The organism is Pseudomonas sp. P4_B4 (genome assembly GCF_056402255.1).
Genome location: NZ_JBFUHS010000029.1, coordinates 1 through 55,652, shown reverse-complemented (window position 1 = coordinate 55,652; position 55,652 = coordinate 1). Strand labels below are relative to the sequence as shown.

Annotated in this window: 52 protein-coding genes and 1 pseudogene (1 of these 53 running past the window's edge); 29 read left to right on the top strand and 24 right to left on the bottom strand. The window is 61.3% G+C overall.

Going from position 1 to position 55,652, the window contains the following annotated elements; genetic code table 11:
- Positions 1-233 carry the 3' portion of a YceK/YidQ family lipoprotein gene (locus AC1DVE_RS24725; protein WP_008022904.1) on the top strand. It extends 52 nt beyond the left edge of the window, so 233 of the gene's 285 nt are visible here — the last part of the coding sequence; the start codon falls outside the window, past its left edge; the stop codon is at positions 231-233.
- A gap of 159 nt (positions 234-392) precedes the next feature.
- Here the strand turns inward: AC1DVE_RS24725 and AC1DVE_RS24720 are convergent, their stop codons facing one another.
- From AC1DVE_RS24720 to AC1DVE_RS24710, 3 genes are all read right to left on the bottom strand, one after another.
- The gene (locus AC1DVE_RS24720) at positions 393-1,034 is read right to left on the bottom strand and encodes an oxidoreductase (RefSeq protein WP_477784273.1); all 642 of its coding nucleotides are present in this window, start codon (positions 1,032-1,034) and stop codon (positions 393-395) included.
- Between the two features lie 27 nt (positions 1,035-1,061).
- Entirely contained in the window at positions 1,062-2,780 is a 1,719-nt protein-coding gene (locus AC1DVE_RS24715) for a C13 family peptidase (protein ID WP_223453606.1), read from the bottom strand.
- Positions 2,781-2,894: 114 nt separating this feature from the next.
- Positions 2,895-3,350 carry a MaoC family dehydratase gene (locus AC1DVE_RS24710; RefSeq protein WP_108216330.1) on the bottom strand — a complete coding sequence of 152 codons (456 nt, stop codon included), beginning with the start codon at positions 3,348-3,350 and terminating at the stop codon, positions 2,895-2,897.
- 193 nt (positions 3,351-3,543) lie between these two features.
- Between AC1DVE_RS24710 and AC1DVE_RS24705 the strand changes: the two genes are divergently transcribed.
- From AC1DVE_RS24705 to AC1DVE_RS24695, 3 genes are read left to right on the top strand one after another with little or no spacing between them, the layout of a single operon-like run.
- Entirely contained in the window at positions 3,544-3,906 is a 363-nt protein-coding gene (locus tag AC1DVE_RS24705; RefSeq protein ID WP_223453604.1) for a CidA/LrgA family protein, read from the top strand.
- A complete protein-coding gene (locus tag AC1DVE_RS24700; RefSeq protein ID WP_223453602.1) occupies positions 3,903-4,619 on the top strand; it encodes an LrgB family protein in 717 nt (238 codons plus the stop codon). The genes AC1DVE_RS24705 and AC1DVE_RS24700 overlap by 4 nt, the downstream gene beginning before the upstream one ends.
- Positions 4,620-4,630: 11 nt before the next feature.
- Positions 4,631-5,221, top strand: coding sequence for an LON peptidase substrate-binding domain-containing protein (locus tag AC1DVE_RS24695; protein ID WP_007998442.1), 591 nt, complete (start codon positions 4,631-4,633; stop codon positions 5,219-5,221).
- A gap of 9 nt (positions 5,222-5,230) precedes the next feature.
- Here AC1DVE_RS24695 and AC1DVE_RS24690 read toward each other — a convergent pair whose 3' ends face one another.
- Both AC1DVE_RS24690 and AC1DVE_RS24685 read right to left on the bottom strand, forming a co-directional pair.
- Positions 5,231-6,550: a bifunctional DedA family/phosphatase PAP2 family protein gene (locus AC1DVE_RS24690; protein WP_223453601.1), complete on the bottom strand. Its 1,320-nt coding sequence runs from the start codon at positions 6,548-6,550 to the stop codon at positions 5,231-5,233.
- 158 nt (positions 6,551-6,708) lie between these two features.
- Complete coding sequence (locus tag AC1DVE_RS24685) at positions 6,709-7,407, bottom strand: DNA-3-methyladenine glycosylase (protein ID WP_223453599.1); 699 nt, start codon at positions 7,405-7,407, stop codon at positions 6,709-6,711.
- A gap of 189 nt (positions 7,408-7,596) precedes the next feature.
- Here AC1DVE_RS24685 and AC1DVE_RS24680 point away from each other — a divergent pair, with 189 nt between their 5' ends.
- The 13 genes from AC1DVE_RS24680 (at position 7,597) to AC1DVE_RS24620 (ending at position 20,321) form a co-directional block, all read left to right on the top strand.
- Complete coding sequence (locus tag AC1DVE_RS24680; RefSeq protein ID WP_223532908.1) at positions 7,597-8,868, top strand: glutamate-5-semialdehyde dehydrogenase; 1,272 nt, start codon at positions 7,597-7,599, stop codon at positions 8,866-8,868.
- A 1-nt stretch (position 8,869) separates the two neighbouring features.
- Entirely contained in the window at positions 8,870-9,559 is a 690-nt protein-coding gene (gene nadD, locus AC1DVE_RS24675) for a nicotinate-nucleotide adenylyltransferase (protein ID WP_223453595.1), read from the top strand.
- Positions 9,560-9,632: 73 nt separating this feature from the next.
- The gene (gene rsfS / locus AC1DVE_RS24670) at positions 9,633-10,127 is read left to right on the top strand and encodes a ribosome silencing factor (RefSeq protein ID WP_007975896.1); all 495 of its coding nucleotides are present in this window, start codon (positions 9,633-9,635) and stop codon (positions 10,125-10,127) included.
- A 9-nt stretch (positions 10,128-10,136) separates the two neighbouring features.
- Complete coding sequence (rlmH, locus tag AC1DVE_RS24665; protein WP_008052376.1) at positions 10,137-10,604, top strand: 23S rRNA (pseudouridine(1915)-N(3))-methyltransferase RlmH; 468 nt, start codon at positions 10,137-10,139, stop codon at positions 10,602-10,604.
- 10 nt (positions 10,605-10,614) lie between these two features.
- The gene (mrdA, locus tag AC1DVE_RS24660) at positions 10,615-12,510 is read left to right on the top strand and encodes a penicillin-binding protein 2 (RefSeq protein ID WP_223453593.1); all 1,896 of its coding nucleotides are present in this window, start codon (positions 10,615-10,617) and stop codon (positions 12,508-12,510) included.
- 31 nt (positions 12,511-12,541) lie between these two features.
- Complete coding sequence (gene rodA / locus AC1DVE_RS24655) at positions 12,542-13,645, top strand: rod shape-determining protein RodA (RefSeq protein WP_223453690.1); 1,104 nt, start codon at positions 12,542-12,544, stop codon at positions 13,643-13,645.
- A 17-nt stretch (positions 13,646-13,662) separates the two neighbouring features.
- Positions 13,663-14,673, top strand: a complete 1,011-nt coding sequence (gene mltB, locus AC1DVE_RS24650; RefSeq protein ID WP_223453591.1) for a lytic murein transglycosylase B — start codon at positions 13,663-13,665, stop codon at positions 14,671-14,673.
- On the top strand, positions 14,673-15,680 hold the full coding sequence (locus tag AC1DVE_RS24645; protein WP_223453589.1) for a septal ring lytic transglycosylase RlpA family protein: 1,008 nt from the start codon (positions 14,673-14,675) through the stop codon (positions 15,678-15,680). Before mltB ends, AC1DVE_RS24645 begins: the two co-directional genes overlap by 1 nt.
- Before the next feature lie 324 nt (positions 15,681-16,004).
- Positions 16,005-17,162, top strand: a complete 1,158-nt coding sequence (locus tag AC1DVE_RS24640) for a D-alanyl-D-alanine carboxypeptidase family protein (RefSeq protein ID WP_046041684.1) — start codon at positions 16,005-16,007, stop codon at positions 17,160-17,162.
- A gap of 87 nt (positions 17,163-17,249) precedes the next feature.
- Complete coding sequence (locus tag AC1DVE_RS24635; RefSeq protein ID WP_095941984.1) at positions 17,250-17,525, top strand: DUF493 domain-containing protein; 276 nt, start codon at positions 17,250-17,252, stop codon at positions 17,523-17,525.
- On the top strand, positions 17,525-18,172 hold the full coding sequence (gene lipB, locus AC1DVE_RS24630) for a lipoyl(octanoyl) transferase LipB (protein WP_223449073.1): 648 nt from the start codon (positions 17,525-17,527) through the stop codon (positions 18,170-18,172). Before AC1DVE_RS24635 ends, lipB begins: the two co-directional genes overlap by 1 nt.
- A gap of 25 nt (positions 18,173-18,197) precedes the next feature.
- Positions 18,198-19,196, top strand: coding sequence for a lipoyl synthase (gene lipA / locus AC1DVE_RS24625; RefSeq protein ID WP_223453688.1), 999 nt, complete (start codon positions 18,198-18,200; stop codon positions 19,194-19,196).
- A 174-nt stretch (positions 19,197-19,370) separates the two neighbouring features.
- Positions 19,371-20,321 carry a S66 peptidase family protein gene (locus AC1DVE_RS24620; protein WP_223453588.1) on the top strand — a complete coding sequence of 317 codons (951 nt, stop codon included), beginning with the start codon at positions 19,371-19,373 and terminating at the stop codon, positions 20,319-20,321.
- Between the two features lie 136 nt (positions 20,322-20,457).
- Here AC1DVE_RS24620 and AC1DVE_RS24615 read toward each other — a convergent pair whose 3' ends face one another.
- The 5 genes from AC1DVE_RS24615 to leuS form a co-directional block, all read right to left on the bottom strand.
- Positions 20,458-21,780, bottom strand: coding sequence for a lytic murein transglycosylase (locus tag AC1DVE_RS24615; protein ID WP_477784272.1), 1,323 nt, complete (start codon positions 21,778-21,780; stop codon positions 20,458-20,460).
- A 61-nt stretch (positions 21,781-21,841) separates the two neighbouring features.
- Positions 21,842-22,006, bottom strand: a complete 165-nt coding sequence (arfA, locus tag AC1DVE_RS24610; RefSeq protein WP_007990624.1) for an alternative ribosome rescue factor ArfA — start codon at positions 22,004-22,006, stop codon at positions 21,842-21,844.
- A gap of 210 nt (positions 22,007-22,216) precedes the next feature.
- Entirely contained in the window at positions 22,217-23,254 is a 1,038-nt protein-coding gene (gene holA, locus AC1DVE_RS24605; RefSeq protein ID WP_223453584.1) for a DNA polymerase III subunit delta, read from the bottom strand.
- Positions 23,255-23,293: 39 nt separating this feature from the next.
- Positions 23,294-23,899, bottom strand: a complete 606-nt coding sequence (locus AC1DVE_RS24600) for an LPS-assembly lipoprotein LptE (RefSeq protein WP_223453582.1) — start codon at positions 23,897-23,899, stop codon at positions 23,294-23,296.
- An 87-nt stretch (positions 23,900-23,986) separates the two neighbouring features.
- Positions 23,987-26,593, bottom strand: a complete 2,607-nt coding sequence (leuS, locus tag AC1DVE_RS24595) for a leucine--tRNA ligase (protein WP_223453580.1) — start codon at positions 26,591-26,593, stop codon at positions 23,987-23,989.
- A gap of 281 nt (positions 26,594-26,874) precedes the next feature.
- Between leuS and AC1DVE_RS24590 the strand changes: the two genes are divergently transcribed.
- A complete protein-coding gene (locus AC1DVE_RS24590) occupies positions 26,875-27,195 on the top strand; it encodes a hypothetical protein (RefSeq protein WP_223453579.1) in 321 nt (106 codons plus the stop codon).
- A 104-nt stretch (positions 27,196-27,299) separates the two neighbouring features.
- Positions 27,300-28,061 carry a YdcF family protein gene (locus tag AC1DVE_RS24585; RefSeq protein ID WP_223453577.1) on the top strand — a complete coding sequence of 254 codons (762 nt, stop codon included), beginning with the start codon at positions 27,300-27,302 and terminating at the stop codon, positions 28,059-28,061.
- 48 nt (positions 28,062-28,109) lie between these two features.
- Here the strand turns inward: AC1DVE_RS24585 and lnt are convergent, their stop codons facing one another.
- The 5 genes from lnt to miaB all read right to left on the bottom strand — a co-directional run bounded on the left by lnt (position 28,110) and on the right by miaB (position 33,524).
- Positions 28,110-29,633, bottom strand: a complete 1,524-nt coding sequence (gene lnt / locus AC1DVE_RS24580) for an apolipoprotein N-acyltransferase (RefSeq protein WP_477784271.1) — start codon at positions 29,631-29,633, stop codon at positions 28,110-28,112.
- A gap of 8 nt (positions 29,634-29,641) precedes the next feature.
- Positions 29,642-30,481 carry an HlyC/CorC family transporter gene (locus AC1DVE_RS24575; RefSeq protein ID WP_027924283.1) on the bottom strand — a complete coding sequence of 280 codons (840 nt, stop codon included), beginning with the start codon at positions 30,479-30,481 and terminating at the stop codon, positions 29,642-29,644.
- A 5-nt stretch (positions 30,482-30,486) separates the two neighbouring features.
- Positions 30,487-30,981, bottom strand: a complete 495-nt coding sequence (gene ybeY / locus AC1DVE_RS24570; RefSeq protein WP_223453573.1) for an rRNA maturation RNase YbeY — start codon at positions 30,979-30,981, stop codon at positions 30,487-30,489.
- The gene (locus AC1DVE_RS24565; protein ID WP_008022966.1) at positions 30,974-31,981 is read right to left on the bottom strand and encodes a PhoH family protein; all 1,008 of its coding nucleotides are present in this window, start codon (positions 31,979-31,981) and stop codon (positions 30,974-30,976) included. Before AC1DVE_RS24565 ends, ybeY begins: the two co-directional genes overlap by 8 nt.
- A 214-nt stretch (positions 31,982-32,195) precedes the next feature.
- A complete protein-coding gene (gene miaB / locus AC1DVE_RS24560) occupies positions 32,196-33,524 on the bottom strand; it encodes a tRNA (N6-isopentenyl adenosine(37)-C2)-methylthiotransferase MiaB (protein WP_223453571.1) in 1,329 nt (442 codons plus the stop codon).
- Between the two features lie 133 nt (positions 33,525-33,657).
- Here miaB and AC1DVE_RS24555 point away from each other — a divergent pair, with 133 nt between their 5' ends.
- On the top strand, positions 33,658-33,987 hold the full coding sequence (locus tag AC1DVE_RS24555; protein ID WP_008052403.1) for a DUF1820 family protein: 330 nt from the start codon (positions 33,658-33,660) through the stop codon (positions 33,985-33,987).
- Positions 33,988-34,176: 189 nt separating this feature from the next.
- On the opposite strand, the gene AC1DVE_RS24550 is transcribed toward AC1DVE_RS24555, so the two are convergent.
- The 4 genes from AC1DVE_RS24550 to AC1DVE_RS24535 all read right to left on the bottom strand — a co-directional run bounded on the left by AC1DVE_RS24550 (position 34,177) and on the right by AC1DVE_RS24535 (position 37,720).
- Positions 34,177-34,731 (bottom strand): tetratricopeptide repeat protein, encoded by a 555-nt coding sequence (locus tag AC1DVE_RS24550; RefSeq protein WP_223453569.1) that lies wholly within the window; start codon positions 34,729-34,731, stop codon positions 34,177-34,179.
- A 224-nt stretch (positions 34,732-34,955) separates the two neighbouring features.
- Positions 34,956-36,239: a glutamate-1-semialdehyde 2,1-aminomutase gene (gene hemL, locus AC1DVE_RS24545; protein ID WP_056728829.1), complete on the bottom strand. Its 1,284-nt coding sequence runs from the start codon at positions 36,237-36,239 to the stop codon at positions 34,956-34,958.
- 28 nt (positions 36,240-36,267) lie between these two features.
- On the bottom strand, positions 36,268-36,891 hold the full coding sequence (gene thiE / locus AC1DVE_RS24540; protein WP_223453565.1) for a thiamine phosphate synthase: 624 nt from the start codon (positions 36,889-36,891) through the stop codon (positions 36,268-36,270).
- Positions 36,892-36,922: 31 nt separating this feature from the next.
- Entirely contained in the window at positions 36,923-37,720 is a 798-nt protein-coding gene (locus AC1DVE_RS24535; protein WP_057713171.1) for a hydroxymethylpyrimidine/phosphomethylpyrimidine kinase, read from the bottom strand.
- Positions 37,721-38,130: 410 nt separating this feature from the next.
- Here AC1DVE_RS24535 and AC1DVE_RS24530 point away from each other — a divergent pair, with 410 nt between their 5' ends.
- From AC1DVE_RS24530 to AC1DVE_RS24515, 4 genes are all read left to right on the top strand, one after another.
- Positions 38,131-40,494, top strand: a complete 2,364-nt coding sequence (locus tag AC1DVE_RS24530) for a hybrid sensor histidine kinase/response regulator (protein ID WP_223532904.1) — start codon at positions 38,131-38,133, stop codon at positions 40,492-40,494.
- 95 nt (positions 40,495-40,589) lie between these two features.
- The gene (locus AC1DVE_RS24525; protein ID WP_223532902.1) at positions 40,590-42,239 is read left to right on the top strand and encodes an acyl-CoA dehydrogenase family protein; all 1,650 of its coding nucleotides are present in this window, start codon (positions 40,590-40,592) and stop codon (positions 42,237-42,239) included.
- A 168-nt stretch (positions 42,240-42,407) separates the two neighbouring features.
- Positions 42,408-43,907, top strand: coding sequence for an AMP nucleosidase (gene amn / locus AC1DVE_RS24520; protein WP_223453559.1), 1,500 nt, complete (start codon positions 42,408-42,410; stop codon positions 43,905-43,907).
- 71 nt (positions 43,908-43,978) lie between these two features.
- Positions 43,979-44,614, top strand: coding sequence for a pseudouridine synthase (locus AC1DVE_RS24515; protein WP_223453557.1), 636 nt, complete (start codon positions 43,979-43,981; stop codon positions 44,612-44,614).
- Here the strand turns inward: AC1DVE_RS24515 and AC1DVE_RS24510 are convergent.
- Together AC1DVE_RS24510 and AC1DVE_RS24505 are read right to left on the bottom strand one after the other, a co-directional pair.
- Entirely contained in the window at positions 44,609-44,818 is a 210-nt protein-coding gene (locus AC1DVE_RS24510) for a DUF2788 domain-containing protein (RefSeq protein ID WP_003228500.1), read from the bottom strand. The two genes, AC1DVE_RS24515 and AC1DVE_RS24510, sit on opposite strands and share 6 nt — an antisense overlap.
- A gap of 243 nt (positions 44,819-45,061) precedes the next feature.
- Complete coding sequence (locus tag AC1DVE_RS24505) at positions 45,062-45,541, bottom strand: Lrp/AsnC family transcriptional regulator (protein WP_007937367.1); 480 nt, start codon at positions 45,539-45,541, stop codon at positions 45,062-45,064.
- A gap of 437 nt (positions 45,542-45,978) precedes the next feature.
- On the opposite strand from AC1DVE_RS24505, the gene AC1DVE_RS24500 reads away from it, so the two are divergent.
- Entirely contained in the window at positions 45,979-47,028 is a 1,050-nt protein-coding gene (locus AC1DVE_RS24500) for a DUF6515 family protein (protein ID WP_477784270.1), read from the top strand.
- On the opposite strand, the gene AC1DVE_RS24495 is transcribed toward AC1DVE_RS24500, so the two are convergent.
- Both AC1DVE_RS24495 and AC1DVE_RS24490 read right to left on the bottom strand, forming a co-directional pair.
- Positions 47,022-47,918, bottom strand: coding sequence for a cation diffusion facilitator family transporter (locus tag AC1DVE_RS24495; protein WP_223453553.1), 897 nt, complete (start codon positions 47,916-47,918; stop codon positions 47,022-47,024). The genes AC1DVE_RS24500 and AC1DVE_RS24495 overlap by 7 nt on opposite strands.
- Before the next feature lie 41 nt (positions 47,919-47,959).
- Positions 47,960-48,379: a hypothetical protein gene (locus AC1DVE_RS24490; RefSeq protein ID WP_008022979.1), complete on the bottom strand. Its 420-nt coding sequence runs from the start codon at positions 48,377-48,379 to the stop codon at positions 47,960-47,962.
- A 352-nt stretch (positions 48,380-48,731) separates the two neighbouring features.
- Between AC1DVE_RS24490 and hrpB the strand changes: the two genes are divergently transcribed.
- A complete protein-coding gene (gene hrpB / locus AC1DVE_RS24485; RefSeq protein ID WP_223532900.1) occupies positions 48,732-51,248 on the top strand; it encodes an ATP-dependent helicase HrpB in 2,517 nt (838 codons plus the stop codon).
- Between the two features lie 55 nt (positions 51,249-51,303).
- On the opposite strand, the gene AC1DVE_RS24480 is transcribed toward hrpB, so the two are convergent.
- Positions 51,304-52,224 (bottom strand): LysR family transcriptional regulator, encoded by a 921-nt coding sequence (locus tag AC1DVE_RS24480; protein ID WP_046041711.1) that lies wholly within the window; start codon positions 52,222-52,224, stop codon positions 51,304-51,306.
- Between the two features lie 226 nt (positions 52,225-52,450).
- Between AC1DVE_RS24480 and AC1DVE_RS24475 the strand changes: the two genes are divergently transcribed.
- From AC1DVE_RS24475 to AC1DVE_RS24465, 3 genes and pseudogenes are all read left to right on the top strand, one after another.
- Complete coding sequence (locus tag AC1DVE_RS24475; protein ID WP_477784269.1) at positions 52,451-53,941, top strand: aldehyde dehydrogenase; 1,491 nt, start codon at positions 52,451-52,453, stop codon at positions 53,939-53,941.
- A 21-nt stretch (positions 53,942-53,962) separates the two neighbouring features.
- Positions 53,963-55,333: an aspartate aminotransferase family protein gene (locus AC1DVE_RS24470; RefSeq protein ID WP_223453546.1), complete on the top strand. Its 1,371-nt coding sequence runs from the start codon at positions 53,963-53,965 to the stop codon at positions 55,331-55,333.
- 166 nt (positions 55,334-55,499) lie between these two features.
- Positions 55,500-55,652 (top strand): annotated as a pseudogene (locus tag AC1DVE_RS24465) (IS110 family transposase); the annotation flags it as partial.

Below are 55,652 nucleotides of genomic sequence, written 5' to 3'. Positions count from 1 at the left end.
CGGCGCGCACCCTCGATGCAGCCAAGCCGGGGGCGCCGGTGGTGTACTCGGGAACTCGTCTGGATTTGTACGCGATGAACGGCGGGTGCTGCGCCAAGGACCGTTTCGGAGCCGAAGCACCGAGCTATCCCGGTGTCGACCTGCCGGCCAGTGCGTTGCTCGACACGCTGCTGTTGCCGTTGTCGTTGTTGACGGTGATAGGGGTGAGCTTTCAGGCGACGGGTGGGTTGTAGATATAGCGCTTTTGTGGCGAGGGGGCTTGTCGGAACGCCGCACCACCCCGTTCGGCTGCGCAGCAGTCGTAATCCGGTGCGACTCAGTGTTACTGAACAAACGAAGAGGGCCGCTTCGCGACCCAACGGGGGCAAGCCTCCTCGCCACAGGTCCGTGGATTACTTGCCGAGTTTGCGCAGCTCATCCGACTCGACAACCCTGACCCCGTCCTGCTCTTCCAGCGCCAGACGCCACATCGCGCGAGCCAGTTGGCAGGCCTCGATACCATGGTATTTGCCAGGGATCAGCCGAGACAACGGGCCGGCGACTTTCTCGCCCAGTCGCGGCTCAACGCGATCACCCAGCAACAGCGAAGGCCGGCAAATGGTCAGCTGCGGCCAGTCCTGCGCACGCAATGCGTACTCCATCTCGCCTTTGACCCGGTTGTAAAAAATCGAGGATCTCCTATCGGCTCCCAGAGCACTGATCACGATCAAATGCCGCGCACCCATTTCCCGGGCACGTTTGGCGAATGCCACCACCATGTCCAGGTCCACCGCGCGAAACGCCTGTTCCGAACCGGCCTGCTTGATCGTGGTGCCGAGGCAGCAATAGGCGATATCGACCCGCCCGTTCAGCTGTGGCAGGAACGCCGCCGGGTCGCCGACCGGGTTTTCAAGGTGGGGATGCTTGGCCAAAGGCCGGCGTGACGGCGCCAATACCCGCGAAATCGTTGGCTCGCTAAGCAGGCGATCAAGCAGATGTTCACCGGTCAATCCGGTGGCTCCGGCGAGCAGCACGTGCTGAGGCGTCAAGTACATAGTGTTTCTCCCTTGATACTATTCAGCTTAGTTGCTGTTTGCATCCTTGCTTTCGATGGACGCACTTTGCAGGGCTTTTCGTGCCTGCTGTTTGCGCAGTAGTTGCCAATGCGAGAGGACGGTTTTTGGTGCCCAGATCTGTGGTTCGGACGCTTCGAAACTGTCCGCCAGCTCACGTTCGGCGACAGTGGCCTTGGCCAATTTGAAGGCTTGCTCCAGATCATCGGTCTGGTTCAGGGCCTGGGCGAACAGGGCATCGCCGAAGTAAGTGAAGTTGGCTTCCTCCGAGCAACCGAAGGACACTCGGTCGGCCCGTGAGGCTGTCATGATCAGGGTCCGTTCATCTTTGAGGGCGGGGATGAAACCTCCGGAGTAGCAGGACGAAATCACGATGATCTTGTCGCGATTTTTCAATGGGGCGAGGACCGCAGCCATTTCGTCCGCTGGCAGATCGGCCAGCTCCATGCGCGGCTGGTCCAGCACCAGCTCGTGTTCGCTGGTGCCATGGCTGGTCAGGTAGATGAAAATCAGGTCTTCCGGACCGCTGCGTTCGGCCAGCGTCAGGGCAGCCCGGCGCAGGTTTTCCCGGGTAGCCATAGGGCGGTCGGCGAGGTGGTCACGATGGTTCACCAGGCGGATCTGACCAAAGGTGCCGAACCGGGTGGTGAGCATGTTGGCGACGTAGTCGGATTCGCGCAGAAACACGCTTTGCTTGCCATCACCACCCAGGGTCAACGAATACAGCTCTACCGCCGGGGTCGAGGGTGGAACGTTGGCCAGCGCTGCGTCGAGCAAGCGCCCCTGGGCCAGCAGGCCGAGTTCCAGGGTGTCGGGCAACAATTTGCCCTCGGCGTCGCGCACGCGCTGGCCGTTGATCCAGGTGCCGCTGAGCACGGTGCCATCGGTCAACACCAATGTGCCGCGCCCCTGGTAACTGTCGTTGTCGAACTGGCCGGTGTAAAAGCTGCCGTCGGACAGGTTCAGCCGGCCCTGGCCGGAAAAGCGCCAGTCATTGAACTGGCCGATGTAGTGGCTGCCGTCAGTGCCGATCAACTCGCCCTTGCCGTTCAGCGAGCCTTCCTTGAACTGGCCCAGCCAGACATCGCCGTCGGCGTTTTCGTAGCGGCCCTTGCCGTGCAGTTGATTGTTCTTGAAGCTGCCGACATAGATGTCGCCATCGGCGCTGTTGAAAGTTCCGTTGCCTTCCAGCTGGCCGTCGACGAAGTGCCCGGTGAACTGATTGCCATTGCCATCGCCGCGCTGGCCTTCGCCATTGGGTTTGCCGTGGGCGAACTGGCCCTGATAGGTGCTGCCGTCTTCGAGTTCGAGGCGACCCAGGCCGGCGTATTGATCGGCCTTGAACTCGCCGCGATAGCTCATGCCGTTTTCTTTGAGGGTGCCTTCGCCGTTGCGCCGGCCGGCCTTGAAGCCGCCGCTGTAGCTGCTGGCGTTGGTGGTCAGTGCCCCCTGACCATCGAACAGTCCCTGATTGAACTGCCCGCGATAGACTTCGCCATTGCTGCCATGCCATTCGCCCTGGCCCTGCCACTGGCCCTTGTCGAATTCGCCGGCGTACCAGCTGCCGTTCGGGTAGTCGATACGCCCCTTGCCTTGCAGCAAGCCATTGACCAGGTCACCGCGATAGCGTCCGCCGTCCGGCAGGCGGGCGTCGGGGGGCAAAGGCGATTCGCCATCGCCGCAAGCGGTGAGCATCAGGGTCAAGGCAAGGAGTGCAAGTGGGCGCATAGCGGATTCCGGGCAATTAGGCGAGGGAGTATGCCGCAGCTATGTGTCCATAAATAGGGTGAGGTACCGCGTGAGGGCGCGAAACAGCATGAGCTGCTTCGCATCCGGCAAGGTTTATACGAAACACAGGGACAGGGGTTCGGCGATGTACGCCGGTTTGTCCGAACCTTCGATTTCCAGGGTGGTGGTGGCCTTGAGCAGCCATTGGCCGGGTTTCTTCTCGATGACTTCGGTCAGGTCGACCTTCAGGCGCACTTTCGAATTGACCTTGACCGGCTGGATGAAGCGCACGCTGTCGAGGCCGTAGTTGACCACCATCTTCAAGCCTTCTGGCATGACGAGGATGTCTTCCATCAGTTTCGGGATCAGTGATAACGACAGGAAACCATGAGCGATGGTACTGCCAAAAGGCGTTTGCGCGGCTTTGACCGGGTCGACGTGGATGAACTGAAAATCCCCTGTGGCTTCGGCGAACAGGTTGATGCGCTCCTGGTCGATGGTGAGCCATTCGGAACGTCCAAGTTCCTTGCCGACATAATCTTTGAGCTCTGCAACTGGAACATAGGGCATTGAGACTCTCCTTGGGTTCATCGGTTTTATAGTTTTGGCTTGCGGGGATCTAACCTCCCGGCTTACCACTTTAGATCAACATGACCAAACGCTCCGGTCAACTGACCATGCTTTTGGCGAATGCCGGTCTATAGCACGAGCATGCTTATAATGCCCTGCCAATGCGGGTGACGGATTTTGCGGGAGATCTTTGATGTTGTTACGCGGCCTGACGTGGCTGGTGCTGTTCCAATTGCTCGGCACTGCGATCAATCATTTGTTCTTGCCGGTGCTGCCGGGGCCGATTGTGGGGTTGCTGCTGTTGCTGGTGTACCTCATCTGTCGCGGACAGGTCGGCGAGCCGCTGAACCTGGCGGCCAGCAGCCTGCTGCGCTACCTGCCACTGTTGCTGGTGCCGCCGGCTGTGGGCGTGATGGTCTACGCCGCTGACATCGCGGCGGATTTCTGGGCTATTGTCGGTGCACTGGTGTTGTCGCTGCTGCTTTCCATGGCCTTCGCCGGGGTGCTGATGCAGCGCATGGTCAAGCGTCACGCTCACTCCGAGGACAGCCAATGATCTTCGACTGGCACGGCGCCTGGACGTCGGTAATTCATCATCCCTTGTTTGGTATCGGCATTACGCTTGGCGCCTATCAACTCGTCCTGGCGGCATTCGAGAAAACCCGCTGGATCTTTTTGCAGCCGGTGTTGGTCTCCATGTTGTTGGTTATCGGCGTGCTGGTGGGCTGCGGTCTGACCTATGCCGAGTACCGCAAGAGCACCGAGATTCTCAGCATCCTGCTCGGCCCGGCCACTGTCGCCCTGGCGGTGCCGCTTTATCTCAACCTGCGACGGATTCGGCAGTTGTTCTGGCCGATATTTACTACGCTGGTGATAGGTGGGGTGGTGGCCACGGGGATGGGCGTGTTGCTGGGCTGGTCGTTCGGTGCCGAGCACATGATCCTGATGACCATGGCGCCGAAATCGGTGACCTCGCCGATCGCTATGTTGGTGGCCGAACAGATTGGCGGTGTCGCGGCGTTGGCAGCGGTGTTCGTGTTGATCACCGGTGTGATTGGCGCGATCTTTGGTCCGAGTCTGTTGACCCGGCTGGGCGTCTACAGTCCCGAAGCCCGAGGCATGGCGCTGGGCATGACCGCCCACGCGGTCGGCACGGCGGTGGCGATGCAGGAAAGTGAAGAATGCGGCGCCTTCGCGGCGCTGGCGATGAGTTTGATGGGCGTGGCCACGGCGGTGTTGCTGCCGTTGGCGGTGTCGATGGTGGTGTAAAGGAAATGTCTATGAGTCTGCCGCTTTTCCCTCTGAACACAGTGCTGTTTCCCGGTTGCATCCTCGACTTGCAGATTTTCGAGGCGCGCTATCTGGACATGATCGGCCGCTGCATGAAGCAGGGCGGCGGTTTCGGCGTGGTGTGCATCCTCGATGGCGAAGAAGTCGGGATCGCCCCGGCGGGTTACGCCCTGGTCGGGTGTGAGGCGCTGATCACCGATTTCAAGCAGCAGGACAACGGCTTGCTGGGGATTCGGGTTCAGGGTGGACGGCGTTTCCATGTATTACGAACAGAAGTCCAGCGCGATCAGTTGACCGTCGCCGAGGTCGAGTGGCTGGAAGACGAGCCGGAGCAACCGTTGCAGGACGAGGACGCCGATCTGGTGGCCTTGCTCAAGGCCCTGGCGGAACACCCGATGGTTGAAGCCTTGAACATGGGCACCGAAGCGACCGGCCAGCAGTCGCTGGCCAATCAGTTGGCGTACCTGTTGCCCTTCGCTGAACTGGACAAGATCGACCTGCTGCAACTCGATGATCCGCAGCAACGGCTGGATGCGATTCAGGCATTGCTGGATGAGTTGCAGGGGGAGTTGTTTGCCTGACGAGCGTTTTTACTCATACGCATACCGCAACATCGTATGCGGCAAATGCCGCAAAACGAAGAAGCCGAACAATGCCACCAACGCCGGCAACACCAGCCACCAGACCTTGGGTGGTAAGGCGTTCAGCGGTTCCTTGCGCTGGACCAGCCACAGGCTCGTCGCACAGACGCACGCTGCCAGCATCGCACCGGCCAGTACATCCGTCGGCCAATGCGCGCCGAGGTACACCCGTGACAGCGCAATAGCCATCGCTGGCAGGCTGCCCACTAATAGCCAGGTCAGGCGCATCCGCGGCGGCTGTCCGCGGCCGGCCAGTACGGCGAGGGTCAGGAACAGCGCAAAAGAGCCAGACGCGTGGCCACTGGGCATGCTGTAGCTGGTCAGCGGATCGCTCAGCACTTCGGGGCGCACGCGGGCAAAGAATTGTTTGGTCGCGGTGTTCGCCAGTGCCGTGCAGAGCAGGGTGCTTCCAGCGAAAATCGCCGGGCGCCATTGGCGCATCAGCAACAGCAAACCGGTCAGCAGCGCGCTGAAAAACAGCATGTTGCGGAATTCGCCGATCAACGTGAAGACCACCGCCACCTCATCGAGCATCGGGCTGCGATGCTCCTGCATCAGGGTCATCAGCCCTTGATCGAGGGCGCTCAGGTGCGGATAGCCGATGAACACTCCCGCCAGAATGAGAAAACTCATGCCGGCGATTAACGCTGTAGCCCTGCGATGCTGGCGCAAGCTGCTGGTGGTGCTCAATCCCACCATGACCGCAATGCTGCCGGCAACGATCCCGGCCTGAGTCCAGAAACCTTCGGGTAGTGGCAAGCGAATCGCCGCACCGGTGGCCCAGCCAGGCAACAGATAGGCCACCGACCACCCCGCACCGGCCAGCAAGCTGACGGCGATGAAGCGTGGGAAGGGCATGTCGCACATGCCGGCGACCATGGGCAGCATCGGCCGCAACGGCCCGATAAAACGCCCGACCAGCAGGCTGGCGATGCCATAGCGCTGGAAATAGGTCTCGGCCCCGGCAATCCATTCCGGGTGATGGCGCAAACCGGGCAGGCGCCGGATGTTCTGATGAAAGTGCCGTCCAAGGAAGTACGACACCACGTCACCCAGCACGCCGGCGAGGAAACCCAGCAGCAAGGTTTCACTCAGCGGCAACGCACCGCTGCCGGCCAGCACCGCAACGGTGAACAGTAAAACCGTGCCGGGGACGATCAGCCCGGCAATCGCCAGGCATTCCACAAAGGCCACCAGAAATATTGCCGTCGCCAGCCATTGCGGGTTGACCGTCAACCAACCGGTCACGCTATCGAGCCATTGGCCCATAAAAACCACTCCATCAAATGTTCAATTTTCTACTTGTAGGAGCGAGCCTGCTCGCGATAGCGCACGATGAGTCAAAAGTGATGTTGATTGTGCTGACCTCATCGCGAGCAGGCTCGCTCCTACAGGGGATTCCTTCAGTTTCAAAATCCGGATCAATCTCAGGTCAGCACAAAATAATCGCGACCTTCGACCTGGCCCCGTCTTAGCGGGTTGCGAGTGCAATACGCCGCGTAGGCGCCGTCGACAAAGCGATACATCAAGTGCTCGTCGCGCCCGTGGGGGATGCCCAGGCGCGTGGTCTGGAGGATGTGGGCGGGTGACTGGCCGACGTCCTCCACCAGCAACACCTCGTGATCGAACCGCTTGGCGTCCCAGACCGGCACTTTCAAGCCCAGAGACTTGCACAGCAGCGTCTGTCCGGCGCAGAGCTTTTGCGACGGGCGAGGGTGGCCCTGGGCATCGGGATTGTTCAATAGCATCTGTGCCAGGCTGGCCGGCCCGCTCAATTCATCGACCCATGGGTAGGCGGACTTGATCAGCACGGCGTTACCGGGCCCCTGGGCGCTGAAGTTCAGGGAATCGCCACCCCGGGCGTAATACATATAGATGTGGCCGCCATCCAGAAACAAAGCCTTACGCTTTTCTGTGTAGCCGAGGGAGGCGTGGCTGCCTTTTTCTGCGCAGTAATAGGCTTCGGTTTCGATGATCCGGGCGCTGAGCCACAGGTCGCCAACCCGATGGCGGATGACTTTACCCAGTAGCTCCCGGGCCAGAATTTGCGCGTCACGGTCGAAAAACGCGTCCGGGAGGCCCGTGGGCAGGCTCAAGGCGGACGCTCGAACAGTCAGATTGGACATGATGACCGGCATTTGTCAGGGCTGAATGAGTCGTGATGATAACAATTTGCAGCTTAATCCCGGCTGAACATCGGCAAATTGCCCTCCATTTCGACCATCCGCCCGTCACCGCTGTTAGTCGGTGGGCGCGACAGCTATAATCTGTCGCTTTACTCTTTACCAAGACCTTATCAAAGACCACGCCAGACCATGACTGAGTCCGTTCTTGACTACATGACCCGCCTGGGTCGCGCTGCCCGCGAAGCTTCCCGCGTGATCGGCCGTGCCAGTACCGCGCAGAAAAACCGCGCCCTGCAGGCCGCCGCCAATGCGCTGGACGCTGCCCGCGCCGAGCTGACGGCGGCCAATGAACAGGATTTGGCTGCCGGTCGCGCCAATGGTCTGGAGCCAGCCCTGCTTGAGCGCCTGGCACTGACCCCGGCGCGTATCGACGGCATGATCGTCGGCCTGCGTCAGGTAGCAGCGCTGCCGGACCCGGTTGGCGCGATCCGCGACATGAGCTTCCGCCCGTCCGGTATTCAGGTCGGCAAGATGCGCGTGCCATTGGGCGTGATCGGAATCATCTACGAGTCGCGACCGAACGTGACCATCGATGCCGCGAGCCTGTGCCTGAAGTCCGGTAACGCGACCATCCTGCGTGGCGGTTCCGAGGCGATTCATTCCAATCGCGCCATCGCCGCCTGCATTCAGCGTGGCCTGGCCGAGGCCGATCTGCCGGCCGCGGTGGTGCAAGTGGTCGAAACCACCGATCGCGCAGCCGTCGGCGCGCTGATCACCATGCCCAAGTACGTCGATGTCATCGTGCCGCGCGGTGGCCGAGGCCTGATCGAGCGCGTCAGCCGTGATGCCCGCGTCCCGGTGATCAAGCATCTGGACGGCATCTGCCACGTGTACGTGAGTGAACACGCCGATCTGGCCAAGGCCCAGCGCATTGCGTTCAACGCCAAGACTTATCGCTATGGCATTTGCGGTGCCATGGAAACGCTGCTGGTGGATCAGGCCGTTGCCAAGAATTTCCTGCCGGCGATGGCGGCCCAGTTCCGCGAAAAAGGCGTCGAACTGCGCGGCTGCGAACGCACCCGGGCGATCATCGATGCCGTGCCGGCCACCGAGGAAGACTGGAACACCGAGTACCTGGCGGCGATTCTGTCGATCCGTGTGGTCGACGGACTGGACCAGGCCATCGAGCACATCAATCATTACGGCTCCCATCACACCGATTCGATTGTCAGCGAACACCAGGGCGACACTCGGCGTTTCGTGGCTGAAGTCGACTCCTCGTCGGTGATGATCAATACCCCGACATGCTTCGCCGATGGCTTCGAATACGGATTGGGTGCCGAGATCGGCATTTCTACTGATAAGCTGCACGCCCGCGGCCCGGTGGGCCTCGAAGGACTGACCTGCGAGAAGTACATCGTAGTCGGCGACGGGCAGCTGCGCGGACAGGAGCCGGTCTGACTTGGGCGACTTCGACCTGTCAGCCCCGGTCACCGTCAGCGAGCCAGCCCCTCGCCGCATTGGCGTGCTGGGCGGAACGTTCGACCCGGTGCACATCGGCCATTTGCGCGGTGCGCTGGAAGTCGCCGAAACCCTGGCGCTCGATGAACTGCGCCTGACACCCAGTGCCAGGCCGCCCCATCGGGACAAGCCGCAGGTGTCGGCAAAAGACCGTCTGGCGATGGTCGAGTGCGCGGTGGCCGGTGTGGCACCGTTGGTGGTGGACGCCCGCGAATTGCAGCGGGACAAGCCGTCCTACACCATTGATACCCTGGAACTGATGCGCGCCGAACTGGCCGTATCCGACCAGGTTTTTCTGCTTTTGGGCTGGGACGCTTTTTGCGGCCTGCCCACTTGGCACCGCTGGGAAGAGTTGCTCCAGCATTGCCATATCCTGGTGTTGCAACGCCCGGATGCCGACAGCGAACCGCCGGATGCCTTGCGCAACCTGCTGGCAGCGCGCTCGGTGAGCGACCCGCTGGCCCTCAAAGGGCCGAGCGGACAGATTGCATTCGTCTGGCAGACACCGCTCGCGGTATCCGCCACCCAGATCCGTCAACTGCTGGCCAGCGGTAAGTCGGTACGTTTCCTGGTGCCCGACGCGGTCCTGGCCTACATCGATGCGCACGGACTCTACCGTGCGTCGAACTGAATAGGAGTGCCTCAAGGCACGTGGCAACAACGTGTATTGAAGCGCCCGAACAAACGAGCAAAACGAGTTTTATATGACGAGCAACAACGAAAGCAAAGTAAAACGCAAAGGCACATTCAAGAGCGCCCCGCTGCCGGAAAAGGTCCTCGCCGCCGAGCCGCCTAAAGGCGACGAGCTGGTCAAGATCGCCGTAGCCGCCCTGGAAGACGTCAAGGCCCAGGACGTGCTGGTGATTGATGTTCGCGACAAGCAGAGCATCACTGACTACATGATCATCGCCACCGGTACCTCCAACCGCCAGATCGGCGCGATGCTGGACAAGGTCCGCGAGGCCGTCAAAGCCCTGGGTATCAAACCGCTGGGTGAAGAAGGCAAGGGCGACAGTGACTGGGTGCTGTTGGACATGGACGACGTGATCGTCCACATGATGACCTCCAACGCCCGTCAGTTCTACGACCTGGAGCGCTTGTGGAAAGGTGCCGAGCAGAGCCGTGCGGCCGATGGCAAACACCACAGCCCTGAAGTTGGTCACGAGCACTTCAACAAGCTCAACAAAGACCAGGAATAAGGGACCGCTGTGCGACTGCGACTGATCGCCGTCGGTTCACGCATGCCCAAATGGGTGGAAGAAGGCTGGCATGAATATGCCAAGCGTCTTCCGTCCGAACTGGCGCTGGAACTGGTGGAAATACCGCTCAATACCCGTGGCAAGAACGCCGACGTGGCCCGCTTCATCCGCCAGGAAGGCGAAGCCATGCTGGCCAAGGTCGGGCCGAACGAGCGGATTGTCACTCTCGAAGTCCATGGCAAGCCCTGGAGCACCGAGCAACTGGCGGTCGAGCTCGATCGCTGGCGGCTGGACTCGCGCACGGTCAACTTCATGGTCGGCGGCCCCGAAGGGTTGGCGCCGGAAGTCTGTGCCCGGGCTGACCAGCGCTGGTCGTTGTCGCCGCTGACCTTGCCGCACCCGCTGGTGCGGATCCTGATCGGCGAACAGATGTACCGTGCCTGGACCGTGCTGTCCGGTCACCCTTACCACAAGTAATTCTGCCCTCATGTCCCAGCCGATCCGCATCAAGGACCACGAAAAAGACGCCCGTCTGGTGCGTGGCCGCGTCGTGTTCGGGGCAATTGCCGTGGTGGCGCTAATCTGCGTGCTGATCGCCCGTCTGTATTTCCTGCAGGTGATTCAGTACGAGTACCACTCGACCCTGTCGGAAAACAACCGCGTCCACGTGCAGCCGATTCCGCCGACTCGCGGGCTGATTTTCGACCGCAACGGCGTGGTGATCGCCGATAACCGGCCCAGCTTCAGCCTGAGCATGACCCGCGAACGGTCCGGCGACTGGCAGCAGGTGCTCGACGTGATCGTCGAAGTGCTGGAACTGACGCCCGAGGATCGGGTGATTTTCGAGAAGCGCATGCGTCAGGGGCGCCGGCCGTTCGAGCCGGTGCCGATCCTGTTTGAGCTGACCGAAGAGCAGATCGCCCGGATCGCCGTGAACCAGTTCCGCCTGCCGGGCGTGGAAGTGGTCGCGCAATTGGTGCGTCACTACCCTCAGGGCGCGCATTTTGCGCACTCGGTGGGCTACATGGGGCGGATCAACGAGAAAGAGCTCAAGTCTCTGGACCCGGTCAGTTATAGCGGCACCCATCAAATCGGCAAAACCGGCATCGAGCGTTTCTATGAACCGGAGCTGCATGGTCAGGTGGGTTACGAGGAAGTCGAGACCAACGCTCGGGGCCGTGTATTGCGGGTGCTCAAACGCACCGAACCGGTTTCCGGCAAAGACATCGTCCTGAGCCTGGACATCAAATTGCAGGAAGCCGCCGAAGCCGCGCTCGGCGGTCGTCGTGGTGCGGTGGTGGCCCTGAATCCGAAAACCGGTGAGGTGCTGGCGATGGTCAGTCAGCCGAGCTTCGATCCGAACCTGTTCGTCACCGGCATCAGCTCCAAGGCCTATTCCGAACTGCGCGACTCCATCGACCGCCCGCTGTTCAACCGCGTGCTGCGCGGTCTGTACCCGCCGGGTTCGACCATCAAGCCTGCCGTGGCGATTGCCGGTCTGGATTCGGGCGTGGTGACTGCCTCGACCCGGGTGTTCGACCCCGGCTACTACATGCTGCCCAACTACGATCACAAGTATCGCAACTGGAACCGCACCGGCGATGGTTTTGTCGACCTCGACACGGCGATCATGCGCTCCAACGACACCTACTTCTATGACCTCGCCCACAAGCTGGGGATCGATCGGTTGTCGTCGTACCTGTCCAAGTTCGGTATCGGTCAGAAGGTTTCCCTGGACATGTTCGAGGAGTCGCCAGGCTTGATGCCGACCCGCGAATGGAAGCGCGCGACCCGCCGCCAGGCATGGTTCCCGGGCGAAACGCTGATTCTCGGGATCGGCCAGGGCTACATGCAGTCGACCCCGTTGCAGCTGGCCCAGGCCACGGCGCTGGTGGCCAACAAAGGCATCTGGAACCGTCCGCACCTGGCCAAGACCATCGAAGGCGAGAAACCGGTGGATCAGAATCCGATGCCAGACATCATCCTGCGCGACCCGTCGGACTGGACCAAGGTCAACCACGGCATGCAGCAGGTGATGCACGGCGCCCGCGGTACGGCACGCAAGGCTTCGATCGGTGCGCAGTACCGCATCGCGGGCAAGAGTGGTACGGCCCAGGTGGTCGCGATCAAGCAGGGTGAGAAGTACGACCGCTCCAAGGTTCAGGAGCGCCATCGCGACCACGCCTTGTTCGTGGGCTTCGCCCCGGCGGACGACCCGCAGATCGTGGTGTCGGTGATGGTCGAGAACGGTGAGTCCGGCTCCGGCGTCGCCGCGCCAGTGGTGCGTCAGATCATGGACGCCTGGTTGCTCGACCAGGACGGTCACCTCAAAGCCGAATACGCCAGCCCTACTAGCGCGGAGGCCACGGCCCGTGATGAATAATTTTGATCGCATGCTCTCCAGTGAGGATGTGATGCGTCGTCGCGCGACGCTGCTGCAACGCCTGCACATTGACGGCCCGCTGCTGATCCTGCTGCTGACCCTCGCCGCCGGCAGCCTGTTCGTGCTGTATTCGGCCAGCGGCAAGAGCTGGGATCTGCTGGGCAAGCAAGCCACTTCGTTCGGCATCGGCCTGGTGTCGATGATCGTCATCGCCCAGTTCGAGCCGCGATTCATGGCGCGCTGGGTGCCGCTGGGCTACGTGGTCGGGGTGATGCTGCTGCTGGTGGTGGACATCATGGGCCACAACGCCATGGGCGCTACCCGCTGGATCAACATTCCCGGGGTGATCCGCTTCCAGCCCTCGGAATTCATGAAGATCCTGATGCCAGCGACGATTGCCTGGTACTTGTCAAAACGCACCTTGCCGCCCCAGCTAAAGCATGTGGGCATCAGCCTGATGCTGATCGGCGTGCCGTTCATTCTGATCGTGCGCCAGCCGGACCTCGGTACGTCGCTGCTGATTCTGGCCGGCGGCGCGTTCGTGCTGTTCATGGGAGGGCTGCGCTGGCGCTGGATCCTCAGCGTGCTGGCCGCCGCCGTGCCCGTGGCGATAGCCATGTGGTTCTTCATCATGCACGACTATCAAAAGCAGCGAATCCTGACGTTCCTCGACCCGGAGAGCGATCCGCTCGGTACGGGCTGGAACATCATCCAGTCCAAGGCCGCTATCGGTTCTGGCGGTGTGTTCGGCAAGGGCTGGTTGCTGGGCACCCAGTCGCATCTGGACTTCCTGCCGGAAAGCCACACCGACTTCATCATTGCCGTATTGGGTGAGGAGTTCGGCCTGGTGGGGATCTGCGCGCTGTTGCTGATCTACCTGCTGTTGATCGGCCGCGGGCTGGTGATTACTGCCCAGGCGCAGACATTGTTCGGCAAGTTGCTCGCGGGCAGCCTGACCATGACGTTTTTTGTTTATGTTTTCGTCAACATCGGTATGGTCAGTGGCCTGTTGCCGGTGGTGGGGGTGCCGTTGCCGTTCATTAGCTACGGAGGCACTTCGCTGGTGACGCTGCTGTCAGCGTTTGGGGTTTTGATGTCGATCCATACCCATCGCAAGTGGATCGCGCAGGTTTGAATAAGGTGAAATTTTCAATGCAAGTAATGCGTGGCTGGGCGACTCGATACGCGCCATGGGTCGGCCTGGTAAGCATCCTTGGCACCGTGCAGGAAGCGTTGGCCGGCGACTACGAAGGCTCACCCCAGGTGGCCGAATTCGTCGGTGAAATGACCCGCGACTACGGTTTCGCTGGCGAACAATTGATGGGCGTGTTCCGCGAAGCCGAGCGCAAGCAGTCGATTCTGGACGCCATCTCGAAACCCGCCGAACGGGTCAAGCAGTGGAGCGAATATCGCCCGATGTTCATCACCGATGCGCGCATAGCCCGGGGTGTGGACTTCTGGCGTCAGCACGAAGCGGTGTTGGCCCGTGCCGAGCAGGAATATGGTGTGCCGGCCCAGGTGATTGTCTCGATCATCGGTGTTGAAACCTTTTTCGGCCGTAATACCGGAAATTTCCGGGTGATCGATGCCTTGTCGACCCTGGGTTTCGACTATCCTCCCCGTGCCGAGTTTTTCCGCAAGGAGTTGCGTGAGTTCCTGCTGCTGGCCCGCGAAGAGCAGGTCGATCCGTTGACGCTCAAAGGCTCCTACGCCGGCGCAATGGGCTTGCCGCAATTCATGCCGAGCAGTTTCCGCGCCTATGCGGTGGATTTCGACGGTGATGGCCATATCAACATCTGGACCAACCCGGACGATGCCATTGGCAGTGTCGCCAGTTACTTCAAGCGTCATGGCTGGGTCGCCGGCGAACCGGTGGTCAGCCGCGCCGATGTCCGTGGCGATCAGGTCGACGAAGGTTTGACCGCAGGAATCGAACCGACGAAAACCGTCGGGGAGTTGCGAGCCCTGGGGTGGTCAAGTCATGATGCGCTGCGCGATGATATGCCGGTTACTGCTTTCCGCCTGGAAGGCGACAATGGCTCCGAGTACTGGATGGGCCTGAAGAATTTTTACGCGATCACGCGTTATAACCGCAGCGTGATGTACGCCATGGCCGTACATCAACTGTCTGAACAGCTGGTCCAAGCACGGGGCGTCAAGTAATGCGGGCATTGCCTATCAATAAACCCCTGAAGTTGATGGCATTCGCCGCGTTGGCTGTGTTGGTCGCCAGTTGTTCGACCAGCCGCGCGCCGGCCCAGAAGTCCACCACCGCCGTGCGCTCGACGCCGGGGCTGGACATCAACCGCGCCCACAAGGATGGCGCGCCATGGTGGGATGTCGATGTTGCGCGCATCCCGGACGCCACGCCGACCCTGCACACCGGCCCATACAAGGCCAGCCCGTACTCGGTATTGGGCAAAACCTATTTCCCGTTGCAAGAGTCCAAGACCTACGTGGCATCGGGTACTGCGTCCTGGTACGGCACCAAGTTCCACGGTCAGAACACCGCCAACGGCGAAGTGTATGACCTGTATGGCATGAGCGCCGCGCACAAGACATTGCCACTGCCAAGTTACGTTCGGGTGACCAACCTGGACAACAACAAGAGCGTGATTCTGCGGGTCAACGACCGCGGGCCGTTCTATTCGGACCGGATCATCGACTTGTCCTACGCTGCCGCCAAGAAGCTCGGTTATGCCGAAATCGGCACCGCGCGGGTCAAGGTCGAAGGCATTGATCCACAGGCGTTTTGGGCAGCCAAAGGCCGTCCGGCGCCTTTGATGCTCAACGAACCGCAAGTCGCGCAGAATAGCGCCCCGGTGATCACTGCTTCGGCCGGCACCGTCGAGCAATGGACACCGCCGCCACAGCAACACGCCGCTGCGGTGGTGCCTGTGCAGCTTGATGCAAAAAAAAACGCTTCTGTACCAGCCTCTGGCCAGTATCTGCAGGTGGGCGCGTTCGCCAACCCGGACGCTGCAGAACTCCTGAGATCGAAGCTCAGCGGGATGGTGAGCGCTCCGGTGTTCATCAGCTCGATCGTGCGCAATCAGCAGACCCTGCATCGGGTTCGCCTGGGCCCGATCGGATCGCCGGGTGAAATCCAGCAGGTGCAGAACAGTGTGCGCCTGGCCAATCTCGGTTCGCCGAGTGTGGTCACGGAGTAATACGTAGAGCTTGATTGACGGTTCGTCTGCGGTATTGGGGGGCGAACCAGGTTGTTGACTCGTTGAAGAACAAAAGCCCGGCAAGGGTGACTGAGTGAGCAACTGAACACGCGATGACTCGTAGGGTTTGTTCGAAAACTCGCCGAGCGGCGATCAGGCAAGGCAAAAATAGGCGAGGAAGCGGATTGTAGGGGCCTACATGAGCATTCCGAGCCTGTTTTTAACGCAGCATGATCGTCGCGCAGGCAGTTTTCGGGCAAAGCCTGAAGGTTATTTGATTAGTTTTGCCCTTGGGCAGTTTCCATTAGCGATTTCGAGAGACGGATGAACATCACCACCTTTGCCAAACGCCTGTTCCTGCTAGTCCCGCTGCTCCTCTCACCAGCCGCGTTCGCGGTCGAGATGATGCCGTCGCCACCGCAACTGGCCGCCAAGGCCTACGTGCTCATGGATGCCAGCAGCGGCAACGTGCTGGTCGAGAACAACGGTGACCAGCGTCTGCCACCGGCCAGCCTGACCAAGCTGATGACCGCGTACATCGCGACCCTGGAAATCCGTCGTGGCCAGATCGGCGAAAACGATCCGGTGACCGTCAGCGAAAATGCCTGGCGTACCGGCGGTTCGCGGATGTTCATCAAGGTCGGCTCGCAGGTCACCGTCAGCGACCTGCTGCACGGCATCATCATCCAGTCGGGTAACGACGCCAGCGTCGCGCTCTCCGAGCACATCGCCGGCAGCGAAGACGCCTTCGCCGACCTGATGAACAAGACCGTCGCCGACCTGGGCATGACCAACACCCACTTCATGAACCCGACCGGCCTGCCGAACCCTGAGCACTACTCGTCGGCTCATGACATGGCTGTACTGGCCCGCGCGATCATCCACGAAGACCCGGCTCACTACGCGATCTACTCGCAGAAAGAGTTCTTCTGGAACGGCATCAAGCAACCGAACCGTAACCTGCTGCTGTGGCGCGACAAGACCGTCGACGGTCTGAAAACCGGCCACACCGACGAAGCCGGCTACTGCATGGTGTCTTCGGCCGTACGTGATGGCATGCGCCTGATCGCCGTGGTGTTCGGTACCAACAGCGAAGTGGCCCGTGCAGCAGAAACCCAGAAGCTGCTGACCTACGGTTTCCGTTTCTTCGAAACCCAGACCTTCTATCAGAAGGGCACCGAACTGGCCCAGGCGCCTGTTTGGAAGGGCTCCACCAACCAGGTCAAGGCCGGCCTGGCTGAAGACCTGACCATGACCCTGCCCAAAGGCCAGCTGAAAAAGCTCGCTGCCAGCATGACCATGAACCCGCAACTGGTCGCGCCAATCGCCAAGGGCGACGTGATCGGTAAAGTCGAAGTGAAACTGGACGACAAGGTGGTGCACAGCGCCGATCTGATCGCTCTGGACGCTGTCGAGGAAGGTGGTATCTTCCGCCGCATGTGGGATAGCATCCGTCTATTCTTCTACGGCTTGTTCAACTGAATTTAGTGTGCACCTGCATGGCTCCGCGCTGATCTGGCGCGCAGCCATGCCCGTCGCCACGGCTTACGCTTACGAGGCCGTTACGCCATGACCGATACCGAAGTAAAGGCGCCAAAGATCGAGTTCCCTGCCAATGATTACCCGGTTAAGGTGATCAGCGACACCGGTGTGGGCAACAAGGACAGAATCATCGACATCGTCCGCAAACATGCAACGATCAACGATGAGCGTGTTGACGAGCGCCAGAGCAGCAACGGCAAATACACCACCATCCAGTTGCACATCGTCGCGACCGACCAGGACCAGCTGTACAACATCAACAGCGAGCTGCGGGCCACCGGTTTCGTGCACATGGTGCTGTGATGTCCGGCACGCTGGGCTTTCGCGAACTCGGCCAGATGGCTTACGAGCCGGTCTGGCATGCCATGCAACGCTTCACCAACGAACGCGGCAGCGATGCCGCCGACGAGATCTGGCTGGTTGAGCATCCCGCGGTGTTCACCCAGGGCCAGGCCGGCAAGGCCGAGCACCTGCTGCTCCCCGGGGATATTCCTGTGGTGCAGGTCGACCGTGGTGGTCAAGTGACTTACCACGGGCCCGGTCAGTTGGTGGCTTATCTGCTGCTGGATGTGCGCAAGCTCGGGTTTGGCGTGCGCGATCTGGTCAGCCGGATGGAGCAATGCCTGATCGAGCTGCTGGCCAGTTACGGTGTCACCGCCGTGGCCAAGCCCGATGCACCGGGTGTCTACGTCGACGGAGCGAAAATCGCTTCCCTGGGTCTACGGATCCGCCACGGTTGTTCCTTTCACGGCCTGGCCTTGAACGTGGACATGAACCTGGAACCGTTTCGACGGATTAATCCCTGCGGCTATGCCGGGCTGGCGATGACCCAGCTGAGCGATCACGCAGGATCGATTGAATTTGCCGAGGTAAGTGCCCGGCTGCGCGCGCAGCTCGTCAAACACCTCGACTATGCTGAGCAGACGACCCTGACGGGCGGAATCGACTGATATGACTACTGATGCAGTGCAAACCATGATCCCGACGCTCGATGTCACTGAGCGCCCGGCCCCGCGTCCCAAGGTTGAAGCCGGCGTCAAGCTGCGCGGCGCCGAAAAGGTTGCACGCATCCCGGTGAAGATCATTCCGACCACCGAACTGCCGAAGAAGCCAGACTGGATTCGTGTACGCATCCCGGTTTCGCCGGAAGTCGACCGCATCAAGGCCCTGCTGCGCAAACACAAGCTGCACAGCGTGTGCGAAGAGGCGTCCTGCCCGAACCTGGGCGAGTGCTTCTCCGGTGGCACCGCGACCTTCATGATCATGGGTGACATCTGCACCCGTCGTTGCCCGTTCTGCGACGTCGGCCACGGCCGTCCGAAACCACTCGACGTCAACGAGCCGGCAAGCCTGGCCATTGCCATCGCCGACTTGCGCCTGAAGTATGTGGTGATCACATCTGTGGACCGCGACGACCTGCGTGATGGCGGTGCCCAGCACTTTGCCGACTGCATCCGTGAAATCCGCAAGCTGTCGCCGAACGTGCAGCTCGAGACCCTGGTCCCGGACTACCGTGGCCGCATGGACATCGCGCTGGAAATCACCGCCGCCGAGCCGCCGGATGTGTTCAACCACAACCTGGAAACCGTGCCGCGCCTGTACAAGGCTGCACGTCCGGGTTCTGACTACCAGTGGTCGCTGACCCTGCTGCAACGCTTCAAGCAGATGATGCCGCACATTCCAACCAAGTCCGGCCTGATGCTGGGCCTGGGCGAGACCGACGAAGAAGTCATCGAAGTCATGAAGCGCATGCGCGAGCACGACATCGACATGTTGACCCTCGGCCAGTACCTGCAACCGTCCCGCAGTCACTTGCCGGTGCAGCGCTTCGTGCACCCGGACACCTTCGCCTGGTTCGCCGAGGAAGGCTACAAGATGGGCTTCAAGAACGTTGCCTCCGGTCCGTTGGTACGCTCCTCGTATCACGCCGACGAGCAGGCCAAGCTGGTCAAGGCCGAGCTGATGTCGTCCTGATCGACGCAATGAAATGAAAAGCGCCCGCACGGTGTTCAGCCTTGCGGGCGTTTTTTTGCCTAGCCTATGGCAACGACTGTTTTTTCCTGCAACCTGCGGGGCAACGGTTCCTCTTCTGTTTGTCCCCGTTCCTGACTACTGTGTGCTGAAGATTTCACGCAGGGAGATTCACGGATGACCGCTCGACCGACCCACACCCTTTGCCCTCATGCTCCCGTCCCGGCACTGCCGTCGGAAGGCCTGATCGGCGTTATCGCACCCGCTGGCCCAGCCCCGCTGGACACCGACAAGGCGCTGCAATGGATGCGTGCCCGGGGTTATTCACTGAAAGTGTTTCCCGGGGTCTACGAAAAAAACGGCTACCTGGCCGGTAGCGACGAGATGCGACTTGGCGACCTGCATGCAGCGTTCGCCGACAGCGAGGTGGATGCCATCATCTGCCTGCGCGGCGGTTACGGCACGCCGCGACTGCTCGACCGCATCGATTTTGATTTGCTGCGTGACAACGCCAAGCCGTTCGTCGGCTACAGCGACATCACCGCGCTGCATTTGGCGATCAGTCGTTATGCCGGCTTCGTGACCTTTCATGGTCCGATGCTCAATGCCGACCTGCTGGGTGACAAGCAAAAACCTACGGAGCCGTCCTTCTTCAACATGCTGCGAGGGCAGGTGAGGGCGGGAACAGTGCTGGCTCATCCGGTAGCCTACCCGCTGACCACGATCGAGCCTGGCGTGGCTCATGGGCGCTTGCTCGGAGGCAATCTGGCCATGATCGCCGCGACCATGGGCACGCCCTACGAGATGGACGCCGAGGGCGTCATTCTGTTGATCGAGGACATCAACGAGCCGCTGTATCGCATCGACCGGTTGCTGACCCAACTGCGGCTGGCAGGCACGTTGCACAAGCTGCGCGGCGTGTTGGTTGGGGACGTGGCGGGGGTTGAGGTGGCGGCGCTGGACAGGTTGCTCAAGCAGACCTTCGAGCCATTTAAGATTCCGGTGCTGTCCGGATGGCGCAGCGGGCACTGCGATCCGAACCTGACGCTGCCCATGGGGGCCTTGGTGCGGCTGGATGCTGGGAGCAAGGAGTTGGTGTTGGAACAGGATGTGGTGACCAAGCGGTAGATATTCGTTGCTTGGTACTCAGTCTTCGTCGGAACGCCGCCCGGAGCAAGCCCGCTCCCACATTGGATCTGTGAGCGCCACAAAATCAATGTGGGAGCGGGCTTGCTCGCGAAAGCGGTTCCAGCCATACGACAAACTATCGGTTACGCAACCCTTCCAGCAACTTGTGCGTCGGATAGCCATCCGCCGGCCAGCCAAACGACTGCTGGGCGCTGCGGATCGCCTTGCGGGTGTTGGCGCCGATGATCCCGTCGGCGGTGCCTGCGTCGTAGTTTTGTACGCTCAGCAGGTTTTGCAGCTCGATCCGCTCGGTACGGCTCAGAGGCAGGTCATCCTTTGGCCACGTACCGCTGATCAGGCCCGTGCCATTGAAGCGTTCCGACAACAGGCTCACCCCCAAGGCGTAGGACGACGAGTTGTTGTACTTGAGAATCGCCCGGAAGTTATCGAGCACCAGGAACGCCGGGCCACGGTAACCGGCCGGGAGCAACAGGGCGGCAGACAACTGCTCGGAGCCGACCGGGACCTGGCCACCGTTGGGCAGCATGACGCCCAGTTGGCGCCACTCGGCGACACTCTTGCGAATCGTGCCATCGGCCAGTACGTAGTTGAAACCGCTCGGCAGCTGGACTTCGAAGCCCCACGGCTGACCTCTCTGCCAGCCGGAGCTTTGCAGGTAATGCGCGGTCGAGGCCAGGGCATCGGCCGAACTGCCCCAGATATCGCGGCGCCCGTCACCATCGAAGTCCACGGCATGGGTGTTGTAGGTGGTCGGGATGAACTGGGTCTGGCCCATGGCGCCGGCCCAGGATCCGAGCATCTTCTCGGGTTCGATATCGCCTTGTTGCAGGATTTGCAGGGCGGCAATCAATTGCGCGTGGGCGAAGCCGGGACGACGACCTTCGTAGGCCAGGGTCGCCAGCGAGTTGATCACCGACTTGCTGCCCTGGAACTGGCCAAAGTTGCTTTCCATACCCCACACGGCCACCAGCGCCTGACGATCAACGCCGTAGCGCTGCTCGATGCTTTGCAGGATGTCGGCGTACTGGTTGATCAGCGACTGGCCTTTGCGTACTCGCAGCGGCGACAAGGCGCCGTCGAGGTATTCCCAAACCGGTTTTGCGAATTCCGGTTGGCTGCGGTCTGCGCGGATCACGCTGGGGTCGAAGCTGACATCGGCGAAGGCGCGGTCGAACAGATCGGCGCGGATACCGGCGGCCAGGGCATCCTTGCGGAAACCTGCCTGCCATTCGGCGAAGGTCTGGGTTGGCTGAATGTCGAGGTTCTCACCCGTCGGAACCACAGGCGGAACAACCGCCGGGGCGGTGGCGACAGGGAGCGTCTGAAGCGGCTGAGCGTCGGCTGCGGTCGGTTTTTCCGCGCAGGCGACAAGCAAAACAAGGCTGGAGGCAGCGATCAATTGGCGTAAGTGCCAACGATGGGGAAGACAAAAGGGCATGCACGGGTCCAGGGAATACGAATCAGGTACAGACCTTACCATGTCAAAGGGGTGTTCTGCTTTACGCAGCCAGAAAGTAAGAAGCCTCCCAGCTGTCAGACTGGAAGGCTTCGCGGCGGTAGCTGCCTTTGCCCTTGGCCGGGCGTTCCTGGCGGCTGCGGAACAATGGCTGGGCGATGATGGATTTGGCCTTGTTGGGGCCATGCTTTGATGGCTTTTTGCTCATGATGATGCCTCGCAAGTGAGTGGTTTTTGCGGGGCAAATCATCGGCCGAAGTTGGGGGGATGTCTAGTCCCTTGTGGCGAGGGGGCTTGCCCCCGTTCGGCTGCGGAGCAGCCGTAGAACCGGAGTGTGCGGTGTGCCTGGAAGAACTCAGTAACGAATGGGGGCCGCTTCGCGCCCCAACGGGGGCAAGCCCCCTCGCCACAGAAAGCCTTACTCGGCAGGTAACGACAATCTTTGCCCGGCCATCAACAACGTCAACCGGCTCAGGCTCATCCACGGCGAACCGGCAGCCTGGCCCTTGATCTGGGCGTCGATGCGTTGTGCTTCAAGCAATAGTTGCGCCCAGCGTTGCGCCGAGTAGCGTTGCAGGGCTTTGCTCATCAACGGTTTACGTTTGTCCCAGATCGGAGGTTTGGCCTGGCTGAAGGCCTTGTCCAGGGGCGTACCCTGGCTGTATTGCAGGGAAATATTGGCCAGCAGGCGCAACTCCCGGGCCAGGGCCCAGAGAATCACCGGCGGCTCGACGCCTTCCCCACGCAGCCCTTCGAGCATGCGCAAGGCATGGGCCGCTTCGCCATTGAGCACCGCATCGGTCAGGCCGAAGACATCGAAGCGCGCACTATCGGCCACTGCAGCCTGCACGGTTTCAACGGTGATCTGGCCGCCTTCGGCCATCAGTTTGAGCTTTTCGATTTCCTGGGCGGCGGCCAGCAAGTTGCCCTCGACCCGCGCGGCGATCAGCTCAACAGCGTCCTGGCTGGCGGAAAGCCCGGCTTGGGACAGGCGTTGGCGGATCCAGCTTGGCAACTGGGCGACATCGACAGGCCAGATCTGCACGAACTGGGTTTGCTGTCCTTCGACCAGCGCTTTGCCCCACTTGGTTTTCTGCGCGCTGCCATCGAGCTTCGGCAAGCTGATCAGCAGTATGGTGTCTTCGGCCGGGCGCGAGCAGTACTCGATAAGCGCGGCGGCACCTTTGTCGCCGGGTTTGCCGGAAGGCAGGCGCAGTTCCAGCAGGCGCTTTTCGGCGAACAACGACATGCTGGCACCGGCTTGCAGCAACGTCCCCCAGTCGAAACTGGCGTCGGCGGCAAACACCTGGCGTTCATCGAATCCCTGCTGGCGGGCGGCAGCGCGAATAGTGTCGGCCGCCTCCTGGCACAGCAGCGGGTCATCGCCGCTGATGATATAGACCGGCGCAAGGGTGCCTTGCAGGTGTTTGGCGAGTTGGGCGGGGGCGAGCTTCATAAGAGAGGGCGAACGGGGCGCTCGGGCGCCCCGTAAGTCTTACTGCTGCGGCAGTTCGATAGGCGACTGGCGCGGGGTTTCCGCTTCAGTCTTGCGTGCTGCTTCCAGTGCCGCGGCGTCTGCCTTGGCCTTGGCTTCGGCAGTCTGCTGCAACTGATCCAGTTGGCCAGGGCTCAGTTGTTGCAGACGCAGCAACATGCGTTGAACCAGCTCGCGGCGGGCTTCTGTCCGGGCCGTTGCGGCTTCCTGGTCGGAACCCACCAGGTTGTTGCCGTCGTGCATGTAGATTTTCTGCACTTCAAGCTTGTCGCTCATCAGTGGCAGGTCACCGCGACCACGGATGTCGTAGTTCAATACGGTGGTCACCTGGTACTCGCCAGCACGACCGGCACCGGCGTAGCTGAGGATGCGCTGGGTTTCCTGCTCACTGGTCAGCACCAGTTTGTAAGGTGCGCCGGTGTAGACCTTGACGCCGCTGCCTTCCAGTGCCTGACGCAACTGGGTCACGGTTTCGCCATAGGCGTTACGGGCACTCAGGTCGAGTTCCTTGATTGCCAGTTCGTTGGTGTCGGTGCCTCGCAGCTGGAAACCGCAGGCGCTCAGCAGAACCGCGAGGCCCATCACCAGCAGATTGCGTTTGATCATCTTGTTGCTCCCCTTGAAACCATGTGGGCCGATCGAGCGGCCCGAAAGGTTTTGTCCGGCGCCAGGCTCGCCTGGCGCCTGCTCCAATTAGCTGGCGACGATATTGACCAGTTTCCCGGGCACTACGATCACTTTACGAATGGTCAGACCATCGACGAAACGCAGGACGTTTTCGTTGGCACGGGCGGCGGCTTCGACTTCTTCGCGGCTGGCGCTGGCCGGCATTTCGATGTGACCACGCAGTTTGCCGTTGACCTGAATCACCAACTGCAGGCTGTCCTGTACCAAAGCGCTGTCATCCACCACCGGCCAACCGGCGTCGATCACAGGATCAGCGTGACCCAGTTGATTCCACAGCTCGTGGCTGATGTGCGGCGTGATTGGAGCCAGCAGCAGAATCACGGTTTCCAGGCCTTCGTGAATCAGTGCGCGATCCTGTTCGGTGCCTTGCGCGGCTTTTTCCAGCACGTTCATCAGCGTCATCACCTGAGCGATGGCGGTGTTGAATTTGTGGTTCTGGCCGACGTCCTGGCTGGCCTGCTTGATGGCCAGGTGGATCGAACGACGAACGGCTTTCTGCTCGTCATTCAGGCTGGCGACGTCCAGTTTGCCTGGCAGGCCCTGAGTGACGTGGGCTTGAGCCAGACGCCAGACGCGCTTGAGGAAACGGTGCGAACCTTCGACGCCGGAGTCGGACCATTCCGCGCTCATGTCCGGTGGCGAGGCGAACATCATGAACAGGCGGCAGGTGTCTGCGCCGAACTGGTCGATCATCGACTGTGGGTCGACGCCGTTGTTCTTTGACTTGGCCATCTTCTCGGTGCCGCCGATTTCCACCGGCAAGCCGTCAGCTTTCAGCTTGGCGCTGATAACCTTGGCCTTGCTGTCACGCTCAAGCTCGACGTCCGCCGGGTTGAACCAGGTGTAAGCGCCATTGGCTTCGCGGCGATAGTACGTCTCGGCGATCACCATGCCCTGGGTCAGCAGGTTCTTGAACGGCTCGTTGGAGCTCACCAGGCCTTCGTCGCGCATCAGCTTGTGGAAGAAGCGCGCATAGAGCAGGTGAAGAATCGCGTGTTCGATACCGCCGATGTACTGATCCACCGGCAGCCAGTGGTCGGCCGCCGATTTTTCCACCAGGCCACCTTCAAAGTGCGGCGAGGCGTAACGGGCGTAGTACCACGAGGACTCGACGAAGGTGTCCATGGTGTCGGTTTCACGCTTGGCAGGCTGGCCGCATTTAGGGCAGCTGCACTCGTAGAACTCGGGCATGCGCGCCAGTGGCGAACCGGCGCCGTCGGGTACGACGTCTTCCGGCAGCACGACAGGCAGTTGATCTTCCGGTACCGGCACATCACCGCAAGTGTCGCAGTGGATGATCGGGATCGGGCAGCCCCAGTAACGTTGACGGCTGATGCCCCAGTCGCGCAGGCGGAACTGGGTGCGTGAGGCGCCCAGTTCTTTCTTGATCAGCGCGACTTCGATGGCGTCGAAGGCGCCCGCGAAGTCGAGGCCATCGAACTCGCCGGAATTGATCAGCGTGCCGTACTCGCCGTAGGCGTCTTGCCATGGGGCCGGGTTGCTGTCACCGGAACTGGTGCGCACTACCGATTTAACCGGCAGGTTGTACTTGTGGGCGAATTCGAAATCGCGCTCGTCGTGGGCCGGAACCGCCATCACCGCGCCGTCGCCGTAGTGCATCAGCACATAGTTGGCGACCCATACTGGCAGTTTTTCGCCGGTCAGTGGGTGCTCGACGAACAGGCCGGTCGGCAGGCCTTTTTTCTCCTGGGTGGCGACGTCGGCTTCGGCCACGCTGCCGCCCTTGCATTCAGCGATGAACGCTTGCAGCTCAGGATTGTTCAGTGCGGCCAGGGTAGCCAGGTGGTGTTCGGCAGCGACGGCGACGTAGGTCGCACCCATCAGGGTGTCCGGACGGGTGGTGAAGACTTTCAGCACGCCCGCTTCGCCGATGGAATCGACGTTGTACGGGAACTGCACTTCCATGCCGCGGGACTTGCCGATCCAGTTGCGCTGCATGGTCTTGACCTGTTCAGGCCAGCCAGTCAGCTCGTCGAGGCTCTCCAGCAGCTCATCCGCGTAGGCGGTGATCTTGAAGTAGTACATCGGGATTTCGCGCTTTTCGATCAGCGCGCCGGAACGCCAGCCGCGACCGTCGATCACTTGTTCGTTGGCCAGGACGGTCTGGTCGACCGGGTCCCAGTTCACGGTGCCGCTTTTCTTGTAAATCACGCCTTTTTCGAACAGGCGAGTGAACAGCCATTGTTCCCAGCGGTAGTAATCAGGCTTGCAGGTGGTCACTTCGCGCGACCAGTCCACCGCCAGGCCCAGGCTGCGCAGCTGGGATTTCATGTAGGCGATGTTTTCGTAGGTCCATTTGGCGGGCGCTACGTTGTTCTTCATTGCGGCGTTTTCCGCCGGCATGCCGAAGGCGTCCCAACCCATGGGTTGCAGAACGTTCTTGCCTTGCATGCGCTGGTAGCGGGAGATCACGTCGCCGATGGTGTAGTTGCGCACGTGCCCCATGTGTAGCTTGCCGCTGGGGTAAGGGAACATCGACAGGCAGTAGTAAGTCTCCTTGCCTGGCTGTTCACTGACTTCAAAGGACTTTTGCTCGTCCCAGAACGACTGGGCGGCGGCTTCGATTTCACGGGGCTGATATTGTTCGTGCATGGCTACTTTTGAACTGAATAGGGGTGGCCTAATCCTCTTCAATGCAACGCTGGACGCTGATCTCGCCACATTGGCGTTTTCGATGCCCAGCCGAGCTGGAAGTGGAGTTACAGGAAGCGCCGTAGCATACATGACCGCGCTCTACCGAGGGAAACCCTGATTGTTGCCGCACGTCCTGCAAAAACCGCTGCGAGGGCCGTTGGTCGCGGCGTTCAGCCGGTTTGTTCATGGAAGCTAAGCTCTAACTGGGGAGTAGGTCTTATCTTCCAATGAGGTGAGGGATGGTTGAGTCTCAGCAAAAAGCTACAAAACCGGAGCTGTACGAAAGGCTGATCGATCGGTTGGCCTTGGCCCTGGATGCGGCAAAAACCGCTGGCCGGTTGCGCGACGAACGCCCTCTGGAACTGGAACTGCGCGGCCTGAGCCCCGCAGAGTTTGCACTTGTCAAGGCGTATCTGGATCGCAGCGAGCGTGAGACACACGGATGCTTGTCAGAGGCAATAAAGCAACTCGACGCACCACGTTCGGCCAAGATCATCTGGCTCAAGGACAAGGTTCCCGGCAGAGACGCGGTAAAGGTCCGGTCTTTGCAGTTCAAATAGGGCACAGAGCCGTACTCCATGGTTTTTTGAAGCATAGTCCTCCTGTATTGATTGTCGCATTGCGCGAACCCACTTAGGCTTCGGGCATCTCCGGGAGATGCTCGATGCCTTTTCGTTATTTCGTGAAACAACTTCTTTTGCCACCCGGCATTCTATTGCTGCTGCTTTTGCTCGCCTGGTGGTTGCGCCGCTCAAGGCCAAGGCTTGCCGGTGCGTGCTTTGCTCTGGGGCTGGGTGGCTTCTGGCTGATGAGCCTGCCGGTGGTGGTGCAGTGGAGTGCCGGCCTGCTCGAGCGTGAGCCACCGCTGGCCCGCGATGAATGGGCAATCCTGGGGCAGCGCGCGGACGCGATCGTGGTCCTCGGCTCGGGGCGCGAGCGCGGTGATGCGGCCTGGGGGGCCGACCAGCCCACGGGTATCGGCCTGGAACGCCAGCGCTTTGCCGCGCGGCTGACCAAGGCTTCCGGCTTGCCGGTACTGACCAGCGGCGGCTTGCATTACGGCACTCCGCCCAGCGAGGCGCAGATAATGGCTGACTCCTTGCGTGACGATTTTGGCGTGACCGTGCGCTGGCAGGAAGGGCGCAGCCGCACGACCTGGGAAAATGCGCAGTTCAGCGCCGAGGTGTTGCTGCCACAGGGTATCAAGCGTGTGGTACTCGTGACCCAGGCCTGGCATATGCCACGAGCGGTCTGGAGTTTTCGCAAGGCCGGGTTTGAGGTGGTGCCGGCGCCAGTAGGGTTTCTGGGCGGCGACAATGCGCAGCCACTGGGTGGCTGGATGCCGGAGTTCAAGGCGATCTGGCAGAACGGGCAGTTGATGAACGAGGCGGTGGGGCAGGTCGGTTATTCGCTTTTCTATCGCTAAGCGCTAATCCCTGTGGCGAGAGAGCAAGCTCCCTCGCCACAAATGATTTCAGACGGTCTTGGCCATCCGGCTCGCAATCAGCGCCCAGCCAAACAACAACACGCAGAGAATGAGCAATGGCCACGAACGCCATTCCAGGTACGGCGTGAGGTTGTGCATCGGCACCACTTCGCCATACAGGATGCCGCGTTCGAACTGCGGGATCTGATCGGTAATCTGACCGAACGGGTTGATCAGGCCGGATACGCCGTTGTTGGTGGCGCGGATCATCCAGCGGCCGGCCTCCAGTGCACGCATCTGCGCCATCTGCAGGTGTTGCAGCGGGCCGATGGAGGTGCCGAACCAGGTGTCGTTGCTGATGGTCAGCAACAGGTCGCTGCGGGCGGCAAGGCTGGCGGCGAACTCCGGATAAACCACTTCATAGCAGATGAACGGCGCGATCTGATAACCCTTGGCCTGCAGCAGAGGCTGGTCGGCCGGGCCGCGGGCAAAGTCAGACATCGGCAGGTCGAAGAATGCGATCAGCCCGCGCAGCACATCCTGCAGCGGAACATATTCACCAAACGGCACCAGTTTTTGCTTGAGGTAAGTGCCGTCGCCTTCACCGGTAACGGTGATGCCATTGAAAAAGCGCTTCTCGTGGCGTACCTCCATGCGGACCGGGACACCGGTAATGAACGCCGATTTACGTTCGGCCGCGAAGTTGCCCATCATGTTCAGGTAGCCCTCGGCGGACTCCTTGAGCACCGGAATCGCCGTTTCCGGCCAGATGAGAAGATCGACGCGCCTGGAGCTGAAACTCATGTCGCGGTACAACGCCAGTTGCGCGTTGAGCTGCGCCGGGTCCCACTTCATGCTCTGCTCGATGTTGCCCTGAATGGCGGCGACGCTCAGTGGCGGGCCTGACGGGCTGGTCCAGGCATGATGTTTGAGGGCCATGCCGAGCAGCCATGGACCGACCAGCAGTAATGCACCGGCAGCGATGAAGCCTTTGCGCCCCGTGCGAACCAGGCGCAAGCCGTTGTAGATCAACGCAGCTGTAAGGGCCAGGGTGAAGGAAATCAGCCACATCCCGCCGATGGGAGCAATCCCGGCCAGCGGGCCATCGAGCTGGCTGTAACCGGAATACAGCCAGGGGAAACCTGTCAGGAACCAGCCGCGGAAGGCTTCCTGGCCGACCCACAGCGCCGCGAAGGCTAGGGCGTCGGCCAGCGGCGCTTCATTTCGGCGCAGCCAGCGCGCCCAGATCCAGGCGGGCAGGGCAAAGAACCAGGCAATCGCCGCTGTGAAGAGCAGCATCAGGAAACCGGCCAGCAATACCGACGCGCCGCCGAAGTGGTGAATGCTGTAGTAGATCCAGCTGGTGCCGGCACCGAACAGGCCGAAACCGAAACACCAGCCGCGCCCCAGTGCCTGACGTGGGCTCAGCTCGCGCAGACCCGCATAGAACAGGCCGACGGCGAGCAGTGCCAGTGGCCAGATATCGAACGGCGCCAGGGCCAGTGTGGTGATTGCACCGGCCGCCACGGCCAGCAGGTTACCGGGCCAGCCGGGGCGGGTTGTCCAGCGCATTTCAATCCTTAGCGAGCAATGGGCGTCAGGCGAAGCAAGTGAATCCGACGGCTGTCGGCGTTCAGGATGCGGAAACGGTACGGGCCGATTTCAGTGATTTCGTTACGTTTTGGCAAATGCCCGAACGCGCTCATCACCAGGCCGCCAACGGTGTCGAATTCGTCGTCGGAGAACTCGCTGTCGAAAAACTCGTTGAAGTTCTCGATCGGCGTCAGGGCCTTGATCAGGAAATCACCGCTGGGCAGCGGCTTGATGTAGCTGTCTTCCTCGACGTCGTGTTCGTCTTCGATGTCGCCGACGATTTGCTCCAGCACGTCTTCGATGGTCACCAGGCCTGCCACGCCGCCGTACTCGTCGATGACGATGGCCATGTGGTTGTGGTTGGCGCGAAATTCGCGCAGCAGCACGTTAAGGCGCTTGGACTCCGGCACGAAGGTGGCCGGGCGCAGCAGGTCCTTGATGTTGAAGCTGTCGCCGTTCTCCTTGAGGATCAACGGCAGCAAGTCCTTGGCCAGCAACACGCCCATCACGTCATCGTGGCTTTCGCCGATCACCGGATAGCGGGAGTGGGCCGAGTCGACCACGGCAGGCAGGAACTCGCGGGGTGTCTGGGTCGCCTTGATGCTGACCATTTGCGAGCGCGGGACCATGATGTCCCGGACCTGCAAGTCAGCCACCTGGATGGCGCCTTCGACGATGGCCAGCGCTTCGCTGTCCAGCAGTTTGTTCTGGTGTGCATCGCGCAGCAGCTCCAGCAGCTCCTGGCGGTTTTTCGGCTCGTGGGCAAAAGCCTGGGTGAGCTTACCCAGCCATGACTTCTGCCCGTTGCTCGATCGATCTTCGCTCATAGCGATTACTCTGAATCCTTTGTTGTTTCGGTAGGGGATAAATCGGCTTCGTCGTCCGCGTACGGATCGGGAAAGCCCAGTTCTGCAAGCAACGTTCGTTCCAGTGCTTCCATTTCTTCGGCTTCGTCGTCATCAATATGGTCGTAACCAAGCAGATGCAAGCAGCCGTGAATCACCAGGTGTGCCCAATGGGCCTTGAGTTCCTTGCCTTGCTCGGCGGCTTCACGCTCGACCACGGCCACGCAGATCACCAGATCGCCTAGCAGCGGGATGTCGAGGAACTCATCCGGCACATCGGCCGGGAATGACAAGACGTTAGTTGCGTAATCCTTTTGCCGCCAGGTGTGGTTCAGCTCGCGTCCTTCGGCTTCGTCGACCAGACGAATGGTCATCTCCGAATCGGCGGTGCGCTGACGCAAAGCCAGTTCGCACCACTGGCGGAACTCGGCTTCGCTGGGGGCGCAGGCTTCGGTGGCGATTTGCAGGTCAAGCTCAAGCATCGCGGCGGCTATCCTTGGCGGCGGCATCATCGGCCGCTTTGGTTTCGAAGCGCTCGTAGGCTTCAACGATGCGCTGCACCAGTGGATGGCGCACGACGTCCTTGGGCTGGAAATGGGTGAAACTGATCCCCGGCACATCCTTGAGCACTTCAATAACATGGTGCAGGCCGGACTTGGTGCCGCGTGGCAGGTCGACCTGGGTGATGTCCCCGGTGATGACGGCCGTGGAGCCGAAGCCGATCCGGGTCAGGAACATCTTCATTTGCTCGACCGTGGTGTTCTGGCTTTCGTCGAGAATGATGAAGCTGTTGTTCAGCGTACGGCCGCGCATGTAGGCCAGTGGCGCGACTTCGATCACCTGGCGCTCGATCAACTTGGCGACGTATTCGAAGCCGAGCATTTCGTAGAGCGCGTCGTAGAGCGGACGCAGGTACGGGTCGATTTTTTGCGACAGGTCGCCGGGCAGGAAGCCGAGTTTTTCACCCGCTTCGACCGCGGGACGAACCAGCAGGATGCGGCGAATCTGCTCGCGCTCCAGTGCATCCACCGCGCAGGCCACAGCCAGGTAGGTCTTGCCGGTACCGGCCGGGCCGATGCCGAAGTTGATATCGTTACCGAGGATTTCCTTCACGTAGCGCAGCTGATTCAAGCCACGGGGGCGAATCATGCCTTTCTTGGTGCGAAGGGCCACGGACGGTTCGGCGGGGGAGTGGTTGTCCAGCTGCTCGACGGCCGATTCCTGCAGGAACAGGTGCACCATGTCCGGCGACAGCTCGGTACCCTTGGTTTCCCGGTACAGGCGGCGCAGGAGGTTTTCCGCGGAGGTGGTGTGTTTGGGTTCGCCGATCAGCTCGAACTGATTTCCGCGATTGCGGATCTCGATGGTCAGTCGCTGTTCGATCAAGCGCAAATGCTCGTCGAATTGCCCGCACAGATTGGCGAAGCGACGAGCTTCAAAAGGCTCGAGAATGAAACGATGTGGTTCTATGGGTGCGTTCAAGGTCGTATTTAGCCGCCCTGGGGCAATAGTGATGAATCAAGGATAGCGCCAGTGGCGTGGGTACGAAAGCTCTTATGCAGACCAAGTTAATTCACTGGCCTGGCGCTGTCCCTGTGGGAGCGGGCTTGCTCGCGAAGAGGGTGTGTCAGTCGACAATAATGTAGCTGACAGACCGCATTCGCGAGCAAGCCCGCTCCCACAGGGATCTTCGGTGTTACTGGACCAGCGAACCCCGCAGCGAGTGCGGCTGCGCGGCATCGATGTGCACGTCCGCGAACTGGCCGATCAGGGTCGGATTGTCACAGCGGAAGTTGACGATACGGTTATTCTCGGTCCGGCCTTGCAGCTCGCCCGGGTCCTTTTTCGAGTAATCGGTCACCAGGATCCGCTGGATCGAGCCGACCATTTGTCGGCTGATCTCGAAACCTTGCTGGTTCAAGCGATGCTGCAGGGCATTCAGGCGTTCTTTTTTCAGCTCTTCCGGGGTGTCATCGGCCAGGTCGGCGGCTGGTGTGCCCGGGCGCTGGCTGTAGACGAACGAGTAGGAAAAGTCGAAGCCGACGTCGGCAATCAGCTTCATGGTTTGTTCGAAGTCTTTTTCGGTCTCGCCCGGAAAGCCGACGATGAAGTCCGAGCTGATGCAGATCCCCGGCACGGCGGCCCGCAGCTTGCGCAGTTTGGATTTGTATTCCAGCGCGGTGTGGTTGCGCTTCATCGCGGCAAGGATGCGGTCCGAGCCCGATTGCACCGGCAAGTGCAGGTGCTTGACCAGCTCCGGCACGTCGGCGTGGGCCTGGATCAGGCTGTCGGAGAACTCCAGTGGGTGCGACGTGGTGTAACGGATGCGGTCGATGCCGTCGACCGCGGCGACCACGCGGATCAGCTCGGCCAGATCCGCCAGGCGCCCGTCATGGGTGAGGCCACGATAGCCGTTGACGTTTTGCCCCAGCAGCGTCACTTCGCGCACACCGTTTTCGGCCAGGTGAATGATCTCGGCAAGCACGTCGTCGAACGGCCGGCTGACCTCTTCGCCACGGGTGTAGGGCACCACGCAGAACGTGCAGTATTTGCTGCAACCTTCCATCACCGACACGTAAGCGCTCGGGCCGTCGATGCGGGGCTCGGGCAAATGGTCGAATTTTTCGATTTCCGGGAACGAGACGTCGACTTGCGGCAGTTTGCTGGTGCGCGCGGCGTCGATCATTTCCGGCAGGCGGTGCAGGGTCTGCGGGCCGAAGACCACGTCGACATAGGGGGCGCGATCACGGATGGCTGCGCCCTCCTGGCTGGCCACGCAACCGCCGACGGCGATCACCATGTCCGGGTTGGCCAGCTTCAGTTCGCGCCAGCGGCCGAGCTGGGAATAGACGCGATCCTGGGCACGTTCGCGGATCGAGCAGGTGTTGAGCAGGATCACGTCGGCGTCTTCAGCGCGGGCGGTGACTTCCAGGGCCTGATGTTCGCCCAGCAGATCGACCATGCGCGAGCTGTCGTACTCGTTCATCTGGCAACCGTGGGTTTCGATGTAAAGCTTCTTGGCCATGGAAAGAGTCATCACGTGATTCAAAGAACCGCGCATTATAGGGAACATGTACCCAGGTTCCTACCGCTGCGCGTCCGATGGCTATGCTATAGTTCGCGCCCTCATTTTTATCCCCCGATGTATTTCGCCTGCCATGACCAAACGTGAAGCTCCAATCTACAAGGTGATTTTCCTCAACCAGGGCCAGGTGTTCGAAATGTACGCCAAGCAGATCTATCAAAGTGATCTGTGGGGCTTTCTGGAAGTGGAAGAGTTCGTCTTTGGCGAGCGCACGCAAGTGGTCGTCGATCCAAGCGAAGAAAAGCTCAAGGCCCAGTTCGAAGGCGTGGTGCGCAGTTTTGTGCCGATGCATTCGATCGTGCGTATCGACGAAGTCGAGCGTATGGGAACACCGAAAATCAGCGAAGCCCGTGGCGCGGTCGGCAATGTGATGCCGTTTCCGATGCCGATGCCTGAGAAGTAAGCGGTTTGCCTGATGGCTGAAGGGGCTTGTTGTGGCGAGGGAGCTTGCTCCCGCTCGGCTGCGAAGCAGTCGCAAGACCGAAACGCGCGGTGTGCCAGGCAGAGTGTGATTGCAGGATTTAGGGCCGCTTCGCGCCCCAGCGGGAGCAAGCTCCCTCGCCACAACAAGCCACCCCGCAGTCAGAAGTGCTCAGGGCAGTGGCGCGAAAGGCGTACGCCCGTCAGCGCTCTGCAATTCCATCAAATATTTACGGAAGATTTGCCCGAGCACCTGGGTAGCAAGCTCCAGTTCTTCGCGGGGCATCTTTTCGGTGACTTCGTCGGCGGTGTCCAGTGCGTCTTCGGCGCCGTTGACCGCCGCCATCTTCAGCAGGATGTACGCCTGAACGTTATTGGCCGGCACGCCTTCGCCGTGGAAGAACATGGTGCCGAGTTTGAATTGCGCCTGGGCGTGGCCTTGCAGCGAGGCTTTTTCGAAATAGCTCAGGGCTTGATTGAGGTCGCGTGGGGCGTTTTTGCCTTCGTAGTAGAACTCACCCAGCTCGTATTGCGCTTGCGCATCCCCTTCTTCCGACGCTTTCTGGCAGGCGGTGAGTGCCTGTTCCAGGTCTTGCGGTTGGGTATTGAGGGTGCAGCGACCCATCGCTGGGATTAACAACGAGTTGCCGCCTGCTTGTGCGTGCGCGAGCAGGGGCTGAAGAAGCAACAGGCAGCCCAGTGCAAGGGTGCGGCCGGTGCGGTTCATGGGAATCGACTTACCTCTGAAGGGCGCGCGGACCCATCGAGGGATCCAATAAGCGCGCATTATGAAATAAGCAGGGGCAACCTTACAAAGTCTTTACTCGTTTTTCTGCTGCGCGGGAAATTTATCGCCCACTTTGCGGGGGATTATTAGCAGATGAGTGGGAAAAATCGTGGGGTTGCAGGCGAAAGCTGACGCTGGCAAGGGCCAACGTCAGCATTTGAGCATTACTTCAAGGCAGCGAAGGCGCGCTCGGCGGCGTCCAGGGTCAGCTTCAGTTCAGCTTCGCCGTGGGCGATCGAAGTGAAACCAGCTTCGAATGCGCTCGGTGCCAGATACACGCCACCTTCGAGCATCAGGTGGAAGAAACGGCCGAACAGGGCTGCGTCGCTGGCCATCACGTCATCGAAAGTAACGATGTCGTCGGCACCGCTGAAGTACAGGCCGAACATGCCGCCGGCCTGGGTGGTCACGAACGGAATGCCGGCCGCATCGGCGCGCTGTTGCAGGCCGTCGAGCAGGCGAGTGGTGTAGTCGGTCAGCTCGGCGTGGAAGCCCGGACGGCTGATCAGGCGCAGGGTGGTCAGGCCAGCGGCCATCGCCAGCGGGTTACCGGACAGCGTACCTGCCTGGTAGACCGGACCCAGCGGGGCGATGCGCTGCATGATTTCACGCTTGCCGCCGAAGCAGCCGACCGGCATGCCGCCACCGATGATCTTGCCGAAGGTGGTCAGGTCCGGCGTCACGCCGTAGTACGCCTGGGCGCCGCCGAGGGCGACACGGAAGCCGGTCATCACTTCGTCGAAAATCAGCACCACGCCGTGCTTGTCGCACAGGGTCCGCAGACCTTCGAGGAAACCCGGTGCCGGCGGCACGCAGTTCATGTTGCCGGCCACTGGCTCGACGATGATGCAGGCCACGTCCTGGCCGACTTCGGCGAGCATGGTTTCTACCGCGTCGATGTCGTTGAACGGCAGGGTCAGAGTGTGTTTGGCGAATGCCGCCGGTACACCGGCCGAACTCGGTACGCCCTGGGTCAGTGCGCCGGAACCGGCCTTGACCAGCAGGCTGTCGGAGTGACCGTGGTAGCAGCCTTCGAACTTGATGATGCTGTCGCGGCCGGTGAAGCCACGGGCCAGGCGGATAGCGCTCATGGTCGCTTCGGTGCCGGAGCTGACCATGCGCACCATTTCCATCGACGGCACCAGCGAGCAGACCAGATCGGCCATCTGGGTTTCCATCTCTGTCGGGGCGCCGTAGGACAGGCCGTGCTCAAGCTGCTTGCGCACCGCGTCCAGTACGTCTGGATGGCTGTGGCCGAGGATCATCGGGCCCCAGGAACCGACGTAATCCACATAACGCTTGTCGTCCTCGTCGGTGACGTAGGCGCCTTCGGCGTGCTTGAAGAACAACGGCGTGCCGCCGACGCTCTTGAACGCGCGAACCGGCGAGTTCACGCCACCGGGAATGTGTTTCTGGGCATTGGCAAACAGCGTTTCGGAACGAGACATGATCGGGCTCTCAAATCAGATTTAAAGCTTAAATAGAAAACAATTCGTTGAAGGCGCGGGCGCGGCGGGTCACCTCAGCCGTGCTCTCGGCACCGAACAGGCCATGCACCACCGCCAGCAGATCGACGCCATGGGCCACCAGTGGGGCGGCGTTATCCAGGGTGATGCCGCCGATCGCACAGATCGGCAGGTGCAATTGCTTGCGTGCCTGGTCGAGCAGGTCGAGGCTGCAGGTCGGGGCGCCGGGCTTGGTGTTCGAATTGAAGAAGCGGCCGAAGGCGACGTAGCTGGCACCTTCCTTGGCGGCCTGTTCGGCCAGTTCGAGCTGCGCGTGGCAGGTCGAACCGATGATCGCCTGACGCCCGAGCAGTGCACGGGCCGGAGTCAGCGGGCCGTCGGTCTGGCCCAGGTGCACGCCCACGTTCAGGCGTGCCGCCAATTCGGCGTCGTCGTTGATGATCAACTGCGTCTTGTAACGTTCGCACAGCCCGCGCAAGGCTTCGGCCTCACGCAGGCGGCGGGCCTCGTCACTGCTCTTGTCGCGGTATTGCAGCAAGGTGACGCCGCCTTCCAGCGCCGCCTCCACGTACTTGAGCAACTTACCCTCCAGCAAATGGCTGTCGGTAATGGCGTACAGGCCACGTAGTTTCATCGGACAAGCCTCACCGCATTACAAATAGAAGTTACGAACAGAAATCCAGTGGCAAACGGCGCGGTACAAACTGGCCTTTGCCCAGCTGCTCGGCATCACGCAGGGTGCGCCATGTGTAGTTAAGCGCGGTCTGTACGGCACTGGCGAGATTTTCGCCCTGGGCCAGACGACCGGCCAGCGCACTGGCCAGGGTGCAGCCGGAACCGTGATAGCTGCCCGGCAAGCGCTGGCAGGTAAAGGTTTCGCGCAAGCCGTCGCGGCTGTACAGGCGATTGTGGATTTCGGTTTCGTCGCCATGGCCGCCGGTGATCAGCAGGTGTTTGACGAACGGCAAGAGTTTTTCAGCGCACTCGTCCGCGGTGCCTTCGGGCAGTTCGGCGAGGATGCGGGCTTCGGGAAGGTTGGGGGTCGCAATGATCGACAAGGGCAGCAGGCGTTCGCGCATGGCGTAGCCGACCTCGTCCTTGCCCAGGCGTCCGCCGCCGCCGGCGCGCAGCACCGGGTCGCAGACCACCGGCAAATGCGGGTGCGCCGAAAGCAGTTCGACCACGGTGTCGACCATTTCCAGGGAACCGAGCATGCCCAGTTTGACGGCGGCGACTTCGGAGTCGTTGAGCACGGCATTGGCCTGGGCCAGTACCCACTCACGGTCGAGGACGCGGAAGTCAGTGACATTGACAGTGTCTTGCACGGTCAGGGCGGTGACGGCCGGAGCCGCATGGCAACCCTGAGCGAGCAGGGCTTCGATATCTGCCTGCAAGCCGGCGCCACCACTTGGGTCGTGGCCGGAGAGACAGAGGACAACGGGGCGAGAGCTGTAGATATTCATGGTGCGCGAGCTTACCACCAAACAACGTTTTTCGGGTGTAGCGACAACCAGCCTGACTGTTGCATTGTGGCGAGGGAGCTTGTCGGATCGCCGCACCGTCCCGTTGGGTCGCGAAGCGGCCCCAACAAACTGTCAGGTTCATCAGTCGGCTGGATTTACGACTGCTTCGCACTCGAGCGGGAGCAAGCTCCCTCGCCACGGTGACTCATCAACCACAAAACGCCTTCTGGTAGTCGCTCTGAGACGCCCGTCCTAGAGCCTTTTTAGGAAAAATTTCAATGGTGTTTAATGGCTATCAACGGCTATGCTAGAGTGGATCCAAACCAATAACAGGTAATACCGGTTTTACGTCTGCTCAAAAGGAATGGGGGGCTTCCTGACAGAACCGGACAGGCCACGCTGGGGCTTCAATGCACTATTTGCTGATGTTGCTGTTGTGTTTGCCCCTCCTGGCAAACGCCGTCGAGTTCGATGAGTCCACTCAAAGCCTCCCCTTGGGCCGTACCCTGCAGGTCTATGAGGACGCAGGTGGTCAGGCGACCATCGCGGATATCCGTGCGCAAGCGGCGGCCGGCAACTTCAAACCGCACCACAAAGACACGCTCAACGCCGGGTACTCGCGTTCAGTGTTCTGGCTGAAAATCGACCTGCATTACCGTCCGGTCAATCCGGCGGCGCAACGGACCTGGCTGCTGGAACTGGCCTATCCGCCCCTCGATCATCTCGATCTCTATTTGCCCGATGCGGCCGGCAACTATCAGTTGGTCAGGCAGACCGGCGATGCATTGCCGTTCGCCAGCCGCGAGATTCGTCAGAACAGCTATTTGTTCGACCTGGCGTTCAAACCTGACCAGGCCGAAACCGTATTCTTGCGATTGCAAAGCGAAGGCTCGATCCAGGCGCCGGTGACCTTGTGGTCGAGCACCGCCTTCCTCGAAGAGCAGCCCTTGCGCCTTTACGTACTGGGATTGATCTACGGCGTGCTGTTGGGGATGCTGGTCTACAACCTGTTCATCTACCTCAGCGTGCGCGACACCAGTTACCTCTACTACATCTTCTATATCGCCTCGTTCGGCTTGTATCAGCTGTCGGTAAACGGTGCGGCCGTGCAGTATTTCTGGCCGGACAGTCCGTGGTGGGCTAATGCTGCGACGCCGTTTTTCATCGGCTGTGCGGGGCTGTTCGGCAGTCAGTTCGCCCGCAGTTTCTTGCAGATTTCTACCCACAGTCGCTGGCTCGACCGCTTGTTGCTGACGCTGGTTGCCTTTAGTGCGCTGGTGGTCGGCCTGTCATTGATGACCAGCTACGCCCTGGCCTTGCGCCTGGCCACGGCCCTGGCGCTGGCATTCACTGTGGTGATTTTTGCCGCCGGGATCTTTGCCTGGCTGCGGGGCCTGCGCGTGGCGCGGTATTTCATCATTGCCTGGTCGGCGTTTTTGCTCGGCGGCATCGTCAATACGCTGATGGTGCTGGGCTACCTGCCGAACGTGTTCCTGACCATGTATTCCAGCCAGATTGGCTCGGCCATCGAAGTGGCGTTGCTATCCCTGGCGCTGGCCGACCGCATCAACGATATGCGCGAGCAGCAGGCACAAACCCTGTTCGATGCCAGCCAGAAACTTGAAGTCCTCAACCAGCAACTGGCTCGCAGCAACAAGCTCAAGGACGAGTTCCTTGCCACCCTGACCCACGAACTGCGCACGCCCATGAACGGTGTGATCGGTTCGCTGGAACTGATGCAGACGGTCGAAATGGACCCGGAGCTCGAGCAGTATCAGCAGACAGCTTCGGGATCGGCACGGGACATGATGCGCATGGTCAACGGCATCCTGACCCTCACCGAATTGCAGGCCGGCAAGCTCAAGGCCTCGGCCGACACCTTCAGCTTGCGTGGCCTGGTCGAGGCACTGCGCACGCAGTTCGAGGGCAACGCATCGAGCAAGTCGCTGGACTTCAAGGTCGATGTCGCGCCAGGTGTGCCGGATCGTTTGCACGGCGACAACGTCAAGATCGCGCAGTGCCTGGAATGCCTGCTGGATAACGCCATCAAGTTCACCCGGATCGGTGGCCTGGCCTTGCGGGTGACCGGCAAGGCCATTGAGCCCGACCGGCTGGCGTTGACCTTTGCGGTGATCGACACGGGCATTGGTTTCACCGATTTGGGGGAGGCCACGATGTATCAACGGTTCTTCCAGCTCGATGGCTCGATGACCCGTGAATACGGTGGCCTGGGTGTTGGTCTGGCGATTTGCCGACAGTTGATCGAGTTGCTGGGTGGACGCCTGACGCATCGCACCGAGCCAGGACGCGGCAGCCGGTTTCAGCTGGATGTGGAAGTTGGGCTGGCGGTGGCCGAACGTCCGGTGACGCCGTTGATGACCGGGGATTTTCCGCGCCTGCGCTTGCCTCAGGATTGTGCTGTGCTGTTGGTGGATGACAACAGCATCAGCCAGTTGGTGATGCGCGGTATGTTACTCAAGCTGGGGTTCCGCGTGCGTACGGCCGATAGCGCCTACGTTGCGCTCGATCTCTTGCAGCGCGAAGTGTTTGACGCAGTGCTGGTCGATTGTCAGTTGCCGCTGCAGGGCGATGAGTCGGTGTGCTGCCAGATCCGCGCGTTGCCGGGTTATACCGAACTGCCGCTGTTCATGATCGCCCTGGGCGGTGACCGTGAGCGTTGCTCGATCGGCGCGGTGATTGATCACTTGAGCAAACCGGTGAAATTCGAAGACTTGCAGGCCGCGCTCTACCGCCGTGTGCTCTGCTCGCAATAGGGCGAAAGCGCCGACAGTTAGGCGTATATGACACTTTTTTCATCCGGGGGGCGGTGCTTAACTGAAGTCCCTTGGCCGACCAAAGGAGCCCTGTCATGAACCTGCATCAGTTCGCCGAAACCCACGAAGTCACCAACCAGCCACCGTCACTGGACGGCGCCAACCTGTACCGCATCGACTTGCCGTTGCAGGAATGGTCGCGGCGGTTCGGGGCCGGTTGGGCCGAATCGCGGATCGACGCCTACGGCGCGCTGGCCGGTGGCCCGTTGATGGAAGCCGGGTTCCTCGCCAATCAGAACAAGCCGGTGTTCAACAGCCATGACCGGTTCGGTCATCGCATCGACCTGGTGGAATTTCATCCGGCCTATCACCAATTGATGCGCACGGCGGTCGAGCACGGCTTGACCTCGTTGCCTTGGGCGCACCCGCAGGACGGCGCCCATGTCGCCCGCGCCAGCATGTCGTATCTGCACAGCCAGGCCGAAGCCGGCAGTGGCTGCCCGCTGACCATGACCTTCGCCAGCGTTCCGGCCATGCGCCTGCAACCGGACCTGGCGGAAAAGTGGCTGCCGAAAATCCTCGCCACCGAATACGACTCGCGCAATGTCGGCATGGCTCACAAGGCCGGAGTCACCATCGGCATGGCCATGACCGAAAAGCAGGGCGGCACCGACGTGCGGGCCAATACCACCAAGGCGTATCCGGTCGGTGCCAGCGGTCCGGGCCAGGCTTATGAACTGGTCGGGCACAAGTGGTTTTGCTCGGCGCCGATGTGCGACGCCTTCCTGACACTGGCGCAGACCGACAAGGGCCTGACCTGTTTCCTGCTGCCGCGCCATCGTCCGGACGACACGCGCAATCAGTTCTACATCCAGCGCTTGAAGAACAAGCTCGGCAATTGCTCCAACGCCTCCAGCGAAGTGGAGTTTCGTGGCGCACTGGCGTGGATGATCGGTGAAGAGGGCCGTGGCGTTCCGACGATCATCGAGATGGTCGCCATGACCCGTTTCGATTGCATGGTCGGTTCCAGTTCGCTGATGCGTCAGGCGCTGACCCAGGCCAGCCATCACTGTGCTCACCGTTCGGTTGGCGGCAAACTGCTCAGCGAACAGCCGTTGATGCAGAACGTGCTGGCGGATCTGGCGCTGGAAAGCGAAGCAGCCCTTGCCTTGAGCCTGCGCATGGGGCGGGCGCTGGATCATCTGGACGATTCGCAGGAAGCCAAATTCGCCCGGTTGGTGACGGCGGTGGGCAAGTACTGGATCTGCAAGCGGGCGCCGGCCATGATCAACGAAGCGGCCGAATGCATGGGCGGCGCGGGTTATGTCGAAGAAAGCATCCTGCCGCGGCTTTATCGCGAGGCGCCGGTGAATTCGACGTGGGAAGGTTCCGGCAACGTGCAGTGCCTCGACGTGCTGCGTGCCCTGTCGAAAGAGCCGGGTGTGCTCGATGCGCTGTTCAGCGAGTTGGGCGATGGCCATGGCGACAAGCGCCTGGCGGCGCACATCAGCCAGTTGCAGGCGGCCTTCAAGGACACCAGCGACATTCAGTACCGTGCCCGGCAGTTGACCGAGGACATCGCGCTGGGCCTGCAGGCCAAGCTGTTGCTGGAAGCCGGGAATGCGCTGGTCAGTGATGCCTTCATCGCCAGCCGTCTGGAGGGTGGCGGCCGAGTGTACGGCGCATTGCCTCGCGGCCTGGACGTGGAAGCCATTGTCGCCCGCTCGACCCCGCAAGCACTGTAAAGAACCTGTAGGAGCGAGCCTGCTCGCGATGACGGAGTAACATTCAACATTTGTGTTGGCTGATACACCGCTATCGCGAGCAGGCTCGCTCCCACAGTTGTTCTGTGTATACCGCAATGATGTATTGCCAACACACTACTGTTCCCGTGAAGCGACGATGCAGGCAAGATGAAGGTCTGCAAGTCAGAACACAGGATGCTGATCGTGACCGAAGCTTTTATTGTCGTTCAAACCGCCGAGCAAGCCGTGGATCGGCTTGCACTCTTGCACAATCGTGCAACCACCGCGCTGAGCCAGGCGCTCAAGCGCTACCTCAAGAATCGCGTCGAACCCGATGCCGAACAGCGCTCGATGTTCCGCTATCCCGAATTGCGCCTGACCTACCTCTGTCAGGGCGAAGTCCCGCAGACCACTCGTGCCTACGCCAAGGTCCAGCTGCCGGGCACCTACAGCGTCACCGTCACCCATCCGTCGGCGTTCCGTAAATACCTGCTGGAACAGCTCGTTCCGTTGATGCACGACTTCACCGTGACCGTGGAAGTCGGTGTCAGCCAGCAGAACATTCCGTATCCGTATGTGGTCGAGCAGGGCGATGAGCTGGCGGGTTCCGGCGTCACCGCCGCCGTGCTGGCGCGGGTGTTCCCGAGTACCGACCTGTCGGCGGCGACCGACGGCATTGCCGACGGTTTGTACGATTGGGAAAACACTGATCCGCTGCCCCTGGCCCTGTTCGATGCCGCACGGGTGGATTTCTCCCTGCGCCGACTGGTGCATTACACCGGCAGCGACTGGCGGCATGTGCAGCCTTGGATTCTGCTGACCAACTATCACCGCTACGTCGACCAGTTCATCGTCCATGGTCTGGAACAATTGCGTAGCGATCCGCGTTTTGTGCGCATGGTCCTGCCGGGCAACGTGATCATCGAAAAGAGCATGGATCACGGTGAAGCCTCGGCGATTGCCGCCGGGGTGGTCTGGCACCGCTACCAGATGCCGGCCTATCACCTGATCGCCAGTGATGGCCACGGCGTGACCCTGGTCAACATCGGTGTCGGCCCGTCCAACGCCAAGAACATCACCGACCACCTCGCCGTGCTGCGCCCGCATTGCTGGCTGATGATCGGTCACTGCGGCGGCCTGCGTCAGTCGCAGACCATTGGCGACTACGTGCTGGCCCACGCCTACATGCGTCGCGACGGGATTCTCGACCGGGTGGTGCCGCCGAACATTCCGATTCCGGCGTTGGCCGAAGTGCAGCTTGCGCTTCAGCAAGCTGCGGCCAACGTCACCGGCGAGAAAGGTGACGAACTGAAGAAACGCCTGCGTACCGGCACCGTGCTGACCTACGACGACCGTAACTGGGAGCTGCGCTGGGCGCAGGAGCGGCCGCTGATCAACCTGTCCCGCGCCGTGGCGGTGGACATGGAAAGCGGCACCATCGCCGCCCAGGGTTATCGCTTGCGGGTGCCGTACGGCACGTTGCTGTGCGTATCGGACAAGCCATTGCACAGCGAAATCAAGTTGCCGGGCTCGGCCAACGCCTTCTATGAGCGCGCGGTCAGCCAGCACTTGAAGATCGGTATCGAGGCGGTGGATCTGTTGCGCACCGAACTCAACTCGCTGCACTCGCGCAAACTGCGCAGCTTCGACGAGCCGCCGTTCCGCTAACGGTTGTCATGGTCATTTGGCGGTCAGGGCACTAGCATTAGCAGCCCTGATCGCTAGATGCTCACGTCGCCATGTCCCGTCCTCAACGCCCCGTTTCCCGCCGCCCTGGCGCGAAACCCTCTCCTGCAGCCCCGCGTCGTGTCGCCAAGGCGCCGCCGGCCGAGCCGAAACTGATCCTGTTCAACAAACCCTTCGATGTGCTGACGCAATTCAGCGACGGGGAAGGGCGGGCAACGCTCAAGGATTACATCGATGTACCGGGAATCTATCCGGCCGGTCGGCTGGACCGCGACAGCGAAGGCTTGTTGCTGCTGACCAACGACGGCCAGCTTCAGGCGCGGATAGCCGACCCGAAACACAAGCTGGCCAAGACCTATTGGGTGCAGGTCGAGGGCGAGCCGGACGCCGAGCAATTGCAGCGCTTGCGTGATGGAGTCGAATTGAATGACGGCATGACCTTGCCCGCCGAGGCGCGGCAACTGGACGAGCCTGAGCTGTGGCCACGCAATCCGCCGGTGCGCTTTCGTAAAAGCGTGCCGACCAGTTGGCTGGAGTTGGTGATTCGCGAAGGGCGCAACCGGCAGGTGCGGCGCATGACCGCGGCGGTCGGGTTGCCGACATTGCGCCTGGTGCGAGTCAGAATCGGTGACTGGACGATCGAAGGGCTCGATCAGGGACAGTGGAAAGAAGTGCCGGCGCGCTTATAAGGCGCCGGATTCGATCAGGCCGATCACCACGCTCTTGATGATGAACGCCGCCACGCCCAGGCCCAGCACGAAGAACAGAATGAACGAGCCAAAGCGCCCGGCCTTGGACTTCTTCGCCAGATCCCAGACGATGAAACCCATGAAAATGATCAGGATGCTGACCAGTCCGGTCATCATCCATTCTTCGAAAACGGCAGGATCCATCGAACATCTCCAGCGCGGGCGTGGCTAAAAGGGCGCGGGGAGTATACGCCTCACTGGCTTCGCGCTGTATTGACCTGCGTCGGTGTGTCGCACCTGTGGCGAGGGGGCTTGCCCCCGTTGGGGTGCGCAGCAGCCCTAAAATCTGCAAGCAGGTTACACCTGACACGCCGCATTTGCTGAGTTTGCGACTGCTGCGCAGCCGAACGGGGCGGTGCGGCGTCCCGACGAGCCCCCTCGCCACAATCAGCTACGCAGATGAGTCAAAGGCAGTTCGGTGCTATTCAACACCTGATTCAGCACAAAACTCGAACGCACACTGGTCACGCCTTCAATCCGCGTCAGATGCCCCAGCAGCAGTTTCTGGTAGTGATCCATGTCCGGCACCACGACCTTGAGTTGATAGTCGGCATCCATCCCGGTCACCAGGCTGCATTCGAGCACTTGGGGCAGGGTACGGATGGCCGCTTCGAAATTCTCGAAACGCTCCGGCGTGTGACGGTCCATGCCGATCAGCACGTAAGCGGTCAGGCTCAGGCCGAGCATCTTGCGGTCGAGCAGGGCAACCTGGCGGGAAATGTAGCCGTCGTCTTCCAATTGCTTGACCCGCCGCGAGCACGGTGAAGGGGACAGGCCGATGCGCTCGGCCAGCTCCTGGTTGGAGATGCGTGCGTCGCGCTGCAATTCCGCCAGAATACTCAGGTCATAACGGTCGAGCTTGCTCATCAAACGGTCCTTTGTCGTAACTATTGCGTAGGATTATGTATCAGGGGTTAAAAATTGCGCAAGTGATGTTTAATTAAGCAATATTAGCAATCCTCTGCCGGGGCTCCCAGCCTATTCTTATCACCAGAATCACTGCTCGGACAAACAGTCCAGTGCGGCTCGCCGAATCAGGCCCGCCGCGGTCGCCACCCCCACCGGGGATGTGCCGGCCCCCGAGCTACACACTGTCCAGAAGACGGCGTGAGGTGAGCCGACGCCACAAGTGTCGAGCCAGGACGAAGTTCTCTAAGGGGAGGCCGACGGGTCTCCCCTTTTTCTTGTGCGGAATTTGCCCCCCGCCCCTCAATAAATAAGTTGCGTGACTGATAACCTGTTGCAGAACCGGCCACTGCTTTCCCAGTCTTATGTACAGGCCCTAACCCGCAATGAGGAAAAGCATGAAGTCGCGCATCTGGCGTTTGGCCGGCGTTGGTTTGCTGTGTGTCAGTGTCACCGCGCAAACGATGGCCGATGAGCCGCAAAACCGTGGCCATGATGACTGGGACCACGGCCAGGGTGGGCATCAGGGCGATAACCAGGGCCATGGTGGCAGCAACCAGCCACACCCGCAAAACGGCCAGCAACAGAATCAGCCCCGTGCGCAGAACAACGACAACCGCCAGAACGAGCACAACGGCCAGAATCAGCATCAGAACAATGGCCAGTGGCAGAACCGTCCTGCGCCGGATTTCAACAGCCGGGTTCGCTCGCCGCCACCTCCGCCGCAGTTGCCGGCCACTGACATGCCAATCCAACCCCGGCCCGACACCGTGCGCCAGACTCAGCAGCCGCAGCGCGGTTACTACCAGGGCCAGCCGCGTCGCAACGATTACAACCAGCGCTGGAATGGCTACACAGTCGCACCGTCCTATGACAATCACATGCAGGGGCGCCCGAGTGGATACGGTAACAGCTGGGGGCCAGGCCCCAGGTATCGCCCCGGCCAAGTGATCGACCGCTTCCCCGAACGCAACTTCCGCGTGCCTTACCGTGGCATGGATTACTACTATTCCGGCGGTTACTGGTATCGCCCGCTCGGTCCGCGCTATGAAGTGGTGGAGCCACCGCGCGGAATTCGCGTCAGATACCTGCCTGATTACGCACAGCAAGTGTGGATCGGCGGGGCGCTGCTGTTTCTGGCGGCCGGTTCGTATTACGCCTATCAGGAAAGCACTCAGGACTACGTTGTGGTCGAGCCGCCGGTTGGTCAACCGCAGTCGCAACCACCAGCCGCCAGCAATGGTTATGACGTGGAGGCGTATCCGGCCAACGATCAGTCGCCGGAGCAGGTCAGTCGGGATGGTTACGAGTGTTATCAATACGCGGTGCAGCAGAGTGGTTTCGATCCACGAACCGCCACCTACCAGCTAGACCCGTCGGTGGTGCAAGCCTACCGACAGGCCCAGGGCAACTGCCTGAGCAGTCGCGGTTATCAGGTGACTTACTGACCCCGGGCGGCTTTCACCACTTCCCGCGGGTCGGCGTGCACCAGCACTTCGGCGCGCGGGTAGGCGCTGTGAATGGCGGCGGCAGCCTGATCGCTGATGCCGTGGGCGACTGACAGTGTCAGTTCCCCCGGCAACTCCAGATGCAACTGCACAAACCACTGGTTGCCGGAGATCCGCGTACGCAAGTCATGGGCACCCAACACGCCGGGTACGCTGCACGCCAGCTCCAGCATGTGCTGGCTGACCTCCGGTGGCAGTTCTTCATCCATCAACACTGCAAAACTCTCTCGGGCGATCTGCACCGCGCTCCAAAAGATATAAGCGGCGATGCCCAGACCAAACCAGGCGTCGACCTGATCCCAGCCAAATCCGGCCAGTATCAGCGCCAGCAGAATGCTGCCGTTGAGCAACATGTCCGAACGGTAATGCAGCGAGTCGGCACGCACGGCGTTGGAGCCCGTGGCCTTGATCACCCGATGTTGCAGCATCAGCAAGGCCAGGGTCAGGACGAGCGAGAACACAATCACACCGATGCTGATCCACGGCGCGCCGACCGGTTCGGGATGTTTCAGCCGATCAAAGGCCTGCAACGCAATCAGCACCGCACTGCCGCCAATGAACAACGCCTGGGCCATACCCGCCAACGACTCGGCCTTGCCGTGTCCGTAGCGATGATCATTGTCGGCGGGGCGCAGGGCGTAATGCACCGCCAGCAGGTTGAGCAGTGACGTGACACCGTCGAGTGTCGAGTCGGTGAGCCCGGCGAGCATGCTCACCGAGCCGCTCAGCCACCAGGCGATGGCTTTGGCGACGATCAGGATGCACGCCACCGCCACCGAGGCACGGGTCGCCAGCCGCAGCAGGCGGGCGTGTTCGGAGCTGGAGGTCATAGAGGCCATCGTTCCTTGGAGAGTCCTTTCGCGTGTAGGGATTACGCGGCTGGTTGCAGGCCGAACATCGCCAGTTGCTGGGCGCTGCCTTTGCTCTGGATCAGGCGTGGATCGTCCAGCGGGAAGCTGCGGCCCAGCTCGCTTTCCAGAATAGTCTGCAACTTGCGGTTATCGACCTTGCCGTCGGGACCGATGGCGTCCTTGAGTTTTTGCGGGTCGACTTGGGCGGTCTTGCCCGGCTCGAAGTAAATCGCGCCAGTGGCGAAGTCCACAGCAAACGCGATCAGGCCGGGGATGATGTAGAACAGCAGGCCCACGGCGTCGAGCGCGGCGATGGCCGGGTCGATCTTGCCTTCGATCTGGCCACGTCGATCCGGGTAGAAAATCGACCCGCAGGCGGTCACTTGAGTCAGCAAGGTTGCGACCAGAACACCGCCAATCAGGCGAAAGGGAGCACGCATATGAAATCTCCTGAGTAGAACGCCAATAACGTTACTGGTTAGAGCCCAGACTACGCCAAACAGTTCGCCGTTATACTCGGCCCGGCAGGGCGTGCCCACAGTAAATTGCGGCCGCGTCTCACCCCTACAGAAAAAGTTGAGGATGGACGTTGTTTTTTTCAGTTCAACAACGCGTAACGGCTGACAGATGTAATCGGGGTTCGGCCCTCCGGGCTGAAGCTGTGGACGCGCCATGCTGCGTTGCGGAACTTGGTAAGGAAACGACCCTTACCTGCGTCCCGCGCCTTGCCTGGCACGCCCACAGCTTCAACGCGACTCGCAATTTACTGTGGGCACGCCCTGGGGAGCCAGCATGATTTCTTTGCCGATCGATGAAGTTTTACCCGCCCTGCGTGAAGCCCTCGCTACACGCCACGAAGCCGTGCTCGAAGCGCCGCCCGGCGCCGGTAAAACCACCCGCGTGCCTTTGGCCTTGCTCAACGAACCGTGGCTGGCCGGGCAGACCATCCTGATGCTCGAACCCCGCCGGTTGGCCGCGCGTGCAGCGGCGGAACGCCTGGCCAGCGAGCTGGGGGAGAAGGTCGGCGAAACCGTGGGTTATCGCATTCGGCTCGACAGCAAGGTGGGCCCCAACACCCGCATCGAAGTGGTCACCGAAGGCATCCTCACCCGGCGTTTGCAGGACGACCCGGCGCTCGAGGGCGTTGGCCTGTTGATCTTCGATGAATTTCACGAACGCAGCCTCGACGCTGATCTGGCGCTGGCCCTGAGCCTCAATGGTCGGGAACTGTTCCGTGACGATCAGCCGCTGAAAATCCTCTTGATGTCCGCCACGCTCGAAGGCGAACGCTTGGCCGGGTTGCTTGACGATGCGCCGATCCTGCGCAGCGAAGGGCGCATGTACCCGGTGGCGATGCGCTGGGGCCGACCGTTCCAGTCCGGTGAATTCATCGAGCCGCGTCTGGTGCAGACCATCCTTGAAGCCTTGAACGACGAGACCGGCAGCGTGCTGGTGTTCCTGCCGGGGCAGGCTGAAATCCGCCGCGTGCATCAGCAACTGGCCGATGCATTGGGCGAAAACACTCAGGTTCTGTTGTGTCCGTTGCACGGTGAACTGGACCTCGCCGCGCAACGGGCGGCGATCGATCCGGCACCGGCGGGCAAACGCAAAGTGGTGCTGGCCACCAACATCGCCGAAACCAGTTTGACCATCAACGGCGTGCGCGTGGTGATCGATGCCGGGTTGGCGCGGGTGCCGCGTTTCGACCCCGGCAGCGGCATGACCCGTCTCGACACCCAACGCATTTCCAAGGCCAGCGCCACCCAGCGCGCGGGCCGGGCCGGGCGCCTGGAACCGGGCGTGTGTTATCGCTTGTGGTCGCAGGATCAGCACGAGCAACTGGCGGCCTACGGCAGTGCGGAAATTCTTTCGGCGGACCTCGCCGGGCTGGCCTTGCAACTGGGGCGTTGGGGCGTGACGCCCGGGCAACTGGTGTGGCTCGACGTGCCGCCGGCCGCCGCTTATGCACAGGCTCAGGACCTGCTCGAACGCCTGGGGGCGCTGGAGGGGGACGCATTGACCCGCCACGGTCAGGCCATGGCCGAACTGCCGGCGCATCCGCGTATCGCGCATTTGCTGTTGCGCGGTCAGGCGCTGGGACTGGCAGATATGGCCTGCGATGTCGCGGCACTGCTCGGCGAGCGCGATATCTTGCGCGGTGCCGGGGCGGACTTGCACAGCCGACTGGTACTGCTGTCTGGCGAAGAACGCGCCACACGCGGTGCCCAGGGGGGCGTGCAGCGCGCACGGCAACTGGCGCGGCAGTATCGTGGTTACCTGCGGGGTAAAGCCTCGGAGCCGGTCAGCGATCCGGATCATCCGCGCTGGCTCGGTGCATTACTGGCGCTGGCCTATCCCGACCGGGTCGCCCAACAACGGCGCGCCGGTGGTGCGGAGTATCGCTTGGCCAACGGACGTGCCGCACTGTTCGCCGAGGCCGACAGCCTGATGAAGCAAGCGTGGCTGGTGATCGCCGATCTGGGCAGTCGCCAGGGCCAGCGTGAGGAGCGGATTTATCTGGCGACGGACTTCGATCCGGCGCTCTTCGATTCCGTGCTGGCCGAGCAGGTGCGCTGCGTCGATCAACTGGATTGGGATGAACGCGAGGGCGTGCTGCGGGCCGAGCGTCAGCGCAAGGTTGGCGAACTGATCCTCAGCCGCGAGCCACTGACGGGCCTCGACGAAACCGCCCGCAGCCAGGCACTGGTGAACTTGGTGCGGCGCAAAGGCCTGGAGCTGTTGCCGTGGACCCCGGAGCTGCGTCAGTGGCAGGCGCGGGTCGACTTGTTGCGGCAACTGGACCTCGCCGGCAAGGGCGAGAGTGAGTGGCCGGATGTCAGCGACACGGCATTGCTCAAGAGTCTGGAGCACTGGCTGATGCCGTATCTGGGCAAGGTTTCGCGGCTCAGTCACTTTGCCAACCTGGACCTGTCGAGCATTGTCCATAACCTGTTGCCATGGCCGCTGCCGCAGCGGCTGGACGAGCTGGCGCCGCATCATTTTAGCGTACCGTCGGGCTCTTCGATTCGTCTGGACTACAGCGAACAGCCGCCGATTCTGGCGGTGCGTTTGCAGGAGTTGTTCGGCCTGGCCGAGACCCCGCGCATCGCCGGGGGCCGGCAGGTGGTCAAGCTGCATCTGTTGTCCCCGGCGCGGCGGCCGGTGCAGGTGACTCAGGACCTGGCCAACTTCTGGCGCAGCACCTATGCCGAGGTGAAGAAGGATTTGAAGGGGCGTTATCCGAAGCATTACTGGCCGGATGATCCGCTGGTGGCGGAGGCGACTGCGCGGATCAAGCCCCGTAAATAATCGCCAAGGCAACACCCAACCTGTGGCGAGGGAGCTTGCTCCCTCGCCACAGGGGTTACTGTGGATTTTCGGATTTGGCGGTCAGTTGTTCGCGGCAATAGTCCGCAAACAACTGCGCCGGTTTGGTCAGTTGCCCGCGCTTGAGCCATGCCGCCACCAGGCCGGATCCGGTGACGTCTTCGGCGATGTCCACGCACACCACTTTCTGCCCGTCGTAGGTGCACTCCGAGTGCGGCTTGGTCACCAGTATCGAAAACCCGAACCCCTGGCCAACCATGCCGCGCACCATCTCGATCGATGGCGAGCTGAAGGCGATGCGTGGGGTCAGGCCCAGCTCTTCGAACAGGCTGACGAAGTAGGTCCGGCTCGGCTGCACGTCCAGAAGAATCATTGGCTCCAGGCACAGATCCCGCAGCGACACCTGCGCCTGCTGGGCAAAGCGGTGATCCGCCGGCAGCAGCGCGTAAGGTCGTTGCGCCGGCATCAGCGGTTCGGTCTCGATGGTGCCGTCCAGATCGTGCTCGTAAAGGATCGCCAGATCGAAGGCGCCGGAGGTCAGGCCCTGCACCAACTCTTGTTGCTCGCCGTCGCGGATGCGGATTTCCACCCCCGGGTACAACGCCGAAAACCCGGCGATCAATTGCGGCAGATACAGCGGCGCGACGGTTTCGAAACAGCCGATATCGATCTGCCCGGACACCACGTCGTTGTCGGCCAGGGCGTTCTGCTCGAACTCCTTGGCCATGCGCAGCAGTTCCTGGGCCTTGCGGTAGAAACGTGCACCGCTGGGGGTCAATGACACGCCCTGTGCATGGTGACGAATCAGTAGTTGCACGCCGAAGCTGTCTTCCAGCCCTTTGATGGCCGTGGAGATCGAAGGCTGGGCGATGTACAGCTTGCGCGAGGCCTCGGCGACGCTGCCACACTCGACGGTGGTGATGAAGTATTTCAGTTGACGCAGATTGTAGGCAGCCACAGCAAACCTCGGGGGAGAACGGATCAGGCATCCTGGCAATTTGCGCGCCACCCCTATCCGCTCGGGTAGCGATTTATTGTGTTTGAACAATAACCACATGCTGCGCCAGAAGGGAGATTGGCTACGTAGTTTTTTCTTGGCCTGCGAACACATTTTTACTGGTTTTCCACCGCTCGGGCCTGAGCGACTATCCAATACACAAGAATGTCCTCTGGAGCATCTGAACGTGTTCGAGCTTGAGTATTGGCAACGCAAGGCCGCTTCCCTGCGGTTTCCCGACCAGGCCGTGATCGACGGCCAGCGCCGCGCGGCGCAATCGGGGCAGACTTTCGCCGCGATAAACCCTGCCACCGGGCAATGCCTGGCCAACGTGGCGGCCTGCGGTGAAGAAGACGTGAACGTGGCGGTGCACAATGCACGGAAGGTCTTCGAGGCTGGCACCTGGGCTGCGCGCTCGCCGACCGAACGCAAGCAAGTGCTGTTGCGCCTGGCCGACTTGATCCTCGAAAACCGTGAAGAGCTGGCGCTGCTCGATTCGCTGAACATGGGCAAGCCCGTCGCCGATGCCTACAACATAGACGTGCCGGGTGCCGCGGGAGTGTTCCGCTGGTACGCCGAAAGCCTCGACAAACTCTACGATCAGGTCGCGCCGAGTGCGCAGAACGTGCTGGCAACCATTACTCGTGAAGCCTTGGGCGTGGTGGCAGCCGTGGTGCCGTGGAATTTCCCTCTGGACATGGCGGCGTGGAAACTCGCCCCGGCCCTGGCCGCCGGTAACTCGGTGATCCTCAAACCGGCCGAGCAGTCGCCGTTTTCCGCCCTGCGCCTGGCTGAGCTGGCGCTGGAGGCGGGGATTCCGCCAGGCGTACTCAACGTACTGCCGGGCCTCGGCGAACAGACCGGCAAGGCCCTCGGCCTGCACCCGGACGTCGATTGCCTGGTGTTCACCGGCTCCACCGAAGTCGGCAAATATTTCATGCAGTACTCGGCCCAGTCGAACCTCAAGCAAGTGTGGCTGGAGTGCGGCGGCAAGAGCGCGAACCTGGTGTTCGCCGATTGTCAGGACCTGGATCTGGCCGCCGAGAAAGCCGCGTTCGGCATCTTCTTCAATCAGGGCGAAGTCTGCTCGGCCAACTCGCGGCTGCTGGTGCAACGCTCGATTCATGACGAGTTCGTCGAACGCCTCAAGGCCCAGGCCGAGCGCTGGTTGCCGGGGGATCCGCTGGACCCGTCGAGCGCCGTCGGGGCCATCGTCGACAGCCGTCAGACTGCGCGCATCATGAAGTTCATCCAGCAGGCCGAACAGCAAGGCGCGACCAAGGTTTGTGGCGGTCGGCAATCGATCTTCAATGGCTCGGACAATTTCATCCAGCCGACGATTTTCACCGGCGTGACGCCGGACATGCCGCTGTTTCGCGATGAAGTGTTCGGCCCGGTGTTGGCGATTACGGCATTCGACGACGAGGCTCACGCCTTGCAGTTGGCCAACGACAGCGTCTACGGTCTGGCGGCTTCGCTGTGGACCGATGACCTCAACCGCGCCCACCGTGTGGCGCGACAATTGCGGGCCGGTACGGTGTCGGTCAACAGCGTCGATGCGCTGGACGTGACCGTTCCTTTCGGCGGTGGCAAACAGTCGGGTTTCGGCCGCGACCTGTCCCTGCATTCATTCGATAAATACACCCAGTTGAAGACCACCTGGTTTCAATTGCGCTGATAACAAAACGGAGAACTGGCGATGACCACACCACGTGATACCCGCGACTACCAGGCCGCCGACGCTGCGCACCACATCCATGCGTTCGTCGATCAGAAAGCCCTCAACGACGAAGGGCCACGGGTGATGGTCCGTGGCGAGCGCCTGCACCTGTGGGACAACGATGGCCGGCGTTACCTCGATGGCATGTCCGGGTTGTGGTGCACCAACCTAGGTTACGGGCGCAAGGACCTGGCCGCCGCGGCGAGCCAGCAACTGGAACTGCTGCCGTACTACAACATGTTTTTCCACACCACCCACCCGCAGGTGATCGAGCTGTCCGAGCTGCTGTTCAGCCTGCTGCCGGCTCACTACAGCCACGCGATCTACACCAACTCCGGTTCCGAAGCCAACGAGGTGTTGATCCGCACGGTGCGTCGCTACTGGCAGGTGCTCGGCAAGCCCGAGAAGAAAATCATGATCGGCCGCTGGAACGGTTACCACGGTTCGACCCTGGCCGCGACGGCGCTGGGCGGCATGAAGTTCATGCACGAAATGGGCGGCATGATTCCGGACATCGAACACATCGACGAGCCGTACTTCTTCGCCCACGAGGGCAACCTGACGCCGGCCGAATTCGGCCTGCACGCGGCGCAGCAACTGGAAGCGAAGATCCTCGAGCTGGGTGCAGACAAGGTCGCGGGCTTTATCGCCGAACCGTTCCAGGGCGCCGGCGGAATGATCTTCCCGCCCGAAAGCTACTGGCCGGAAATCCAGCGCATCTGCCGCAAGTACGATGTGCTGCTGTGCGCCGATGAAGTGATCGGCGGCTTCGGTCGTACCGGCGAATGGTTTGCCCACGAGTACTTCGGTTTCGAGCCGGACACCCTGTCCATCGCCAAGGGCCTGACCTCGGGCTACATCCCCATGGGCGGCTTGATCCTGTCGAAGAAAATGGCCTCGGTGCTGGTGGAGCAGGGCGGCGTGTTTGCCCACGGCCTGACCTATTCCGGGCACCCGGTGGCGGCGGCGGTGGCGATTGCCAACCTCAAGGCCCTGCGTGACGAAGGCGTGGTGACGCGGGTCAAGGACGACATCGGTCCGTACCTGCAACAGTGCCTGCGCGAAGTGTTCGGCAAGCACCCGCTGGTGGGTGACATCCAGGGCACCGGCATGGTCGCGGCGCTGCAACTGGCCGAAGACAAATCCACTCGCAAGCGTTTCGCCAAGGAGAACGACATCGCCTGGCGCTGCCGGACGATTGGTTTCGAGGAAGGGGTGATCATTCGCTCGACCTTGGGCCGGATGATCATGGCGCCGGCGTTGATTGCCAGTCGTGAAGAGATTGATGAGCTGATCAGCAAGACCCTGAAAGCGCTGGATCGCACGGCTCAGGAATACGGCCGGCTCTGATCATGTAGCGCTCTCTCGGGCCTCTTCGTCGGAACGCCGCCCGGAGCAAGCCCGCTCCCACATTGGATTTGTGTCTGACACGGATCCCCTAATGAAATGGCTACCCCCGCTGCCCCCTGTGATCGCCCACTAAGCTTTCGCAGGGGGCTCATCGGAGATCGTTGCCATGAACAAAGTAGCTATTGCCGCCATCGACTTGGGAAAACACACCTTTCATCTACATGCACAGGATGATCGTGGTCACGAGCTGTACCGAAAAAAATTCAATCGGGTAACGCTCATGCAGCACCTGGCAAATCTCGAGCCCTGCACCATCGCG

Excerpts from the sequence above, each read along its gene's own strand:
- AC1DVE_RS24720 (WP_477784273.1), bottom strand. The coding sequence starts at position 1,034 with ATGTACTTGACGCCTCAGCACGTGCTGCTCGCCGGAGCCACCGGATTG.
- AC1DVE_RS24715 (WP_223453606.1), bottom strand. The coding sequence starts at position 2,780 with ATGCGCCCACTTGCACTCCTTGCCTTGACCCTGATGCTCACCGCTTGC.
- AC1DVE_RS24710 (WP_108216330.1), bottom strand. The coding sequence starts at position 3,350 with ATGCCCTATGTTCCAGTTGCAGAGCTCAAAGATTATGTCGGCAAGGAA.
- AC1DVE_RS24705 (WP_223453604.1), top strand. The coding sequence starts at position 3,544 with ATGTTGTTACGCGGCCTGACGTGGCTGGTGCTGTTCCAATTGCTCGGC.
- AC1DVE_RS24700 (WP_223453602.1), top strand. The coding sequence starts at position 3,903 with ATGATCTTCGACTGGCACGGCGCCTGGACGTCGGTAATTCATCATCCC.
- AC1DVE_RS24695 (WP_007998442.1), top strand. The coding sequence starts at position 4,631 with ATGAGTCTGCCGCTTTTCCCTCTGAACACAGTGCTGTTTCCCGGTTGC.
- AC1DVE_RS24690 (WP_223453601.1), bottom strand. The coding sequence starts at position 6,550 with ATGGGCCAATGGCTCGATAGCGTGACCGGTTGGTTGACGGTCAACCCG.
- AC1DVE_RS24685 (WP_223453599.1), bottom strand. The coding sequence starts at position 7,407 with ATGTCCAATCTGACTGTTCGAGCGTCCGCCTTGAGCCTGCCCACGGGC.
- AC1DVE_RS24680 (WP_223532908.1), top strand. The coding sequence starts at position 7,597 with ATGACTGAGTCCGTTCTTGACTACATGACCCGCCTGGGTCGCGCTGCC.
- rsfS (WP_007975896.1), top strand. The coding sequence starts at position 9,633 with ATGACGAGCAACAACGAAAGCAAAGTAAAACGCAAAGGCACATTCAAG.
- mrdA (WP_223453593.1), top strand. The coding sequence starts at position 10,615 with ATGTCCCAGCCGATCCGCATCAAGGACCACGAAAAAGACGCCCGTCTG.
- rodA (WP_223453690.1), top strand. The coding sequence starts at position 12,542 with ATGCGTCGTCGCGCGACGCTGCTGCAACGCCTGCACATTGACGGCCCG.
- mltB (WP_223453591.1), top strand. The coding sequence starts at position 13,663 with ATGCAAGTAATGCGTGGCTGGGCGACTCGATACGCGCCATGGGTCGGC.
- AC1DVE_RS24645 (WP_223453589.1), top strand. The coding sequence starts at position 14,673 with ATGCGGGCATTGCCTATCAATAAACCCCTGAAGTTGATGGCATTCGCC.
- AC1DVE_RS24640 (WP_046041684.1), top strand. The coding sequence starts at position 16,005 with ATGAACATCACCACCTTTGCCAAACGCCTGTTCCTGCTAGTCCCGCTG.
- AC1DVE_RS24635 (WP_095941984.1), top strand. The coding sequence starts at position 17,250 with ATGACCGATACCGAAGTAAAGGCGCCAAAGATCGAGTTCCCTGCCAAT.
- lipB (WP_223449073.1), top strand. The coding sequence starts at position 17,525 with ATGTCCGGCACGCTGGGCTTTCGCGAACTCGGCCAGATGGCTTACGAG.
- lipA (WP_223453688.1), top strand. The coding sequence starts at position 18,198 with ATGATCCCGACGCTCGATGTCACTGAGCGCCCGGCCCCGCGTCCCAAG.
- AC1DVE_RS24620 (WP_223453588.1), top strand. The coding sequence starts at position 19,371 with ATGACCGCTCGACCGACCCACACCCTTTGCCCTCATGCTCCCGTCCCG.
- AC1DVE_RS24615 (WP_477784272.1), bottom strand. The coding sequence starts at position 21,780 with ATGCCCTTTTGTCTTCCCCATCGTTGGCACTTACGCCAATTGATCGCT.
- arfA (WP_007990624.1), bottom strand. The coding sequence starts at position 22,006 with ATGAGCAAAAAGCCATCAAAGCATGGCCCCAACAAGGCCAAATCCATC.
- holA (WP_223453584.1), bottom strand. The coding sequence starts at position 23,254 with ATGAAGCTCGCCCCCGCCCAACTCGCCAAACACCTGCAAGGCACCCTT.
- AC1DVE_RS24600 (WP_223453582.1), bottom strand. The coding sequence starts at position 23,899 with ATGATCAAACGCAATCTGCTGGTGATGGGCCTCGCGGTTCTGCTGAGC.
- leuS (WP_223453580.1), bottom strand. The coding sequence starts at position 26,593 with ATGCACGAACAATATCAGCCCCGTGAAATCGAAGCCGCCGCCCAGTCG.
- AC1DVE_RS24590 (WP_223453579.1), top strand. The coding sequence starts at position 26,875 with ATGGTTGAGTCTCAGCAAAAAGCTACAAAACCGGAGCTGTACGAAAGG.
- AC1DVE_RS24585 (WP_223453577.1), top strand. The coding sequence starts at position 27,300 with ATGCCTTTTCGTTATTTCGTGAAACAACTTCTTTTGCCACCCGGCATT.
- lnt (WP_477784271.1), bottom strand. The coding sequence starts at position 29,633 with ATGCGCTGGACAACCCGCCCCGGCTGGCCCGGTAACCTGCTGGCCGTG.
- AC1DVE_RS24575 (WP_027924283.1), bottom strand. The coding sequence starts at position 30,481 with ATGAGCGAAGATCGATCGAGCAACGGGCAGAAGTCATGGCTGGGTAAG.
- ybeY (WP_223453573.1), bottom strand. The coding sequence starts at position 30,981 with ATGCTTGAGCTTGACCTGCAAATCGCCACCGAAGCCTGCGCCCCCAGC.
- miaB (WP_223453571.1), bottom strand. The coding sequence starts at position 33,524 with ATGGCCAAGAAGCTTTACATCGAAACCCACGGTTGCCAGATGAACGAG.
- AC1DVE_RS24555 (WP_008052403.1), top strand. The coding sequence starts at position 33,658 with ATGACCAAACGTGAAGCTCCAATCTACAAGGTGATTTTCCTCAACCAG.
- AC1DVE_RS24550 (WP_223453569.1), bottom strand. The coding sequence starts at position 34,731 with ATGAACCGCACCGGCCGCACCCTTGCACTGGGCTGCCTGTTGCTTCTT.
- hemL (WP_056728829.1), bottom strand. The coding sequence starts at position 36,239 with ATGTCTCGTTCCGAAACGCTGTTTGCCAATGCCCAGAAACACATTCCC.
- thiE (WP_223453565.1), bottom strand. The coding sequence starts at position 36,891 with ATGAAACTACGTGGCCTGTACGCCATTACCGACAGCCATTTGCTGGAG.
- AC1DVE_RS24535 (WP_057713171.1), bottom strand. The coding sequence starts at position 37,720 with ATGAATATCTACAGCTCTCGCCCCGTTGTCCTCTGTCTCTCCGGCCAC.
- AC1DVE_RS24530 (WP_223532904.1), top strand. The coding sequence starts at position 38,131 with ATGCACTATTTGCTGATGTTGCTGTTGTGTTTGCCCCTCCTGGCAAAC.
- AC1DVE_RS24525 (WP_223532902.1), top strand. The coding sequence starts at position 40,590 with ATGAACCTGCATCAGTTCGCCGAAACCCACGAAGTCACCAACCAGCCA.
- amn (WP_223453559.1), top strand. The coding sequence starts at position 42,408 with ATGAAGGTCTGCAAGTCAGAACACAGGATGCTGATCGTGACCGAAGCT.
- AC1DVE_RS24515 (WP_223453557.1), top strand. The coding sequence starts at position 43,979 with ATGTCCCGTCCTCAACGCCCCGTTTCCCGCCGCCCTGGCGCGAAACCC.
- AC1DVE_RS24510 (WP_003228500.1), bottom strand. The coding sequence starts at position 44,818 with ATGGATCCTGCCGTTTTCGAAGAATGGATGATGACCGGACTGGTCAGC.
- AC1DVE_RS24505 (WP_007937367.1), bottom strand. The coding sequence starts at position 45,541 with ATGAGCAAGCTCGACCGTTATGACCTGAGTATTCTGGCGGAATTGCAG.
- AC1DVE_RS24500 (WP_477784270.1), top strand. The coding sequence starts at position 45,979 with ATGAAGTCGCGCATCTGGCGTTTGGCCGGCGTTGGTTTGCTGTGTGTC.
- AC1DVE_RS24495 (WP_223453553.1), bottom strand. The coding sequence starts at position 47,918 with ATGACCTCCAGCTCCGAACACGCCCGCCTGCTGCGGCTGGCGACCCGT.
- AC1DVE_RS24490 (WP_008022979.1), bottom strand. The coding sequence starts at position 48,379 with ATGCGTGCTCCCTTTCGCCTGATTGGCGGTGTTCTGGTCGCAACCTTG.
- hrpB (WP_223532900.1), top strand. The coding sequence starts at position 48,732 with ATGATTTCTTTGCCGATCGATGAAGTTTTACCCGCCCTGCGTGAAGCC.
- AC1DVE_RS24470 (WP_223453546.1), top strand. The coding sequence starts at position 53,963 with ATGACCACACCACGTGATACCCGCGACTACCAGGCCGCCGACGCTGCG.